Raw genomic sequence first — 57,671 nt, forward strand, 5'->3', positions numbered from 1 at the left:
GCTCTGTGGGACGGGAAGCTTGATCCTCCGTCTTTCGGACAGCGTTTGCGCAGAATACCTCGCCATGCTCATCGGATCACCCGATGTTCGGGAGTACCTCCAAGGTTCTTCCGTCGGCATAACAATGCGGAATCTGAACCAATCCATCCTGCTGGCAATGAGCATCGGCCTGCCGCCCCTCGCCGAGCAGCACCGCATCGTCGCCACGGTCGATGCCCTCATGGCGCTGTGCGACCAGTTGCAGGCCGAGGTCGGTGAAGCGGATGGCATACGCAGCAAGCTGCTCGATTCCCTTCTGCATGAGTCGCTAGCCTTCCAGGAAGCCAGCATCAATGTAACTGTCGGCAGCAGTGCGAGGGTTTGGGCATGATCTTCCCTGACCAGCCCTACATGAATCACGTCAGCGAAGCACTGTGGCGGATCGGCGGCGGCGCATCTGTCATGGTGGGCAGCGGGTTCAGCCGGAACGCCCGGCCCCGGCGCCCGGATCCGCCGCCGATGCCCACGCTCAAGGAGATGGCGCGAGAGCTTCATAGGATGCTTCATCCCTGCGTGGGAAACCCAACGGATTGTCCGCCGCCCGAGCGAGTTCCCCGACTTGCCGAGGAGTACCAAGCGGCGTTCGGACCCATCGGATTGCACGAGGCGCTCCGGCGAATGGTCCCGGATCGCGATTATGTGCCCGGTCCATTTCATGAGCGGCTCCTCCGAATGCCTTGGTGCGACACCTTCACCACGAACTGGGACACGCTCCTCGAACGTGCGCGCGCCGTACCAGCATACGCCGCCGTCCGCGCCCCAAGCGACCTCCCGTCGAGTACTCGCCCTCGAATCGTCAAGCTGCACGGATCTCTGCCGAACCCGCCTCTCATCCTTACGGAGGAGGCCTATCGCACGTACCGGCGCACATACGCGCCGTTCGTAAACACCGTTCAGCAAGCGATGATGGAGACCGTCGTGCTCCTCCTCGGGTTTTCGGGCGACGATCCGAACTTCCTACACTGGTCCGGCTGGGTGCGCGACAACCTTGGCGCCGACGCTCCGAAGATTTACCTCGCTGGCCACCTCCGCCTGTCGCGCACGCGGCGGCGAATGCTGCAAGCGCGCAACGTCGTTCCCATTGACCTCGCGGAACACCCGAAAGCCAGCGAGTGGCCGGATCGCCACCGACTCGCAACGGATTGGATCCTGACCTCGCTCGAATGCGGCCGACCCTATGACCAGACGCGATGGCCAAGGCCGGAGAAGCGGAAGGAGGTTGATTCGCGGCTCGAACCTGTAGCGGCGCTGCGACCCTTGGCCGGTCCCGTCGCCGAACCCGACATGGTTCCGCCCCAATCAACTTCAATTGAGGCCAACAAGGCGGAAGTCACCAAGGTAGTAGAGGCATGGCGGCACAACCGAGAGTGCTATCCCGGCTGGATCGTGTTCCCGCGAGACATACGATCGGACCAGCGGGACACCGTCGAGAGCTGGGCTCCATTCATTCTTGACGTTCTGCCCAGCATGAAGCTGTTGGAGCGTCTGGATGTCATCTGCGAGATGATCTGGCGATTCGAGACATCGCTGGCGCGGATGCCGGAGGCACTGGAAACGGCCGCCAACGAGGTGTTGGTTGCCATCGATTGCCGGACGCGTACGGTTGGCGGCGACAGAGTTGCAACGGCTGACTGGACTGCGATTCGGGCCAAGTGGCGCGATGTGGCCTTGTCGCTCCTGACGGCCGCGCGGTACCGGCTGGATACGGACGGATTCGAGGCGGGCCTTGAACGGCTGACGGACTACATAGATGACGATCCCTGCGCCGCCGAACGGTTTCACCACGAGCGTTGCCTCTGGTCTCTGTGGGAACTGGACTACGAGTCGTTGGAGGAGAGGCTCGGCGAATGGAATGTCGGCGACATGGATCCGATGTGGAAGGTGCGCAAGAGCGCCCTGCTGAGGGACATTGGAAGGGGTTCGGAAGCGAACAGTCTGGTTGAAGAAGCAGTTGCGGAGATCGGAACTATCCCGCAGTCGAGCGGGGAAATCGCAGCAGTGTCTCGCGAAGGATGGGCGCTACGGAGCACGATGTCCCGGGATAACTTCGCGAGAATCCATGGGCGGTTGCGCGAACTCGCACCACTGAAGTGCGACGCACGGGATGTCTGGGACCTGAGTAGCGAGCTGGAACACCTCGATAGGACTGGACAGCCTGCACCCCACTTCGATCTGGGTGTCAAGCGCACGAGCCGCCAATCGATCCGGTCCGCGAACGATGTGCGGACCAGTGCCTACACGAGCGTGCGATTGGCTGAAGTCGCTGGCCTGCCCACTGCCGTGGACTTGATGGTTGTCGCGGGTTCCTTGCTCGCACTTTCGGCCGAGCGGCTTGCGATAGACGATCCGAGAATCGCCGTTTCATTAGTTCTCCGGGCAACGAAGGTTGAGAGCGCCCCGGCGCTTGAGCGTGTCTTGTCCCGAGAACGCGTCGCCGCGCTTCCGAAAAACGAAGCGAGACGGCTCTGCGACGCAACGCAGCGTTTGGCCCTTCATGCCATCAGCCGGATCGAGACGACGAGGCGGCGGGAGAAGAATATCCCGTGGTTAGAACGTGCCCGAGTAGCTATGGAGGGTTGGTCGCGTTTGGTATTGCGGAGGGGTGCCGAGGCCGCCAGCGAGACCTTCCGTCGCGCGCTTGAGTTGTACCGAGACCCGGTGGTGGAATCGCACGTCTTGTTGCACGATGCGTTGGGCAATCTCCTGAGGCGCTCGTGGAAGACGATGCCGCCACACTACCGGGTGAGGTGGATCCTTGACATCCTCGAAACACCAATTCCAAACAACGACGAGGACGGAGCGATCTCCAGGTATCCGGAGCCCGGCGATCTCTTGCGTGATGTGCGGCGACCTCCGGATCGAACGCCAGAGAGCGAGTCTCGTTGGACGAAGGTGGTGGAGACGCTCGTACGAACTGCGGATGGGAGCGGGGAGTTACGCGAGCGAGCCTCCAGAAGGCTTGGCAGGCTTGCGGCCTGGGGGCTCCTGACCGAACCTGAGGCCATGCAAGCGGCGGCGGCTTGGTGGGGAGCCGAAGCAGACGAGGACACCCCTGTCCCCACACAGACCACTCTCCACGACTATGCCTTCATCGTACTGCCGGAACCACGTCCGGGCATGGGCAGGAGGGCGTTCGCGCGAAAATGGCTTGCAGGCGATGCCTCGCAGATCGCACTCACCAAGCTATACGGGTATGGTGCGTCTGGGTTGACTGCGCCCCATCAGAATCCGCGGAGCGCTGACGACATCCTGTATCAGGCGGGACGTGCGGTCGCCTTCATGCGACACCGCGAGCGCAGCCTCGAATTGTCACAGTCCGAGGAGGCCTTCCTCACGGATGTAATCGATCGATGGACGGAAACCGGTGTTCGGTGGGTCCGGGACTTCCCCGACATGGTCTATGCACCGTTTCGTACATCCATGAAACATGCGGGTGACGGACTTGGGTGGGTGCTCTCCGACATGCGGGTGCCCGCTTCTCTGGCCGAAAAGCTCAACCGGAAGGCAAAGGAGTTGCACGGCACGCGCCTGCCAGACAAGGGGATTCCCGCTTTCGCGATACTACCGGGAATCCTGAGATCCGCACCCGAGTTGCTTGACGACATTGCCTTGACGATGGCGGTCGGACTCGCGTCGGCGGATGGAGACATGGCCCGGGACGCATTTCATGCGTTGCACCTATGGCTCCGATGGGACCCGGACGAGACTCTACCATCGCCGCCGGAGCGCTTGGTGCGCGAAGTGGGCGTCGCAACCGCCGGACGGCTAGCGGCGACTGGAGAAGCCCTCGGCATAGCCCAGTGGATCTTCGAGGAAGGCCGCGCCGATCACCGAGAGATTATTCGCGATCTGGTCCTGAGCGGAATGGAATATCTGCTTGAGGAGCTGCGCTACGACCGGGAGACCGCAGCGGCGAACACGCTGGACATCCCGCTGGCGCGATGGCGGTGCATTCAGGTGGCGCGGGCAATCGCGGCCGAGCAATCGGAGACGCCCGAAGTCGTGCGGAGATGGCTGGAATTCGGGCGGGACGATCCGTTGCCGGAGGTGCGGCATGTGGCCGCGAACTGGTCGAAGGAAGGCGGGATCGCGAAGTGATCGGATCCACCTCTAGGGTTGCGAGGGTCGAAGCATGACCCGCGTACCGGTACCGCCGAAGATGCTTCGCTGGGCTTGCAAGCGTAACCGTTCTGCCACGGCTTGACCGAACGGTTGCGTCCACGGACCTCCAATAGGGTCGAATGGAATCCCGTTTAGAAGGTGGGATTAAATGAGGGACACAGCTCGGGAGTATAGATCTTAACTCCTTTATTATCAACACTTATGAAGTCCTCGTTGTGTAGTCCCCCCTACCCCCCCTGTCGGCGACAGGGATGTCGCCGCTCCCGGCGATTGGAAACCGCCGCTCCTTGCTCATTCCGTCGGCACATATTGAATATGCCGGATCCTGGGCGTGAACGAGTACAGCTCCGCCCTCTCGAGGTGGAAGCGCAGGCGGATGGGCCGGCCCTGGATCGGGTGGCAGTCCCGATTCCCGTTCCATTCCAGGACGTGCCGGACGCTGTCGGTGGTGAGGGGCTTGCAGTCTTCTCGGCCGAATCCCTCGATGACCCTTCCGTCCGGAGCCAGGACCTCCACCCGGATCGTCCCGCCTTCCGCGTCGGCGTTGACCTCCAACTCGTCGCCGACAAACACGAGGGGCTTGGTGGTGAGAGTTCCGGCTTTCGCAGCCTGGACTGCGACGAAGCCGTCCAGCCGCAGCGTGGCCAAGCCGACTCCGCTGGACTCCGTGTCGCCGTGGTAGCGGACTCCCCCGTGTCGGGTGGTGCTTCCCAGGTAGTAGATCCGGATCTGGTCGCCGACCGCCAGCGGCGGCTGAAAGGCGTAGACGCTGCCCCAATCCCAGTCCTGGCCATGCTCGCCGTAGGAGAGGATGGCGGATTTCCGGGCGATCCTCCGCCAGTCGCGTCCATCCTGTTCCAACTGGCCATGGGGGATGGCGCCCTCGGGGCCGACCCGGGTCCAGGTGAGGCCGTTGCGGCTGAAGGTCAACTGGGTGTCGGCCCTGTCCATCCAGAGCTTGTCCGTCGGGATGGGCGCGTCGGTCTGGCCGTGGTAGGCCTCCAGCAATCCGATGTAGACCCCCTCGTAGGGCATGATCTTCATCCCGTAGTGCTGGGTTGCGAAGGGCTCGTCCATCCGGGTCCGGCGGATCACAGTGAGCTTGGGAGACCAGTGGACGAAGTCCTCGCTCTGGGTTCTGGCGATGAGCCGGATGTTGGGGGGGCCGAAGCGGAGGTAGCTCACGTAGGCGCCGGATCGCGGGTCCCAGTGGACGGAGCAGATGGTGTCGCTGTGGGGAACCACCGGGTTCAGGGGCTCCGGCGTCCAGCGGATGCCGTCGGGCGAGTAGGCGACGAAGGTGGCCCAGCCGTTGGGGACCTTGGGGTCCACGCCACCGTACATCATCTTGTAGCGGCGCCGGGGATCCGGATCGGCCGGGTCCTTGAAGACGGCCGGAGGATTGGCGTGGACGGGAGCGTCGGCGAGGTTGTTCCCGTCCCGGGTGTTGATGATCGGTTTGTCCCAGGCCAGTCCGTCCCGTGAGGTGGCATAGCCCAGAACGCCCTCGATCTCCCAGCCGTCCGCCGTCTTCTCCTCCTTGACGAAGTAGGGGTACCACATCTTGAAGATCCCCTCCGGCTCGTCGTAAAGGACCGCGCCCCGGTTGAGCTTCTGGGTCTCCCAGGGCCGGTCGGGGACCATCAGGGGATTGCCGCGGTGCTTCACGGCCCGCTTCAGGACTCTGCGGGCTCCCTTGAGCTCTTGGATGACGTGATCGTCGATGAACAGCTCCTTGCCGCTGACGATGACGGCGTCCCCCAGGATCGCGTCGTCCAAGTCCCGGAACGGTCCCGAAGCCGGCGGCTCGGGGATCCCATCCCTCGCGGTGGTTCGTTCCCTCCGCCTCACGTCACCGGCGTCCGGCTGAGGCCCCTCGTTTCGCCACCAGCGCAGTTCCTGGCTCCCGCGCTCGGCGCAGGCCACGATGTCGAGCCTCCCGTCGCCGTTCAGGTCGGCCAGCAGCAGCTGATTGGCGCTGCGCCAATCCTCCTTCAGGACCCGGGTCCGCCAGAGACGGCCTGGGAGGCCCGGGTTTTCGAACCACGCGACGCGGCCGGGAGAACGCCAGGACGTGGCCGCGGCGTCGAGGTCTCCGTCTCCATCCAGATCGCCGGCCACCACTTCGAAGGCGTCCTGAAAACCCCGGGCCAGCACGTGCTTGGGCCAGGCTCCCGCCGCTGGGTTTCCGGTGTTTTCGTACCAGGCGACCTGATGGGTGTTGGCGTCCCCGGGATCCGCGTGCATGCCCAGGGCCATGACGATGTCCATGTCGCCGTCGCGGTCCATGTCCACCGGCTGTCCGTGGGTCGGGTAAGGCGTCTCGGCGTCCACGGAATGACGCTTCCACGACACCTTTCCGCGGTCCCGGCCTCCCTGGTTCTCGTACCAGGCCACCAGGTCCGCCTCATGAACCGTGGCCAGCAGGTCCTGGTCGCCGTCTCCGTCGAAGTCGGCTGCCCGGATGGTCAGGGTCTGGGCGGGGCCGTTGTCCCGTGCGCGAAGATCGTCCTCGATGCGGTGCCGCGGCCAGCCGCCGGTTCCGGGCCATCCCCGGTTCTCGAACCAGAAGAAGTGACTCCCCTTCCAGGCCGATGCGGCGGCATCCATGTCTCCGTCCCCGTCCAGATCGGCCAGCTCCACGTCGTAGGCGTAGGGCATGGCGCGGGTGATCACGAGACGCTGCCACAGCCGGCCGTCCCCCGGGTTCCCGCCATTGCGAAACCAGAGCAGGTTGCCATGGAGGTTCTTGACCGCCACCACGTCCAGGTTGCCGTCACCGTCCACGTCACCGATGGCGTGGCGCTCCAGGCGTTCGGGGTCGTCTCTGAAGATGAAATGGCGCCGGAAGTTTCCGGAGCCGTCGTTCTCCAGCCAGTAGAGGGAATCGTGTCCGAAGGCGTCGGAGCTGGTCAGGTCCAGGTCGCCGTCGCCGTCCAGGTCCGCCGCCGCCACGCCGAAGGCGTAGGTGTAGTCGTCGAGGATCAGGTGCTCGGAGAATCTGGTGGCGTGTCCCGGCAGGGAAGAGCCGGGAACCAGGATGGCCAGGATGAAGAGAATCGGAAGTCGGGTGGGACCGGCCGGAAGGACGGGACTCATCGGGAGCCGCTTGCCTGGGAGCGTCCCGGCGGCCCCAGGTTTCGCCACCAGCGCAGTTCCTGGGTGCCCTTTTCGGCACACGCCGCGATGTCCAGCCGGCCGTTGCCGTCCAGGTCTGCGATCAGGATCTGATTGGCGCTCCGCCAGTCTTGCTTCAGGAGGTGCATGGTCCAGCGCTCGCCCTTGCGGCCGTGATTCCGGAACCACGCCACCCGGCCCGGGGTCCGCCACGAAGTGGCCGCCGCGTCCAGGTCGCCGTCGCCGTCCAGGTCCCCCGCCACCACCTCGAAGGCGTCCTGAAATCCGTCCCGGATCAGGTGCTTGGGCCAGGCGCCCGCAGCCGGAGTCCCGTTGTTCTCGTACCACGCGATCTGGTGAGTGGTCCTGTCCCCGGGCTTCCCGTGCATGCCCATGGCCATCAGGATGTCCAGGTCGCCGTCACCGTCCATGTCCACCGGCTGTCCGTGGATGGGATTGCGGGTGCGGCCGTCCACGACGTGTTTGGTCCAGAGGACGGGGGTCGGCTGCAAGCGCGGCCACGGCGCCTCGGTCGCCGTGGAGCGCCGGTTTTCATACCAGACGGTGAGGTCGGCCCCGGGCGCGGTGCCCAGGAGGTCCAGGTCCCCATCCCCGTCGAAGTCCCCGGCCCGCATGGCCCGGGTCCGGGAGGGTCCGTTGTCGCGGCCGCGGATATCGGCCTCGATCCGGTGCCTGGGCCAGCCTCTACGCCCCGGCCAGCCCGTATTCTCGAACCAGTAGAAGTGGGCTCCCTTCCAGCCGGAGGCGGCCGCATCCAGATCGCCGTCGCCGTCCAGGTCGCCCAGCACCACGTCGTAGGCGTAGGGCATACCCTGGGTGAGGACGACCCTCTGCCAGAGCCGGCCATCCTGGGGCGTCCCGTTGTTCCGGAACCAGAGGAGGTCTCCGTAGAGGTTCTTGACGATGACCACGTCCAGGTCCCCGTCGCCGTCGACGTCCCCCAGGGCATGGCGTTCCAGCCGCTCGGGATCGTCCCGTTGAATGAAAAACTTCGTGAATTCTCCGGTCCCGTCGTTCTGGAACCAGTAGAGGGAATCGTGCCCGAAGGCGTCGGCGCTGGTCAGGTCCACGTCGCCGTCGCCGTCCAGGTCGCCGGCTCCGACTCCGTAGGTGTAGGTGTAGCCGTCCTGGATCAGGTGCTCCGAGAATCGTGGCGCTTGGGCCAGGAGCGGTGGTGCCAGAAAGAAGGCGGTGAAAACGAGGGCAACAGCGCCGTTCATGGTGTCTCCTTAGTCCGCAATCTGTCACAGTCGGGGTATCATTGCAACGGGCCGAACGGTGACGCCCACAGGATTGGGAGTGACAGGTACGAAAGAAGGTATGTTGCCAATCCATCACTTCACACTGATTGTCGATGGTGCCGACCTGCAGGATGATGCGGTCATCGACGCGTTGTTCGAAGCGGGGTGCGACGACGCGACGGTTGGCCGAACCGACGGAATCCAATATCTCGACTTTGACCGCGAAGCAGCCACCCGGGCCGAGGCGATCCGATCAGCAGTGACCGGTGTAGAACGTGTCGATGGTGTCCATGTCGTTCGGATTGCAACCGCCGAACCGCGACCTGCGGTTACGTGAGACTTTGTTTCGCGAAACGGGTCTCAGTCGGAATGCGGAGCTTGTTCGATTGCCTGCTCTTGTCGAGTGGGTCCCGCAGCGCCACCGCCGGGACGGGATGAGTATGACCTGCCGCGCACCTCTCGTCCCTTGAGGCGAAGAGGTTCGAGCTCCGCCCCCTCCTTTAGACGGTAGTGAAGATTGGCCGCGACTCCGTCAAAGGTCTGTACCGCGCCGCTACGCCAACGGACGATCAGCTTCTTCGCCTCCGCCAACTCTCCCAGGCCGAAGTGAAGGCGGAAGTCGTTGGTGGCCTGGTAGCTGGATCCCCCCTGGACCTCCTGCAACTGGCTCCAGTCCCCGGCCTGAAGGATCACCCGGGTGCCGATGGCGCTCCGGTTTGAGGGTTTTCCTTCCAGTGCCAGGTTCAGCCAGTGTCCGGCGCCTCCCGCGCCCTCGTTGCGGTAAAGGGAGGCGCGCTCGTCCAGGTTGTTGACGGCCACGTCCAGGTCGCCGTCATTGTCGAAATCGGCGAAGGCCGCTCCCCGGCTGGACCAGGGCCGGGAGAGGTCCTCGCCCCATTCCCCGGCCGTCTCCCGGAATTTCCCGTTCCCCTGATTCCGAAAGAGGAGCTTGCGCTGGGCGAAGCGGGTGCCCGTCTCGTAGCCGTCCACCTGCGGATAGATGTGCCCGTTGGAAACGAACAGATCCAGCCAGCCGTCGTTGTCCAGATCGGCGAATTGGACTCCCCAGCCGAGGAACTGCCAACTGGGGAAGGCCACTTCCGCAGCGTAGGTGACGTCTCGAAACAGCCGTCCTCTCCGGTTGCGGTAAAGGGTGTGGTAATCGTCCGAGAAATTGGTCACATAGAGATCCAGAAAGCCGTCCCGGTCATAATCGCCGAAGGCCACTCCCATGCCCGCCTGCTCCCGGCCGTCCTGGTTGTAGGCGACTCCTCCCAGCGCCGCTACCTCCAGGAAACGTCCGTCCCCCCGGTTTTGGAACAGGAAGTTGGCCATGGAGTCGTTGGCCACGTAGAGGTCCGGGTCGCCGTCGTTGTCGTAGTCGCCCCAGACGGCTCCGAGGCCGTAGGCGGGAGTCACCGCCAGGCCCGCCTCGGAAGTCACTTGGGTGAAGGTCCCGTCGCCGCGGTTTCGGTAGAGCGCGTCGGGGGCGGCGGTCATCTCTTTGGGGCCGCAGTGGACCGTGATCCCCCGGTAGTTGCACTCGGGCGGGAGCGGGGAATGGGGATCGAATACCACATAGTTGGTGACGTAAAGGTCGATCCACCCGTCCCCGTCGTAGTCGCTGAAGGCGGCCGACGAGCTCCAGCGGGAATTCCCGGCGCCGCTGCCGGCGGTGACGTCGGCGAAGGTGCCGTCGCCGTTGTTTCGGTAGAGGATGTTGGGACCGAAGTTGCACAGGTAGAGGTCGGGCCAGCCGTCGTTGTCCACGTCGCCCACCGTGGCTCCCATGCCCCAGTGGGGACTGGTCAGGCCGGATCCGGCAGTGACGTCGGCGAAGGTGCCGTCGCCGTTGTTGCGGTAGAGGGCGTTGGAGACGCTCCGCGTGCCGGCCAGCAACTCGTCCCACTTGCCCCCGTTCACCAGGTAGAGGTCGGGCCAGCCGTCCCGGTCGTAGTCGATCCAGGCGACCCCGCCACCGATGGTCTCCAGGATGAAATTCTTCTCGGGACTCCCGCTGTGGTGCCGAAAATCGAGGCCCGCCTCAGGGGCGATGTCCAGGAATCGGATGCTCAGCAGAAGAAGGAACGGGATCATGAATGACCATATGGTTCCCCAGGAAAACCTCAGTGTCGAGTGCTGCCGGTCGGCCGCCTGCATCGACCGGATTCAAGACCCGCTTCCTTTTCGCTGCAACGGGGATACTGACCCGAGTCCGCTCGTTGCAGACAATCGCAGAAACGCCTTTGGGTTGTCCGGAAGCCATGCCACTTTCATAATAGATTCCCGGAACTCACCCAATGGCCAGTTGTTGATGGAGAAGGAAAAATGACGAAACAGTGGAAGCGCCGGAGTTTTCTCAGCACTGCGGGCCGCGTTGCGGCGGGGTTGGTGATTCTCCCCAACAGCCGTTCGGTCTGGGGCTACCCGGCCAACGAACGGCTCAATATCGCTGTTGTCGGCGTCGGCGGCATGGGGGCGTGGAATCTCGCTCACTTCGCGGGGGAGAACGTGGAGTACTCGACGGGTATGAGGGTCAAGCCGTCGTCACAGCCGAAGATGACCGGAGAGAACATCGTGGCGATCTGCGACACGGACGAGCGGTCAGCCGGCGAATCGGCTCCCAGGCGCCGGAATCCTCCCGGGCACGCCCTCGCCCGCTATGGACAAGCGAAGAAGTTCAACGATTACCGGCAGATGCTCGACGAGATGGACCGCGAGATCGACGCCGTGGTGGTGTCTACTCCCGATCACACCCACGCGCCGGCCAGTCTTGCGGCGATGCTGCGCGGCAAGCACGTCTACTCAGAAAAGCCGGGAGCCATCTCGGTCTACGAAGCCCGCATGCTGGCCAAGGTCGCCGCCGAGAAAAAGGTGGCGACGCAGTTGGGAACCCAGATCCACGCCTCGGACAACTTCCGCCGCATCGTCGAGCTGGTCCGCAGCGGAGCCATCGGCGCGGTGGAGGAATGCCATATCTTTGTCGGCGGGAGACGCAGGACGCGCGAACGCCCGACGGAGACGCCGCCCGTCCCCAAAGGGCTTCACTGGGATCTCTTCGTGGGAACGGCGCCCTACCGTCCCTATCATCCCACCTATTCCCGCGGCTGCGGCGGCAACTGGCAGGGCTGGTGGGATTTCGGCATCGGGGGTCTCGGCAACACCGCCACCCACTACTTCAACCTGGCCTTCTGGGCTCTGGATCTCCGTTATCCCATCTCGGTGGAGGCCGAGGGGCCGCCACCGCATCCTGAGAGGTCTCCCGAGCAGATCCATGTCCGCTACCGGTTCCCGGCCCGCGGTGAGATGCCGCCGGTCACCCTGACCTGGACGCGAGGCGATCAACTGCCTCCGGTGGTTGCCGAGAACGACTTCCCCGACTGGGCCTGGGGGGTCTTCGTGGGCACCGAGGGAATGCTGCTGGTGAATTACCCGCAGCGGATGCTCTGGCCTGCGGACAAGTTCGCCAAATTCCAGCCGCCCAAGCCCAGCATCCCGCCCTCCATCGGCAAGGAAATCGGCCGCCGTCCCGAGTGGATGGCCGCCTACAAGCATCACGAGGAATGGCGTCGAACGGCCGAGGTGGGGCATCGGGCCGAGTGGATCGCCGCCTGCAAGACAGGGAGCCCGACGAGCAGCCACTTCGGCTATTCCGGACCCCTCACGGAGACGGTCAACCTGGGCGTCGTGGCCCACCGCAGCGGCGCCAAACTCGAGTGGGACGCCGAGAATCTGCGGGTCGCCAACTCTCCGGAGGCGACCGCGCTGCTGAGACGGGAATACCGGTCCGGTTGGACGTTGTAAATCCGATTGAGAATCCGCTTCAGCGGAAGCGCAACGAAAAGAGGTCGGCGTCGGTCATGACGAACCTCAGGCGCACAGTCATGCCGGCCAAGCGCCGGAGTTGGTCCCGATTCCGGCCGCCGGCCCGGCGCCACCGCGCGGTTCCCTCGATTTCGTCTCCCCAGATGGGGATCGAGTCCTGGAGGGAGAAGCCGGCCAACGGTTTTCCGCCCTCATCCTGGATCTCCACCTGAATGCTTCCCGCCGCCGCCGTGGCGTAGTTCAACACCAGGTTCTTTCCTTGAAAAACCAGGGGCCGGGTCGTGAACTCGCCGCCGGGATAACCGGCGCTGACCGAGACAAACCCGTCCAGCCTCAGGCTCATCCGCTGCAGGTGGACGCTGGGATAGGTGTAGTGACGGGTCACGTACAGCGAGATCTCGTCATCCGCGCTCCGGATGATTCCACGGCCCACGAAGTTGGTCCGGTGGATCCAGTTCCGCCGGTCCCGTCCGGGCCGGATGAAGGCCTCCACGAAACGATGCCAGTGCAGGCCGTCGCGGCTGCTCATGAAGACCCCTTCGGAGAGCCCCGGCCGCTCGGTGGCGCTGGCGTAGTCGTAGTGTTGGGGACTCCTCCAGGGCACGAACCGCTTGGGAAAAGCCACGTAGATGTGGGGAGCGCGAAAATAGGGGACGGTCGCGTTGGTGTAGAGATGCTCCTGAGGCGCGTCTCCGTAATCGACCCACGAGCCCTCGGTCCATTCGACGAAGTCCTTCGAGGTGGCGTATTTGAGTGAGCGCACCCCGTGGGCGAAGTCCCGGTACAGCGCCACGTAGTGTCCCCGGACGCCGTCCCAGAAGGCCACGTTGTGGGAATCGAAATACCCGTCGGTGATGACCGGGTCCCGGGCCATCCAGGTCCAGCGCACGCCGTCGGAGGACTGGAGGGGAATCAGGCCTCTCTCCTTCGAGTGGGGCGGGGCGCCGGGAACGGTCCGGTAGAAGCCGATCCCCTTGTAACGGGCCGAATCGGGAGCATCGGGGTTCTCGTCGCGAAAGGGATTGAGCTTGGTGACGCCCCCCAAGTCCAGAATGTTGTTGTCCCGCGAGCCCTGAAATTCCACTTGGCCCAGAGAGGGCCGGGTCCAGTGAATGCCGTCCCGGCTCTCGGCGTAGCAAGTCACCTTCGGGTGCTGGGGAACGATCTTTTCTCCCGGAAGCAGTTCCTCCCGGATGATGTAGTCCGGGTGGGCGCTGCCGCGGTAGTACAAGCGGTAGATGCCGCCGTCGCGGAAGGCGGCGATATGGCCCGGAGTGTTTCCCTCCCAGGGCTGGTCGAAATGGAATACCTTCTCCCGGGGCTGAGGTTGCCCCAGCTCCAGTTCTACGCCGTCCATGACTTCGATGAGATACCGGTCCACAAAGAGTTCCAGGCGGTTCCCGATGTCCAGGACCTCCGGGGAGCTTTTTTGCGGTTGGGACGCCAGGGCGCCCGTCGGGTCGAGCGCAACGGCGGCCGCCAGAAATGACCAGAGCAGCGATCGAGTCGAGAGATCCTTCATGATTCGGAATTCTACATGCAGCGCCGCCCTCCTTTCCGTATTCTTTGCCCCGAGGAACGAGATGATCCGATTCCCGTTTGGTCCCCTCAATTCATTCCGCTACGGGTCCGTCGCCTGCGGAGTCTGGACGGCTGTCTCCGTCATGGCGTTGGCGTCGGGTCCCTCGTCCGAGCCCATCGATCTGGGTTCCCGCCTGGAGCCCCTGGTGGATCGATTCCTGATCCGGTCATTGGCCGGCGGCGCACGCCTCCAGCTCCACAAGCCTCAACGGCGGGAAGTGGTCCTGGTGCACGATGCTCCCTGGGAGGGCAACCTCACCGCCCATCACACCCTCTTCCGGGACGGCGGCATCTACCGCATGTACTACGGGGGCCGGCACTACCAGCCGGGCCGGAAGGTCCGGCACGTGTTGGTCTGCTATGCCGAGAGCCGGGACGGCATTCACTGGACCCGGCCCAACCTGGGTCAGTTCGAATACGAAGGGTCCCGCGCCAACAACATCGTCTGGATGGACGATCCCCGGGCCGGCTCGGAACAGCGCAATCCCATGGCGGTCTTCAAGGACACCAGCCCGGCCGCCGCGCCGGACGCCCGGTACAAGTCGATCGCCCGGGGCGACGACGGCGTCTACGCCCTCAAGTCGCCCGACGGCATCCACTGGTCCCTTCTGTCCAAGGAGCCGGTGATTCCCAAAGGGGACATGTCTCTCGACTCCCAGAACCTGGCTTTCTGGGACAGCCGGAGGGGCCGGTACGTCTGCTATCTCCGGAGCGGGCGCACCCATCCCACGGGGCAGCGCGTCCGCGACGTCAAGACCGCCGTCTCCCGCGACTTCCTGACCTGGTCCGAACCGGTCTTCCTGGAGTATCCGGGAGCGCCGGTGGAGCATCTGTACACCAACCAGATCCGCCCCTATGCTCGCGCTCCCCACATCTATCTGGGGTTCCCCAAGCGGTTCGTTCCCGAAAGAAACCAGGACCGGAAATTCTCGGGAGTTTCGGACGGGATCTTCATGAGCAGCCGGGACGGCATTCGATTTCACCGCTGGGGAGAAGCGGTCGTCCGTCCCGGGCTCCAGCCGGAGCGCTGGGTGACCCGCAACAACATGATCGGCTGGGGAATCCTCACACTTCCCTCATCCGTAGCGGGCGAACCCGAAGAACTCTCCATCTACGCCACGGAAGGGTATTACTCGGGGCCGGCCAGCCGCCTGCGCCGTTACACCTACCGGCTGGACGGCTTCGTGTCGGTGCAGGCGCCTCTGGCCGGCGGCGAAATGACCACCCGGCTCATTCGCTTCAACGGCTCCCGCCTGGTCCTGAACTATTCGACCTCGGCCGCGGGGAGCATCCGGGTCGAAATCCAGGACGAGACGGGCGGACCCGTTCCCGGATTCTCGCTACAGGATTCCCGGGAAATGTTCGGCGACTCGGTGGAACAGGCCGTGAGCTGGAAACGGAACAACGATCTGGGCTCCCTTTCCGGCAGAACGGTGCGCCTTAATTTTCTCCTGAAAGACGCCGATCTCTACGCCCTCCGGTTTCTTCCCTGATCCTGCCTCTTTCATTCGACGGGGCCTCCGTCGCCGTGCAGGTCCCGGAATTGAAAGGCGTACAGCTTCACGTCCCGGAGCTTCCAGTGGAGGCGCACCGGCCGTCCCGAAAGGGCCGACACATCCGGTCCCTTCCGCCAAGTCGCGATGCGCCGGACGGAATTCCCGCCCAGCACCTGCGAATCCTCCAGGGAATAGCCCGGGATCGGTTCTCCTTCCCGGTCCAACAGTGCGATCCGGACCGATCCCCCGGCGCCGGCATCCATGTTCAACTCGAGACGGCTGCCTGAGAAGCGGATCGGCCGGCTGATGATCTCTCCCCCCCGGTAGTCGGCGTCGGCGGACACGAAGCCGTCCAGCCTCAGGACCAGCCGGCTGATCACGCCGTTACCTCCCTGCTCCAGTGCGTCTCTGTCGCCGTGCGTGTAGTCGAATCCCACGTAGTACATCCACAGCTCGTCGCCTCGACGCAGCATGCCCCGTCCCATGTACATGTGACCACTGTCGTAGGAACCGTCCCGGCCTCTTCGCACGAAGGGACTCCGGGAGGGGCGTGAGAAATGAACCCCGTCGCGGCTCACCGCCAGTTGAATGTCCATGGTCCCGTCGTTGCGGCGCGCCGACTCGCCCACGAAGTGGTAGTAGGCGCTGGGAAATACGAAATAGGCCCGATCGGCGAACGGATAGCGGACGGCGGCCGAATTGTAGAAGTCGGCGTCCCTGCGGTCCCCCGAGTCCATGGCCAGCACGATCCTGGCGGGAGGCCACCGGTCCAGCCGGTCCGTCGTCATGCGCCAGATCTTCCGGCCCTTCCTCACGCCGGCGGGGAGGACCGGCCGAGCCAGCGCGCCCCGGGAATCGAAGTGACCGATGGTCTTGGTGTAGGCGACGTATCTTCCGATGGCCGGATCCCAGAAGGCCACGTCGTGGGTGTCGCTGATCTGGCGCGTGGCCGGTCTTCCGTACAACGGCTTGAAGCTCAACCCGTCGGCGGAGGCGTAGACCCAGGATCCGGCTCCGGCGACCCGGTCCTCAAGCATCGCCACGCGGTTTCTCCCGAAGTACTTGTATCGCTCCTCCGGCGCAGCGTTGGGATCGAGATGTTGTTCTGCCTGGAGCCCCGAAACGCGTAGGCGCCGACGATGGGCTTGCGCCAGTTGATGCCGTCGTCCGACTCGGCGTAGCAGACCGTGCGGTAGGGGAGCTGATCCTCCGGTTGACGGTCGTACATGGCGTCATACCACATCCGGAATTTTCCCTGGTCCTCCATGACGGTACAGGGATAGCCCACACGGACTGCTTCCCAGGGACGATCCGGGCCGGGCGCGAGGTTCCGTTCCCGGGTCTTGTGAGGCGGGTTCACGGTCAGCCGGACACCGTGCCGCGAGGAGACGAACAAGTCGTCGACGAAGAGCTGTTTCTTCGATCCCACGTCGATGACGGTTCCGGCAGGAGAAGGGTTGGCGTAAAGGGGAAGCGGGTGCAGGAGCAGCAATGGAACCAGGCTGAAGATCGTCCGACTCATCGCTTCGCTCGTAAGGACTCCTTGAGGCCCTTGGCGGGAGACGCCGTCCAGTGTACCGTTCGGACCGGGATCCTGCCCATGAGTTCAGAGCCTCGATCCAGTCCTAAGCGCCCCGGCTCCGCCAGGAGCCGGTCTCGCCGGGAGGTCTTGAAGACCGCCGCAGCCTTGACCGGCGCCGCGGTGGGGGCCCCGTCGCTGCTCCGGGGCCGGGAGAGACGGCCCAACGTGCTGCTCATCATCGCCGACGACCTGGCCGCCTGGATGACCGGCTGCTACGGCAACCGGGTGATCCGGACGCCCCATATCGATCGTCTGGCGGCCGGCGGCACCCGTTTCGAGAACGGGTTCGTCTGTACCCCCATCTGCTCTCCCAGCCGGGCCACGCTGATGACGGGACGGATTCCACCCCAGACCGGGATCCACGACTGGCTCACGCCGCGCCCCATTGCCAACCCCCCACAGGGACAGGCGCGGCTTCCCCGGAGCTGGCGCGACGAGATCTTCATCTCCGACCTGTTGAAGGAGGAGGGCTACCGTTGCGGCTACAGCGGCAAGTGGCACCTGGGAGAAAACGGCCGGCCCCAGCATGGTTACGGGTTCTGGTATACGCAGGACCGCCCCAACCGGAACCAGGATCCCAACATGTTCCGGGGCACACAGCCGGTCACCGAGAAGGGCTACATCGCCGACCTCATCCACCAGGAGGGCATCCGATTCCTGGAACAGGTCCGAGGCCGGCGCGAGCCCTGGTTTCTCACCTTGTCGCACTTCAATCCGCACACTCCGTACGCGGGTCATCCCCAGCAGTACTACGACATGTATGCCCAGGAGGACTTCGAGTCGGTGGGATTCGAGCCCAAGCGCCGGGACGCCCTGCGGGAGGCGGAGCTGATGGACGATCCGGTCACCAACATGAGGGGCGCCGCCGCCTCCACCACCGCCCTCGACGACCGGATCGGCCGGATTTTGGACTACTTGGACGATAACGGCCTGACCGGGAACACGCTGGTCCTGTTCGTGGGTGACAACGGCTACCTGCACGGCCGCCACGGCCTCTGGAGCAAGGGAGAGGCGGCCTGGCCTCCGGTCATGTACGAGGAGGTTCTGAGGGTCCCCACCTTGTGGCGCTGGCCGGGAAGGATCGAGTCCGGCGCGGTGCGCCGGGAGCTGGTGAGCTTCTACGACGTTCTGCCCACCCTCTGCGAATTGCTGGGCATTCAACTGCCGCGGGAGGGCCATTACTGCGGCCGGAGCTACGGGCCGCTGCTCGAAGGGCGGAGGCCGGACGGCTGGGTGGACCGGGTCTACGCCTACCTGGGCAACACCTACTGCGTCCGGGAACCTCGATACAAGTACGTGATGCGCAACCAGGGTTACGGTCCCAACGAGTTGTGGGATCTGGAGACCGATCCCACCGAGCATCGCAACCGTGTCGGCGACCCGGCGCTGGCGGGAGTCACGGACCGGTTGCGCGGAGAGTTGGTCAACTGGTTGCGGCGGTACGGCGAGAAGTGGGCGGTTCTGCCCTTCGAGGAAGGCAGGGTTTGAAAATGAGTCGATATCCAAGTGGACTTCGATGGGTGACCTTCGTGATGTTGCTGGGTCTGGCGTTGGGATGCCGGCCGCCGTCCCGCGTGGACCGGAGGGCACCTGATTCAGACCGGCCGGGAGCGAGGCTCATCCTCTACAGCGGCTTCGACAGTCTGGGCAAGAGCGAGGGCTGGCACAGCTACGACTACGACGGCGGCATCGAGAGCGGTCCCGACCTGTTCCATCCGGTGAGCTGGGAACCCAGGGGAGGCGCCTTCGGTTCGGGATACATCTGGACCGACGATTCCCGCTGGAGAATCGACACCCCGGAGCAGCCCAACTCCATTCTGGCGCTGATCTTCTACCGCAGGTGGGTGGGCGGCCCCAAGCTGGACCTGCGGGGAGCGCGGATCTCCGTGAACCTGCGGGGAGACGACCTGGACCTCAAGGGCGCCCAGTGCTACTTCTGGGCCCACATCCGAAACAACCGCTGGCACTTCACGGACCAGCCCATCCCCATCTCCCAGGGATCCTGGGGACGGCGCCATACCTTCGTCCTGGAGAACGACGAGACCAAGTGGACCCGCACCTGGGCCTGGACGGGTCCGGCCAGCCTGGACCGGGTGTTGAGGGAATGCGTGAGCTACGGGTTCTCCTTCATCGGATTCCCGGAAGGAGAAGAGGTGACGGGGCGGCTCTCCATGGACGTTCTTCGGATCGAGGCCCGGGTCGCCGACATGCGGTGACCCGGTTAACGATCCTTCATGATCTCCCCGTAACTGTAGACGATTCCCGTGACGGCGGGCTCCTTCTCGAACGCCGCAACGAGGCTCTTGCGGAGCTCGGGCGTCTGTGAGCCCCGTCCGTGGGCGGGATGGCGGAAGCTCATGCGGAAACCTCGGGGCGCCAGGTAGAGGCCGGCTCCGGATCGCTTGCTGAGCGGACCATAGCTTTGCCGAACGGCGTCCTCGATGGGTGGAAGGCCCATGTCCTCTTCCTGATTCTGGATGTACCCCATGGCCCTCTGGGTCCGGTTGGGATAACGGGCTCTCTCGTTGGTGATGTGACCCACTACCAGTGAGTCGATGATTCCCTCGGAGACCCACCGGCGCCACTGCAGCTTCATGTTGCCGAAGGGAGGCCCGATATAGTCTCCCTGCGCCACTCCGATGGAAAGGGTCTGCCCTTTCTTCTTGAGGTGCTCCTTCACCTCGACCAGAAACCGGGTCAGGTACTCCCCCCGGAGTTCCCTCCACTTCTCCAGATCGAAGCTGGCCTGGAGGATGTTCCGGCCGTATCGGCGCTGATACTCCTTGACGATGGGCTCGTTGTACCCGAACTGGTCGGCATGCTCGGCGGGCGGCGAATGCGTGCGCACACTGAGAAAGACGCCGTCGAAATCCAGAGGATCGGCGAAAGCGCGGATCACCCTGAGCATGTATTCCCTCACCTCGGGGTAGGCGTACTCCATCACGCCCCAGTGATACTTTCGCTGATTGGCGGTCAGAGACCGGTCGGCGGAGAGGAACTGGGGGTTCTCCCGGGTGAAGTTCGATTGCCATGAGAAAAAATCGGAGTCGCTGTAAAGAACGTGCTCCGGGCATCCCTCATCGAAGATGGTGATCCACATGTCGACCTTCATGCCCTGGTCTTGTATGGCCTGGACGGCGACTTCCAGCAACCGCTGTTCCCAGGCCTGTTTGGTGGTCTTCAGCCACTCCTGTATGTAGGCGTTCCTGTAACTGGGTTTGATCTGGTGAAAGAGGAGAACCCGGAAGTCGTCGGCGCGAAACAGGACCCTGTCCACGCCCCGGTCCTTCCAGATCCGGGCCGCCTCGACCACCTTTTCGGGCGTGTCGAGCTGTGCCGTGCCCTCTCCCCTGTGTTGCCAGATGACGTCGCCCCAGCTCAGGATCATGAGCTTCTCCTTGGCCTGGACAGGCAGGGAGAGAAGGAGGATGGAAGCAGCGGTCAATAGTGTCCTGTTGAGCATGTCTTGATTCCAGTCTTGGTTTTTCCCGGTCCGCCGCGCAAGAGGAGGGAAGGCTACCAATCGACGATCGAACCGTCGTCCCTATCGTAAATCGTCCGGGACTCGCGCGGTTCGCCGACCCTCGCCATCAACTTGTCCTCGTCGATGGTGATGCCGAGACCGGGGTCCGTCGGCAGCGGACGGTGCCCGTTTCTGACCGGGGGCAGCGGTTTGGCCAGCAGGTCGTGCTCCAAGTCGCCGCGCTCCTGGATCAGGAAGTTGGGGATGCACGCCGCGATCTGGAAGCTGGCGGCCATCGACACGGGACCGTTGGGATTGTGGGGGGCCAGCGGAGCGTAATACGCCTCGGCCATTCCGGCAATAAGCCTGAGCTCGGTGATGCCGCCCGCGTAGCAGACGTCCGGCTGCAGGATATAGGCCGCGCGCTTTTCCAGGACCTCGCGGAATCCCCACTTGGTGAAGATGCGCTCTCCCGTGGCCAGCGGGATATGGGTCCTGGCGGCGATCTCGGCCATCACGTCCACGTTGAGCGGCTGCACCACCTCCTCGTAGAACCACGGATGGTACGGTTCCAGCGCCTTGACCAGCAGCATGGCCGTCGGCGGCTGAACAGCGCCATGGAAGTCGATTCCGATGTCGACGCCGTCCCCGTACTTCTCGCGCAACGCCCGGAAGTTCTCCACCACGGCGTCCACGTATCTCTGGCCTTCGATGTACTTGATCGCCTGGCGTCCCATGGCGTTGGGGCCGACCTTCATGGCGTTGACGCCGGTCTCCTCGTTGACCTCTCCGTAGACCCGGATGCGGTCCCGGGTGGGCCCTCCCAGCAATTTGTACACCGGGACGCCGTAGACCTTTCCCTTGATGTCCCAGAGCGCCTGGTCGATGCCGCTCAGGATCGCCGTCTTGATGGGACCCCCGCGGTAGAAGGCCCCGCGGTGGATGGCCTGCCAATGGTGCACCACCCGGCACGGGTCCTGGCCCACCAGATAGTCCCCGACCTCCAGAGCGCCGGCGGCGCACGCCTTGGCGTCGTCCTTGAGCATCTCGCCCCAACCCACGATCCCGGCGTCGGTGGACACCTTGACGAAAACCCAGGTGTTGGTCAGCACGAAGGTCTCGATCTTGGTGACCTTGATCTTGTCGTTGGGGCCGACGGCCGCGGCGCTGGTGCGCCGGGCGGTGAAGAGGGCATCGAGACCGAACATGGCGCCCGCTGCGGCCCCGACGCGGAGCCATTTGCGACGGTTCATAGTTGGCACAATGTTAGCGTGAGGAACGGCGGTTTCCAACCGCCGAACTCCTTATACTCGCGCGAGGGCCGAAAGCTGGAGACCTGCCATGAATGTCTACGAACGTCTGGGTGTGAAGAAACGGATCAACGCCGCCGCCAACGGGACGTCCATCGGCGGGTCCATCATGTTGCCCGAGGTGGTGGCGGCGATGCAGGAGGCCGGCCGTTCCCACGTCAGCATCCCGGAACTCCTGGAAAAGGCGGGGAACCGGATCGCCCAAATGGCGGGAGTCGACGCCTGCACCATCACCAACGGAGCGGCCGCGGGAGTCGCCGTCTCGGTCGCCGCGTGCATGACGGGATCGAGCAACGCCCGGGTCCACCAGTTGCCCGACACGGCCGGGATGAAGGACGAGGTCATCGTCCAAAGGATGCAGATCAACTTCTACGAGCTCATGATCCGGCTGACGGGAGCCCGGATCGTCCCCGTCGGCCTGGCCAATCGAACCTATCCCTGGCACCTGGAGGCGGCCTTCACCCCTCAGACGGCCGCGGTCGTCCACTTTCCCGCCTATTCGCCTCCCACCGATCTCCCCATCGACCGGGTCGTCGAGCTGGCCCATGCCCGCGGAGTCCCGGTGATCGTGGACGCGGCGGCCGAGTTTCCTCCCTTCTCGATCCTGAGCCACTACTGGGATCTGGGAGCCGACCTCACCATCGTCAGCGGCGGCAAGGGCCTGCGGGGACCCCAGTCTTCGGGACTGATCCTGGGACGCAAGAGCCTGGTCGAGGCCTGTGTCATGAGCGGCAGTCCCAACCATGGCGTGGGACGCCCGATGAAGGTGGGCAAGGAGGAGATCGCCGGTCTCCTGACTGCCGTGGAACTCTGGTCCGACCCCGGGTTCGAGGAGAAGATGTTCGACTGCTGGCGGCGTCGCGCCGGTTCCATGATCGAGATCCTCGCCCGGGTGCCGGGTGTCCGGGCGCGGACGGGAGATTCGCCTTCCGCGTCGACCGGACTGGCGGTGCATCCCGACGGACTGCCGTTCGCGCGGGTCGAATGGGACTCCGAAGGAATCGGCAAGGGCGTAGGACAGGTGATGGCGGAGTTGTGGGAAGGAGACCCGAGCATCATCGTGGCGGAGACGCCGTCCGGCATTCTACTCAACCCCGCGACACTGGAGCCGGGTGAAGCGGAGATCGTGGCCAAGCGGGTGTCCGGCGTCTTGAGTGGGTAGATCCGGGTCAGGGTTGGCCCTGGCCGGTGTAGGAGGACGGTTCCCGGCGCGTGGACCAGGTCAACCCGCGGACCCGCTCCGGATCCCGGTTGGGAAAGACGAAGCTCAGCAACCAGGCCGTGCCCAGCGCGGCCAGTGTGGAGGAGGGGATGATCCAGGTGAATCCCATCCCCTGGGCGGCCAGCCGCTGCGCGAATTCCGGACTCAGCCACGCGCCGACCAAGTCGATGGCCGAAGGCCCCAGGACCCGAAGCAATTCTCCCGAGTAGGCGACGGCGAGCGCGGTGCCGACACCGGCCAGGGCCGCGGGCCAGACCGCGCGGCTGCCGGCCCGGGGAATCAGCATGCCCGCCAGGAACAAGCCGCCCATCCCTCCCGCCAGCGAGTTGAAGGTCTTGGGGAGGATCGTCGGGATGTCGGCGGTTCCGGTCAGCCGGTCGAAAAAGATGGCGAACAGGGTGACGGCCAGTCCCACCACCAGTGTGATGACACGGGCCTGGACCACGTGGTTCTTCGTCTGCCTCTTGCGCAAGCGGCCGAAGTCGATGGTGGCCACGGTGGCGAAGGAGTTGACGCCCGAGTCGATGGTGGACATGGAGGCGGCCAACAGGGCGGCAAAGATGGCGCCGGCGAGTCCGGCGGGAATCCGGGTCGCGACGAAGAAGGGAAAGATGCCGTCCCGATCCTTGCCGCTGGCCGGATCCAGTTCCGGAGGCAGCATTCCGGGTCCTTGGGTGAAGTAATAGATCAGGCTGGCGCCGATGACCGTGAGCAGCGTCAGCAGCAGGACGTCGACGGCGGCGCTGGTGAGGTAGCTGCGCTTGGCCGCCCGCAGGTCCACGGTCGAGAAGTAGCGCTGCATGATGGTCTGGTTGGCCGTGTGGGCCATGAGCGTCCAGAGGCAGCCTCCCAGGATGAGGGTGACCACCGTGGCCGGTATGGTGGGGTCCAACGAAGCCAGAGGCATGCTCTCGTTGGCCCTGGCGTTCACGGCCTGGATCCAGTCCAGCGGTCCCGATCCGGTGGACACGGCCACGAACCCGATGGCGAACAGGCCGCCCCCCACCAGGAGCGCCACCTGGATCACGTCGGTCCAGATCACGGCGCGGATCCCGCCCATCATGGTGTAGAGGGTGGCGACGATCCCAACGCTGACGATGATGAGCACCAGGGGCAACCCGGTGGCGACGGCCAGCGCCCGGGCGGAGAGGAGCACGATCACGCCCATGTAGATGGTCATGAACAGCAGGAACAGGGTGGCTCCGAGAAGCCTCACCGAGAGGCTGAACCGATGTTCCAGGTACTCGTAGGCAGTGGTGAACCGGAAGCGGACGAAGAAGGGAATGGTGACGAACAGCACCAGCACCACGGTGATGGCGATGCCCGCCAGCGTGTTCAGGAAGATGGCGAAGCCGAAACGCCAGACCACCCCCGGGGTCCCCAGATAGGCGACGCTGGAGAGCAGAGTGGCGATCAGGCTGACCCCGACGGCGAACCAGGGCATGCGGCGTCCGCCCAGGAAATACTCCTCGTCGCTGTGCTGCCGCTTGGCCAGCCTCCAGCCCAGCAGCATCATGCCCACGAGGTAGGCGACCAGGATCAGGTGATCGACGACGTGAAGTCTCACCGGGAATTCTCCCCGCCTGACATCGTTCTGCAAGACAATTTGCCCGGATGCGTTCGCATGAGTTGAAAGATGCCTTGGAATCTATCCTGGAGGGACGATCTGTCCGGAACGGTCCAGGAGATCATACTCCGACCCCGGCTTGGGATCACGCTACGGCCGGGGATGGAAGCCGGCGGTATCCTTCGCTGGTCCGGTCGCGAGCCGGCCATTGGTTCCGGAATATCAGTTTCGAACGTCACCAGTGGGCGAAGGACTCCCGGACTCGACGGTCGGCATGGAAAGTCGCTATCGTACTCGGAATGAAGACCACTATTTCGTCCAAGGGGCAATTCGTGTTACCGGCCAGGTTCCGGAAACAGGACCAGATTGAGCCCGGTCAGGAGTTCGACGTCGAGCGCTTGGATCGAGGTGAGTATCGGTTCGTTCGGCGGACGAAACCGCCGAACGAGGGTCTGGTCGACTGGTTGCTCAGTTGTCCCGAAAAAGGGTTCTTCGCTCCCATCGGCGCTGGACTTGACAGCCGACGGGGAAGTCGAGGTTGAATTCACCGTTTGCTCTCCGTTAGCGGGAGACACGAAAAAATGTCTGAAAGACGGCGCCGAGGCGTTCGGTACGCTCACACCAATCTGGTCGCCGATGACTGGAGAGCGATGGTGAAATTCTACGTGGAGGTCTTCGACTGCCGTCCGGTCGGGACGGAACGGGATCGGAGCGGAGCGCACATCGACGCCCTCACCGGTCTCGAGGGAGTTCACATGGCGGGTGTCCATCTGAAGCTTCCCGGATATGGCGACGGCGGCCCCACGCTCGAGATCTTCCAATTCGACGAGAACGCCCGGCGCCCCGCCCCGGCCGTCAACCGGCCCGGGTTCGCCCACATCGCCTTCCAGGTGGACGACCTGGAAGCGAAGCGCCTGCAGGTTATGGAGCGGGGGGGTGCGGATCTGGGAAGCGTGACCACCCTGGACATCTCCGAAGAGGGCCGCCTCACCCTCGTCTACATGACCGATCCTGAAGGCAACATCGTCGAGCTGCAGTACTGGCACTAGGGCAAGAGTCCCGCGCGGCGCCGGGACCGGGACGCTCCGGAAACCGCTACATCACGCGTTTCAACAGCTTCGGAGTGACGAACCAGATCAGGCTCCCCTCGCCCCAGCGGATGTTCCCCCAGCGGTCCCGCGGCAGGTTGATCCGGGCCATGGCCGCGGTGGGGAACCTCATCTGGCCCCCTCCGATGAGGCGGCCGGCCAGCGCGGAACAGGTCGGTTGGTGGCCGGCCAGCAGCAGGCGCGAGTCGGTATCGGAGCAGCCGCGGATGATCTTCAGCATCTCGTCCGAGGTGGTGTCGTACAGATCCCCGGTGGCTTCCAGGGGACAGGGCCATTCGCCGGCTTGGGCGGCTAGTTCCACGGTCTGCCACGCCCGTACCGCGGAGGAGGAGATCACCCGGTCCGGGACCTGCCCCAACCGGTCCAGGTATCGTCCCATCCGTTTGGCGGCGGCGATGCCCTGCCGCGACAGCGGCCGATCGTGGTCAAACCGGAACGCGGCGTTCCAATCCGATTTGGCATGCCGAAAAATGAGCAGTTGTTTCATGACCGGCTGAATCCTGTCATTATCCGAAGTACAGCCAGTCTACTACGGCCCATTGCCAAGCATGCAAGCCAGGGAGAGTGGAGAGGGTTCCGCCGGGATCAATGGCCGGGTCCAGGACCGCCTCGTCCGCTACCCATCCAAGCCGACGCTGGAACTGTCTGCCGGAATGCCGGCTCATCAGGCTCTTCGGAAGATCCATTTGTCCCTGTTGAGGGCGATTCTCCACAACCAGGAGGGTGTGCTCGGGACTCGGGACCCTGAGTTCCTCCACGATTTCCGCGTCGCCGTGCGCCGGGCTCGATCGGCGCTGACCCAGGTCAAGGGGGTCTTCCCGGCGGCCGAGGCCGAACGCGCCAGGGTCGCGCTCTCGTCCATGACCCGGGTGACCGGCGAGGCCCGGGATCTGGATGTCTTTCTGGAGAAGCTGGGGGCCTATGAATCCGGCCTCCCGCAGCAGATACGGCAAGAATTGATTCCCGTCAAGGAACTGGCGCGGCGCCGGCGCAGGGGCCAGCAACCCATCTTGTCGGAAGCCCTGGGTGCCGCTTCATGGGCGGCGGCGGTGGACCGGTGGGAAACGTTCCTGCTCTCTGGAACCGATCCGCAGTCGCTTCCCAAGAAGGGCCGACGACCCCTCGGAGCCGTCGCCGCCAAGCGGATTCGGAAGGCGTACCGCCGAGTCGCCGGAAGAGAGAGTCTCACCGGATTGGAAATCGAGGTTTTGCATCGGCTTCGGATCGACTGCAAGAAGCTCCGCTACCTGCTCGAGTTCTTTCGCAGCCTCTATCCGGGCCGGGAGGCTGCTTCCCTGATCAAGAGGCTCAAGTCTCTACAGGGCGTGCTGGGAGACCTCCATGACCTGGCGGTCCATCGGGAGATGGCCCGCAGCATCTGGACGGAGATTCGTCCCCGCCCCGGGTCTTCGATACCTCTGGATCTCCTGGAACGCCGCTTGGAGCAACTTCACGTCCGGGCCCACGAGGCGACGGAGGGGAAATTCCAACGGTTCCGGGCCCATGCAACGCCGTGGTGACGGACCTCTGTCCGCCGTTCCCGCTCAGACGCAATGGAGCGTGCAGCCGCCTGAACGGAGATACGCTGTCTCTCCCTCCAGGTCGGCGCCCGTGAGGGGATGCCGCCCCAACCATCCGTCGGGAAACTCCAGGGTCACTTTGCAGACCGGATTCCACCCCGCCCCTCAATCCGGTTTCCCGTTCTCTTGAAGAACCTGGGTTGGTTGTGGTCCAATTTGTGAAAACTTCACAATGTCAGCAGTTTCTCAAACGCCGTCATCGTCCCCGCCCCGCATTGCAGTCAATTCCCCGGAAGCCTTTCTCAATCGGGAACTGAGCTGGCTGGGCTTCGCCAGCCGCGTGGTCGCCCTGGTGGAGAATCGAAACCTTCCCCTCCTGGAGCGAGTCAAATTCGCCGGAATCGCCGGGATGCTCCATGATGAGTTCTTCATGAAGCGGATCAGCGGGTTGAAGCGCCAGATCCGAAACCGCTCCAAGAAAACCGCCATCGACGGCCGCTCGCCGGAAACCGTGTTCCGGACCTGTCAGACCGAACTGCGAAACCAGTCCAGGAGGTTGGGCGAGACGCTTTTGGGGGATCTGGGCCCCGCCATGGCCGCCGAGGGAGTGGGTGTTGTCGATTACGATCAGTTGCAGGCGTCGCAGAGACGGCACCTGCGGGAATATTTCCAAGATGCGGTGATGCCGATCCTGACGCCGCTGGTTGTGGATCCGGCGCACCCCTTCCCCTTCATCAGCAACCTGGGACTGAATCTGGCGATCCTTTTCCCCGATGACGACGGACGCGAGCGTTTCGTCCGGATCAAGGTGCCGGACAACCGTCCCCGGTGGGTTCCCCTCCCGGACGGTTCCGGGTTCACGCCCTTGGAGCAGGTCATTGCCGGGAATATCGACCTGCTGTACCCGGAGATTCCTCCTCTGGGAATCTACGCCTTTCGCGTGACCAGGGGCAGCTCGGGAGATCCGGATCGGTTCCGGCACCTGTTGGAGGACGAGTCCCAGGCCCCGGGGAGCATCATTCAGCAGGTGAGCAGCGAACTGAAGGCCAGGCGCTTCGCGGGCGCGGTCCGGCTCCAGGTGAATCCGGACATGCCCGGGGAACTCGCCGATTGGCTGATCCGCCAGTTGGAGATGGATTCCGATGACCTCTATCCCACGAGGCAACTGCTCAGGCTCAGCGACTTGGCCGATTTCAATCCGGGCAATTGCGGCGACCTCCGATTCCCGCCTCACCGGCCCATGACGCATCCCCGCCTGCGCCGCCTGGAGTTTGGCCGCCCCGCCGCCATCTTCAACGAGATCGGCCGTGGCGATATTCTCCTTCACCATCCCTATCACAGCTTCGACTCGTCGGTCCTGAGGTTCATCGAGGCCGCCGCCGTCGACCCGGACGTCTTGGCCATCAAGCTGACCATCTACCGGACCAGCGGCGATTCCCCCATCGTCAAGGCGCTGGCCGAAGCCGCCCGGAGAGGCAAGCAGGTGGCGGTGCTGGTGGAGGTCACGGCTCGATTCGACGAGGCTCCCAACATCGCCTGGGGGAAGTACCTGGAGAACGAGGGCGCCCACGTGGCCTACGGCGTGGAGCGGCTCAAGACCCATGTCAAGCTGGCCCTGGTGCTCCGGGAGGAAGAGCAGGGGAGAATCCGCCGTTACGCCCATGTGGGAACAGGCAACTACCACACGGGAACCGCGAAAATGTATGAGGATGTGGGGATCCTGACCTCCGATCCGGAGATCTGCCGCGACATCGCGGCGGTCTTCAACGCGCTGACGGGAAAGACGCCGCACACCGGGTACTCGCAGATGATCGTCGCCCCGGTGGCCATGCGCAAACGTTTCAATCAGCTCATCCGCCGGGAAGCCGAACACGCGGCCGCGGGCCGGCCCAGTGGCATCCACGCCAAGATGAATCAGCTTCAGGACGCGGGAATCATTCGGGAGCTCTACCGGGCCGGCCAGGCCGGGGTGCCCATTACCCTGAACGTTCGCGGACTCTGCTGCCTCAGGCCCGGAGTCCCGGGATTGTCCGAGAACATTCGGGTGTTCAGCGTCCTGGGGCGCTTTCTGGAGCACAGCCGGCTCTACCGTTTCGTCAACGGCGGCGAGCCCGAATACTTCCTGGGTTCCGCGGACTGGATGAAGCGGAACCTGAAGAAACGGGTGGAGACCGTCGTGCCGGTTCGCGACCCGGACTTGAAGCAGGAGCTGGAAGAGATCCTTCGGGTCTACGAGCGGGACAATGCGTCGGCCTGGGACTGCCGGCCGGACGGAACGTACGTGGGCCGGTCGCCTGAACCTGGGCAGAAGTCGAGAGCGGCCCAGGCAGTCTTCATCGAGAGGGCCGGCGCTAGATCTCAACTCGCCAACCGGGGGTCCAAACGTCGATCAGGCGGGATGGCGCTTCGGCGTATCTGAGAAGCTTCCTCACGAGTGGGCCGCTGCGCCGCGCCTCACTTTCTCTTCTTTCAAAAAGACCGCGGGCTCTTCACCCAAACATAAGCCAAATTGAAGTTTCCCTTCGGCCCTCGCTGATAATGTATCGGACAGGATGATTTCACCGCATCGGAGGTCTCGCTCCGGTTCCGCAATGGGTGCCGGCTCCAAGACCGTGGTGCTGGGCAGATCCGCTACGGTGCCCGGAATTGCCGTTTTCACCGACACCCTGGACCAGGTGAACGGGGTGTCCAACACGTACCAGTACCTTGCGGCTTATTGCCGGCGGCGGAAGATCGACCTGGACTTCTTCACCTACGGTTCCCGGACGTCCCTGGAGAAACAGGGTTCGGTCCGGATTTATCGCTACCGGCCCCGGCTCCCCATTCGCTACTACGCCGGGCTGGTCTTCGATCTTTGGACTCCGCGAGGGAACCTCCTAAAGGATTGCCGTGAGGGAGGATACGGCCTGATCCACGCGGCGACCCCGGGGTCCATGGGCCTCAACGCTCTGGCCGCCGCCAAGAAGCTTCGGCTTCCCCTTGTGGGCGTTTACCACACGGCTCTGCCGGAATACGTCGAAACCCGAAGACGGAGTCTGATGACAAGATTGGGGCTGCCCTCCGATCTCCTGGAGCGGTCCACGCTGGAGGTTTGCTGGAAGTTCGTCGAGTGGTTCTACCGGCATTGCCAGACGGTCCTGGCTCCATCCAGCAGCATCGCCCGAACCCTGGAACGGAGGATCCGGGTCCCCATGGATCGCTTCTCCCGCGGCGTCGATGCGCGGAAATTCAGTCCGGAGCATCGCCAGGAGCCCGCCCGGACGACCGTCCTCTACGTGGGTCGGGTGTCGGTGGAGAAGAACCTTCCGTTACTGGCGCGGATTTTCCGCAGCCGCCGGGACGCCCGCCTCGTGGTGGTGGGGGATGGACCCTTTCGCAGTCGCATGGAGCGGGAAGCGCCGAACGCGAAGTTCACCGGATTCGTGACGGGACTCGATCTGAGCCGGGCCTACGCGTCGTCGGATCTGTTCGCATTTCCCTCAGAGACGGACACCTTCGGCAACGTGGTGCTGGAGGCCATGAGTTCGGGCCTGCCCGTCGTCGTCACCGACAAGATGGGTCCCCGGGAGCTGGTCGATCACGGGTCCAACGGATTCATCGCATCGAACGATCGGGAGTTCGAGCGCTACCTGGATCGCTTGATCAAGGACAAGGAACTGCGAAGGAGCATGGGGGCCCGGTCCCGGACGATGGCGCTGGAGCGAACTTGGGACGCGGTCTTCGGATCGCTGTTCGACAGCTATCGGAAGGTCATCCGGGAGTGTCGGGAACCAGTGGCGTAGTCCAGGCCAGATCGCTCATCCGGCTACACGTCCGAGAGGAACTCCACCTGCCCGGTGCTGTCGCCGATGCGCTCGGCCGGCACTCCCAACTGGCTCAGGACCGTCATGTAGAGGTTGGTCAGCGGAGTCCCCTTTTGGAACCGGACGTGGCGGCCTCCCTTGAGCCGGCCCGCCCCTCCTCCGGCCACCAGAATCGGCAGGTTGCGGGGCGTGTGCAGGTCGCTGTCGCTCATCCCGCTTCCGTAGAGAAGGGTCACCTGGTCCAGCAGCGAGCCATTCCCCTCCGGGGTGGATCGCAGCTTCTGGAGGAAATAGGCGAACATCCGCATGTGGAGAATGCTGACCCGAGTCAGTTTCTCCAGCTTCTCCGGATCGTACTGGTGGTGGGACAGGGGGTGGTGCGGGTCCGGGACTCCGATCTCGGGATAGGTCCGCTGGCTCAGCTCCCGGCCCATCATGAAGGTGATGACCCGGGTGAGGTCCGACTGGTAGGCCAGGACCTGGAGGTCGATCATCAGCTTGGCGTGCTCTTCGAAGCTGCCGGGGATCCCGGCGGGGCGCTCCAGCACCGCCGCCTGCCGGCCGGCCTGGGTTTCCGCGATCTGGATCCTCCGCTCCACGTCCCGAACCGCGTCCAGGTATTCGACGATCTTGTTGCGGTCGCCGGCGCCGATCCTGGCCTGCAGCCGGGCCGCTTTCCGGGTCACCGAGTCGAGAATGCTCCGTTTGCTCCGGATCCGGCGGAGCCGCTCGGCCGGGTCGGTGCTCTCCTGGTCGCCGAAGAGGCGTTCGAAGACCGCACGCGGGTTGTTCTCCGTGGGGAGGGGCGTGGTCGAATTGCGCCAGGAGAGGGTGTTGATGTAGGCGCAACTGTAGCCGACGTCGCAGGCCCCCGACAGGCCGGTCGCCTCCAGGGCCAGTTCCAATGAAGCCAGTTGGGTATGTTTCCCGTACTGCGCCGCCGCGATCTGGTCGAAGGAGACCCCGGCTTCGACTCCCGCCCCTTCCGTCGGTTTCACGTGGACGCCGGTCAGGAACGCTCCCCCGATCCGTCCATGTCCACCGGCCGGCTCGCCGGGCAATGATACGGCCGGCTCGTTGCTGAGTCCGGTCAAGACCAGCAGGCGGTCCCGAAACGGAGTCAGCGGTTGCAGGATCGGCGTCAGTTCGAACTCGGCCCCTCCGGCGGCGGGAGTCCAATTCTCCATCACCGCCCCGTGAGGCACATAGACCACTCCCAGCCGGTCGGCCGGCGGGTTCGCCCCGGCGCGTCCGGGCGAAAGGGCCGGCGCCATGCTGTCCAACAGGGGCAGTCCGATGGCGGCGCCCAGGCCGCGCAGAAACGTGCGGCGGGGCAGGGAAACCTTGCGGATGATCCTCATGGTGCGGACCTTTTCATGCGAAACGGCCGACTCTTGACGACGCCCAGGATCAGCGCCGACCAGCGGTAGTCGGCCGGCGCCGCTTGCCTCATGATCTCACGGATGGCCGGCATGTCATAGTGTTCGACGCCGCGGCCCACGGCATAGGTCAGGAGCTTGCCGGTCAGATTCTCGACGAATTCCCGGCGGCGGCTCAGAATCAGGCTTCGGAGGTCGGCCGGGCCGTGGATCGTGGTCCCGTCCGGCAGGGTGGCCAGGGAATCGATGGGAACGCCGTCCCGGCTCTGGTCCCGCCAGCGGCCGATGGCATCGAAATTCTCCAGCGCGAAGCCGAGGGGGTCCATCAAGCGGTGGCAACTGGAGCAGGCCGGATTCCTGGAGTGCTGCTCCATGCGCTGCCGCAGCGAGGCGGGACGCGCCGCCTCGCCATGTTCGGGCAGTTCCGGCACGTCGGGCGGCGGCGGGGGCACCTTGGTTCCGAGAACATTCTCCAGCAGCCATTTGCCCCTCAGCACCGGCGAGGTGCGAGTGGCGTACGAAGTGACGGTCAGGACGCTGCCCTGGCCCAACAGGCCCCGGCGCCGCTCATCGTCCAGGTCCACCCTCCGGAACCGGTTCCCATAGACGTGGGGGATACCGTAGTGCCGGGCCAGGCGTTCGTTGGCGAAGGTGTAGCCGGCGTCCAGCAACTCGGTCACGCTCCGGTCCCGCACCAACTGGCTCTGTAGAAACAGCTCCGTCTCCCGCCGGAGCGCCTCCCGCAGATTGTCGTCCCATTCCGGGTACCGGTTCTCGTCCGGCGTGACGGCCCGGAGATTTCGGAGATGCAGCCACTGGCTTGCGAAGTTCGTCACCAGAGTCCCGGAGCGGGGGTCGGCCAGCATCCTTCGCACCTGGTCTGCCAGGACTGCGGGATCGCTCAGCTTTCCGCCAATCGCGGCCTCGAGCAGTTCCTCGTCGGGGGCGCTGCTCCAGAGGAAGAAAGACAAGCGGGAAGCCAGATCCAGGGCGCCGAGGTTGAAGGCGGTTGACGGAGCCGCCGTCGGAGGGTCCCGCTCCACCCGGAACAGGAACTCCGGATCGACCAGGATCCTTTCCAGCGCCGACTGAATGCCGGCGTCGAAGTCCCCTCGGCATCGGCCCTGCCGGTAGAACTCGAGCAAGGGATCGACGTCGCCGTTCGTCACCGGGCGGCGGAAGGCGCGCCGGGCCAGGTTGGCCAGGATCCGCCGGGCGCAGGCCAGCTCGTCCGATTCTCCCTCCGAGAGGGGACGGCAGATGAAGATTTGCCTGCGGCTTGAAGTGTCGCCTGGGCCTTCGACCCGGAAGGGGCCGTCGATCCGGACGCTGCGCACTCCCGAATCGGAATAGCCGCCTCGGAGACTGCCCACGGGGAGGCGCGCCGGGCCCAAGCCCTCAGGCGCCGGCGCTCTCCGGAGGAAGGAAACGCCCACGGTCCGGGTCCCGGCGCCGGCCGGAAACCGGACCGTCAGATCCGGAGCCGCCGGCTGACCGTATGCGGAACGGCTCCCCTGGCCGTCGAGGCGAATGAGGCGGAGCTGCTTCCCGTCCAATCGAACGTCCAGTTGCCGGGGCCGGCTGGTGCGGCGCCGTTGAAGCGAGATCGTCATCGCGTACTCGCCGTCGAGCGGGAAATGATGACGGATCGCCAGTCCTCCTCCGGATCCGAACGGAAGCTCCTCGCTCATGCGGCCCGACTGCACCGCCAGGGGGGAAGTCGTGTACGTGGCGGCTGCCGGTTGCATCGTGGGGTCGCCGACGGCAAGCCGGCTGATTTTCCGGGCCGCCGACAGGTACCTTTCAAGGAGCAACGGAGAGAAGGAGAGGGAATCGGCGACATTGTCGAAACCGAACGCCGGATCGTCCGGCGGCAACAGCGACGGGCCGTCGATTTCCAGCGCCAGGAGGTCCCGAATGGCGTTGGCGTATTGCGTCCGGGTCAGGCGGTAGGACGCCGGCCGGCCCGGGTCCGGATTGGCCTCCGCCGCCTTGTCGAGCGCGGACTCCAGCCAAGCGCTGAACGCCGAGCGGTCCTCAGCCGGCGGACGCGGCATCCCCTGCGGCGGCATCATCCCGGTTCTGAGCTGGCGAACCACCTTCTCCCAGACCGGGGCGTCATCACCCACGCGGGACAGATCCAGACTGTCGAGCTCGACTCCCGCCGTCTTGAGTTGCCGGTTGTGACAGCTCGTGCAGTTGCGGTCCAGGAGCGCCCGGTATGGGCTCAGTGACGGCGGGGCGGAAGCGGGAATTTGCGGTTCGAGTCCGGCTCCGGGACTCTCCAAGACACCTTGGCCTGCCGCGTGGAGATGAGGGGCGCCGGCCAGGTAGAGTCCCAAACAAGCGGCGATTATCCTGGAATTCATGAATTCGCGACCGGCTCTTTTCGAAGTATTATGGCGACGGCCCGCGATGGCCCGCAAGCGCATCCCAAGGGTCCGGCTGAGATGAAAATCCGACCCATCAGAAACTGTGGCTCCCGCCTCCCCGGGCTGCCTGTCGGGCCGGCGTTCCGTTCCCTCGGCCTTGTCGTCCCGGCGTGCCTGGTGTTGTTGCTCCAGATACCGCCGGCCGCCGCCGGCCGGAGTTCCCCGAATCGTCTGGTGGAGGCCGCCCAGTCAGGGAATGGCGAGGCTTTGCGATCCCTGCTGGCCGCGCGTGCGGACGTGAACCAGCGTCAGGCCGACGGCGCCACGGCACTGCACTGGGCGGCCCACCGGGACGACCTGGACCACGCGGTCCTGCTGATCGAGTCCGGAGCGGATGTGAAGGCTTCCAACGATCTTGGAGTCCAGCCCCTCTGGCTGGCCTGCATCAACGGGAGCGCCCCCATGGTCAGGGTCCTGCTTGGAGCCGGAGCCGATGCCGACGCCGCTCCCGCCGGCGGCGAGACACCTCTCATGCATGCGGCCCGAAGCGGTTCGGAGGACGCGGTCAAGCTCCTGCTGCTGCACGGCGCACAGGTGAACGCCAAGACTCCCGGGGAAGAGCAGACGGCGCTGATGTGGGCGCTTGCGGAGAAACATGCGGAAGTCTCCCGCACTCTGATCGAGCATGGCGCAGAGGTTTCCGCACGTTCCAGGTTCGGCTTCACGCCTCTGCTATTTGCCGCCCGCGCCGGAGATCTCGACGGCGCACAAGCCTTGTTGGCGGCGGGAGTGGACCCGAATGAGACGGCTTCCGGCGGTGAAAGCGCACTGGTGGTGGCGACCGTCCGCGGCCACGTGCCTTTTGCCCTCTGGCTTCTTGAACATGGAGCGGACCCGAACGCCGCCGGCTCGGGCTACACGGCTCTGCATTGGGCCGCCGGCACCTGGGAGACGGAGATGACCGGCCGCAAGGGGATCGTGGCGCGTCCCGAACACGAGTGGGGCGCCATGCGAGGCCTGCAGGAGGACAAGCTGGAACTGATTCAGGCGCTGTTGGCGCGGGGAGCCGACCCCGACGCGCGGCTCGTGAAGCATCCCCCGCGGTTCGGCTACACCGCCGACCGGAAACGGCCGGCGGGGGCGACCCCCTTCCTGCTGGCGGCCATGGCCGCGGACGCCGGTGTCATGGAGGTTCTGGCGGCGGCGGGCGCCTCGCCCCGGCTTGCGGCCAGCGATGGGACAACGCTCCTGATGGCGGCGGCGGGCGTGGGTCGAAACCTGACCGAGAGCCGGGTGACGGAAGAACAATCACTGCGCGCGGTCCGGCTCGCCCTGGAGTTCGGAGCGGAAGTGAATGCCGCCAACCAGGCCGGGGACACGGCTCTGCACGGCGCCGCCCGCATCAAGTCCCCGGCTCTGGTGCAACTGCTGGTTGACCGCGGCGCCGAGGTCAACGTGAGCAACCGGGAGGGACACACGCCGCTGTTCGTGGCCCGGCACTATTTCCATCCCGGTTCTCCGCCGCTCCCGGTCCAAAGCGAGGCCGCGGATCTGCTGCGCCGGCTGGGCGCCCGGGAGACTCTCTCAGAGGGAGTTCGGGACTGAACCTGACCCACCCGGACCGACCTTCATCCATGCCCCCGGTCAATCAATGAGTCCAGGTCTTGACCTGCCCGTGGAGAAGCTCCGCAATGGTTTTCAGGCCGATGTCCTTGCCGCGGTCCCGTAACCAAACCGTTGGTGCCGGGCCGCGCTTGCGCCAGGCGAGGTGAGGCTTGTAGAGGACAGAGATGTCCCGAGCCGTCCGGATCCAAATCGTCTCGCTGTTGTGGCTGGACTAATCTCCGTCTGGTTTCTTCGGAGCAGAGGGGAACAGGCGGTGCGGCGCATCATTTCACTATTTTCTCACCCGATCCGCCAAAACTTTCACGTCAGATTCATTCTGGCTCTGTATCGTTATAGAAGCTGTCCGATGGACGCCAACTATGGATGGTGAGGGGACTATGGCAGCTCGCCGGAGGCGGACGAAAGCATCAGGTTGAGTCCATGGACGACTGAGAATGCGTGAAGTGAACGCCAGGAGGAGGCACTGGGCCAAGCGTTCACAGCACAGGGGAACAAGAGAAGGGTCCGGATATTCCCATATAGCCGATTTTTACTTCGTGGACCGTGTAACCGACTGAAGTCCCAGAGAATGACAAGGGCCATCCGTCCGGCGCGCGGGTTGTCCCCAGCGGGGCAGGCCGACTCTGGTGGTCCCTGGCCTATATGGGATTCAGCCGGTCTTGATCATCGCCCGCTCGAACCTGCCATGTGGAGAAGGAAGAAGGCTCCGGAACCCTCGATCCCTTCCCTGGACTCCCGTCCTGCAGATCCGGTCCAGACCCATCCCACCGGCGAATCTGCACAGCAAGCCGTCATCGGGGAAGCGCTCGTCCTGAAGGGGGAGGTCAGCGGCACTCAGGACTTGACGATCCACGGCCGGCTCGAAGGCGGGCTGTCGCTTTCGGGTCACTCCGTCACGGTGGGCCGGGCCGGGCGGGTCCAAGGCGATATCGTGGCCCGGGTGATTCGGATCGAGGGTCACGTCAAAGGCAACCTTCAAGGAGAAGAGCTGGTCTTTCTGGGTCCCTCCGGCGTGGTCCACGGTGACCTCACCGCGGTCCGGGTCAGTATGGAAAAAGGATGCAAGTTCAAAGGCCATGTCCAGGTCGCTCTCGAAGAACGTCCGGCGAGAGAACTCTCCGAACCCCAGATTGTCTCCCCTGTGCCCGGTGAGGAGGACCCCGGCGAAGTCACGCCGGGGAGACGGCGTTTCCGGCGGGAGCCGGGGATTCCCCGAAGTAGGGAATAGATTCAATGCCATCGACACCGTTGCCGTCCCCGCCGGCTCCCGGCGTCCCTTCCTCGGGACAGCCTCCTCAATAAAGCCGGCGCTGTCCGTTTCTGCGCTCGGCCCGTTCCCGGTAGTGGGCGGCCACCAACTGGCGGCGGCAACCCTTGCAAGTCGGCTCGATGACCCGTGTGTCGCGTCCGCAACGGACGCAGGACCGGAAGTCCATCCAGCGCAGTAGGGTCTCGGTGACCTTCCCGCAACGCCCGCAGTGCTGGAGCCCGCGCACGGCCCGCAAAGCCCGGCATTCGGCACAGGTTCGCTCGAAGCTCAAAGTGTCTTTCTCCTGGCCGGGATGGGTTCGCACTTGTCGCCACAGCGGGGACAGGCGCGCCGATTGCCTTGATCCCTGTCAATGACCATTGAAACTCGAACGCAGGGAGAAGTGCGAAAGGGGGGACTCGAACCCCCACGGGGAGTAACCCCACCAGATCCTAAATCTGGCGCGTCTGCCAATTCCGCCACTTTCGCTTTGTCGGGAACATTCTAACGCAAGCGTACGATCCGCAGAGGTCGTGCCGGCTGCCGGCGGAACACCGTGTGGTATTCTCCAATTCTCGGTCGTGGCGGGGCATGGCGCAGTCTGGTAGCGCGCCTGCTTTGGGAGCAGGAAGTCGGGGGTTCAAATCCCTCTGCCCCGACCATTTTCCCGGGGTCGGCCCCATTTCCCGGAGTTGTGCGGCCAACTGCCCGACGCTGGCCGCGCCTTTCGCAGTTGGCATCGTCGTAAATAGAATCCCGTGAGACCTGCCTGGTTCCCCTGCTGCCTGTCTCTTCTCGCCCTCTCGGCGCCGCCGGCGACCCTTGCCGTTGGAACGGGGATCCGTGAGCCGGCAGGAGAGTCCCGCCTCGTCCATATCGGTCAACGGGTCGGAGGCTGGGGCCGCATGGAGACTCTCTTTCTCCACGACAATCACGTGGTTGCCCGGTTCCAGGGCCTGCAGCGTGTCATGGGAGACGTCAGGAAGCATCCCGGCAACCCGATCCTGGTGGCCGATCGGCCCTGGGAGGCCGGTTCCGTCGGGTACGCTTGCGTGATTTACGACGGCGAGGACAAGCTGTACAAGATGTGGTACGAGTCCCGCCTCAACCCGGGGCAGCTCAGAGGCCCCAACCTGGAGCAGGGGCGCTGCCTCTATGCCACCTCCAGCGACGGACTGGTCTGGGAGAAGCCGATCCTCGGCATCGTCGAAACCAACGGTTCCCGGGAGAACAACATCGTCTTCGCGGGGCCGGATGGGGCCCGCAACAAGGTCTACTGGGTGGTCAAGGATCGAGCCGAGCCGGATCCGGCCAGACGCTACAAGATGATGTTTCATCTCTGGGATTTCCGGGGCCGCGGGGTGGGCATCGCCTTCTCGGCGGACGGCCTGCACTGGAAGACCGACGCCCGGGTGAATCTCCACGGGGGATTCGACACCCACAACATCTTTTTCTGGGATGACCGGGTGGGACAATACGTGGGCTACTTCAGAACCCGTATGCTGGGACGGCGCTTCATCGCCCGCGCCACCAGCCCCGATGCCTTCCACTGGTCCAATCCGGTGAGTGTGCATGGTCCCGACGAGGCCGATCCCCACGACTTCGACCTCTATACGCCCGGTGTCTTCAAGTACAGCCGCGCGGCAGACACCTATGTGCTCTACACAGCGGCCTTCGATCGGGACACTGATCGGCTCTTCGGTCAGCTTGCCGTCAGCCGCGACGGTATCGACTGGCAGCGGTTCCGGGTTCCTTTCCTGCCCCTGGGTTCGGATGGGAAGTGGGACGCCGGCTCCATTTATCCCGTACCCTCCCAGGTCTCCGTCGGGGAGGAGACGGCCATCTACTACCGGGGCGACCATGTGGGTCACGGGACCGGAGGCCGGCCCGGCATCGGTGTGGCGTTTCTGGACCGGGGAGGATTCGTCGCTTGGGAGGCCGGGACCCGGGGGACTCTCACCACCCATGCGCTGGCGGTCGGGGGATCGCGGGAGACCCTCTACGTGAACGGGGATGCTTCCGGAGGATCGATCCGCGCCGAGTTGCTGGATACGGACGGGGAAGTCATTCCTGGCTTTTCGCGGCAGGAGAGCCTTCCCATCAGCGGAAGAGGGCCGCGGCTGTTGGTCCGTTGGAAGGGAAAACCGGATCTGGTCGACGCTGTGCTGCGACCTTTTCGCCTCAAACTGTATCTGGAGCGGGCGCGAGTCTACGGCATCGGTTGTACCCGGCACTGACCTGTCGAGGATGCAGGCTGGTCGAAATTGAAGGACGGGAGACGATTGCGGGCGGCTTTTGGTAACCGGGCTCGGGGGAGAGAGGCTTGAAAGTCGATCTCAAGAATCAAGTGGCGTTGGTCACCGGCGGGGCACAAGGCATCGGGAAGTCGATCTCCAGGCTTCTGGCGGCCAACGGCGCTCAGGTGGCCATCGTGGATCTCGATCTGGATACGGCTGAAAAAACAGCGGCCGGGATCAGGGAGTCCGGAGGCGCTGCGTTCGCCATCGAGGGAGATGTGAGCCGCTCCGAGCAAATGAAGCGGGCCGTCGACCGGGTGGAGGAGAAGTGGGGCAAGCTCTCGATTCTGATCAACAACGCCGGAATCAACACCCTTGGCGGACGTGTGCCCATTCACGAGTTCCGGGAGGAAGACTGGAGCCGGATCCTGGAGGTGGATCTGACCGGCGTCTACGTCGTCAGCAAGGCTGCGGTCCCCGCCCTGCTCCGTAACCGCGGGGGACGTGTCGTCAACATTTCATCCGTTGCCGGCCTGGTGCCGTTGCGGTTGCAGAGCGCCTTCGTCGCAGCCAAGGCCGGCGTGGTCAATCTGACCCGCTCCATGGCATTGGAACTGGGTCCCCACGGCATTCTGGTCAACGCGGTGGCGCCCGGTTCCACCCTGACCCGGGGAACGAAGAAGCTCTTCTACGGCGCCGATGGCGTCTACACGGAGAACGCCGCGAGCCTGCTGGCCCATATTCCTCTGGGACGCCCGGCTGAGACGCTGGAAGTCGCCTGGCCGGTGCTCTTTCTGGTTTCGCCGGAGGCGAGCTATATCAATGGAGCGGTCCTGACGGTCGATGGTGGATGGACCGCCGGATATACTCGGGACTGGTAGACGGGCAAAAGAGTAGGGAGAGATCGCAGATGGCCAAGATCACCGAGTTCCGGGGATATGAAGGGGAGCCGCCGATTCCGAAGCCGGACGAGTTGGTGGAGCCCAACATCGTCACCGTGCAGGACGGCGTTCCGGTCAAGTATCCGGGTTGCGAGGGAATCGGTGTCCGCGTGGTGCATCCTTCCAATCCCAGAGCCCCGGCGGAGAACATGGGAATGGTCATGTTCTTCGTGCCGCCCCACGTGGTCCTGGAAGTGGGCAGCCACCACACCGAGGAGTGCTACGTCATCCTGAAGGGGCAGGGGACCATGACGTTGGCGGGGAAACAGGTCGCGGTGAGTGCGGGGACCTTCATCCATCTGCCGCCCTGGTGCGAACACGGCGTCGAGAATACGGGGGACGAGACCATGGAGATTCTCATCTGCACCTCTCCTCCCAATCCCTGATCCAAGTACTGGCGTTGAAATTCTCCTGGAGGAAACAGGTATGAAGGTTCTGGAACATGTGGCAATCGTGGCGGACGATCCTGAGAGCTTGGCGGACTGGTATTGCCAGACCCTGGGTTTCGAGCTCCTGTCGAAAGGGACCGTCGTTCTCGGCGATACGGAAATCGACTATCACTTTCTGGGTTTGTCCGGTGGAGCTCTGCTCGAGATCCTCAACTCCAACGGCAAGGCCCGGACCCGGAAAGAGGACGACGACGCCGGGATCAGGCACATCGCATTCCTGGTGGAGGATATGGACGCCTCTCGCCGCGATCTGCAGGAGAAGGGGATTGCAGTCGAACCGACCCGGGAGCTGCCGAACGGCACCAAGCTGACGTTTTTCCGGGACCCGGAGGACAATATCCTCCAGCTCGTCTATCGCACTGCGCCCGTGCGGCCCTGGCTGGCGTGACGAAGCCCGTCAGGATACGGGAATCCGCTCGCTCGAATTCGCCGGCAGGCGGATTTCAGCGTCCGGCCCAGGAACGGTAGGCGGCCAGTCCCACCAGCGCGTTGCAGGTCGTGTTGAGCCGGAGGTCCAGCGACTGACCCGGTTTTCCGCCGCCCACGGCGTCGCCCCACCATTGCCCGTCCGGCTGTTGGCTCCGGATCAGATGGGCGGCGATCCGGCGGGCCGCCCGCCGGTAGCGATCTTCAGAAGACACCTGGAACAGCTCGGTCAGGCCCCAGAGGAACTTGTGGGATTCCACGCAGTCGTAGATCCCGTCCCTTCCGGTCAGGACGGCGTCCGTGTAGGTCCGCGCCGCGTCGAGATAGCGGTTTTCCCGGGTCAGCCGATAAAGGCGCACCAACAGCACCTGGACCGGCCCCAGTCGGGCCGGCCGTTGTTTGAGCCCGCCGCGGTCCACGAAGTCCCTGCTGGTCCGTTCCAGGAGCAACTTCCGGGTGCCGTCCGTACAGCGGTCGGCCGCCAGATATAGCCCCTCCTGAGGGTGGGGTTGAAGCTTCAACAGGTCGATGAGGAAATCACCCGCGCGCCGAGCGGCGGCAACGTGGCGGGTGGAGAGAAGTCCCAGGCCGGCGAATCCGGCGGTCATGGCGTGCTGGACGCCTTCTCCCTCGTGTAGATCCGCCGCTCTGTCCAGGAAACCGCCGCTCTCCCGGTCCTGATACGCGAGAATGTCCTCGGCAAGTGGAAAGGCGATGTCATATCGGCCGCAGATCCCGGCGCCCCAGACCAGCCAGCCTCGATCGTAGGTGTTGGTGAACCGGGACGCCTCCTGCTCCGGCGGAATGGCCAGTTGGCCACGGTTTCCCAGAAAACGCGAGGCAAACCAGTCAAGGCAGGAATACGCCGCGTCGAAGGCGCCGTTGACGGCCAGACTGCCGGGAACCTTGTAGTAGAGGGAAGCCTCGTCCGATCTCCGGACGCTCCCCCGGTCGTCCAACAGTGACCGGAGCCAGCGGCATGCCGAATTCAGGCTCTCGGACAAGCGATGATCGTCGAGGAATCGGCTTCGTTCCCTTACTTCCAATGGAGACTCGATCCGGGGACACTGTTTGCCCACGCCAGCACTTTCGTGTCGACCTCGAACGACTTCGGTTTTCTCAACTACGTTTGTCGTTCGTTATCCCATCCAGGAGCAGATGCACTTAGTCCCAGGCCTTGGGTGCAATGCCTTCGATATGGGTCTTGACGTCGATCACGGCGGGCCGGTCGGCAGCCAAGGCCTGCTCCAGGGCGCCGGCCAATTCGCTTGGCTTGTTGACCTGGATCCCGCAACAGCCCATGGACTCGGCGATCTTGGCGAAGTCGGCGTCGGTGAGCCTCCAGAGGAGATCGGACCCCGGCTGGCGGCCGCCGTAGATCCTTTCGTTGAGATCCTTCTCCTGGTTCAGCGAGGCGTTGTTGTTGATCAGCGTCACCATTCGGATGCCGTAGCGAAGCGCCGTATCCCACTCCGTCATGTGGTACCAGACGCCGCCGTCTCCGGTGAAGCAGATGACGGGCCGGTCTCCGGCGGCGCACTTGGCGCCGATGGCTGCGGGAATCCCCCATCCCAGGGACCCGGCGCAGCGGATGTAGGATTGATCAGGCGACGTCAGGTCCACCAGGGTTCCGGTCCAGATGCCCGAGTGCCCGGTGTCGGACACGAGGATGGCGTCGTCGGGCAGGATCCGGGTCAGCTCCTTGCACAGCCGTTCCGGCCGCATGGGGAGCAGATCGGAGTTGACCACGGGCGCCACTTCGTCCCGCCACTCCTGGACCAGTTGGTGAATGCGGGCGATCCAACCGGCGCGGGACCGGGCCAGCTCCGAGGACTCGACGCCGCTGCAGTGGTCCAGCATCTTGCGCAGTCCGGCCCGGGCGTCGCCCTGCATTCCGGCCGAAATGGGAAAGGACCGGCCCAACTCGGCCGGATCGATGTCGAGTTGGACGACCCGGGTTCCGGGCCGGGGGATCCGCCAGTCGTTGGTCACCTGGCCGCCGGTGTGGCTTCCCACGAAGAAGACCAGGTCCGCTTCGGCCAGGGCCCGGTTGGCGCAGGTGCGGGAGTACTGGCCCGAAACACCGACGGCCAGCGGGTGGTCGAAGGGGAAGGTCTCCTTGGCGTTCAGGGAGGTGATGACGGGCAGTTGCAGCCGGTCCGAGAGCTCCACCAGTTCCTGGCCCGCCCCGGAGACGGTCACGCCGCCTCCCGCTACCACGATGGGCCGGCTGGCCTTGACCAACAACTCGATGGCGTCGAGCACGGGTGCCAACTCCGGCTCGGGGCGGAACGGCGGGATCCGGGCGAAGGGCTCTTCCACCACGATCTCCAGGTCTGCCTCGCCGCTCATCACCTCTCCGCCGAAGATCCCCCACAATTCCAGGTTGGTGGGTCGAGGCGTTGCCGTCGTGGCCTCCCGAATGGCTTGGCGGAGAAAGCGGGGAAAGTGGTCCACGGCGGTCACGGCCTTGCTGTACTTGGTCACGGCGGCGAAGGGTCCGGTGTGATCCACCTCCTGGTAGGCGTTCCGGTCCTGACGGATCTGAGGAAGCCGCCCCGTCAGGGCGAGTACGGGGGAACAGGCCAGATAGGCATCCTGGAGTCCGGCCGCGAGGTTCAGGGCGCCCACCGACTGGGCGCCGCAAACGCCGATCCCCCGGCGGACCCGGGCGTAACCGTCGGCCATGTAGGCGGCCGCCTTCTCGCCGTGGGTCATGACTCTGGCGATGCCCATCCGCTCCATTTCGGGCATGGCCTCGGGGATGACCACCGGCATGAAGAAGAAGTGAGTGACGCCGTACCCGTGGAGTGTTTCGGCCAGGAAGCGGGCGCCCGTCATCGTTGGCATAGGAAAGCGTCTCCCGGGATGCGCTCTGCCGATTTCAGCGCTGGGAACGCCTTGATCGGACCTGTTTATGACCCAGTTTTGCCGGGCTCAGTTTACTATGCGCCCGTGGTGAAAGTCGCCGCAGCCGGCGGCCGGCCCGGCGGTACGCTCCATCCGGAAACGAAAACGGGCAACCACCAGGGTTGCCCGTTTTCCTTTCCATGTTCGACCCGGAGTCACCGTTGGCGCCTGGATGAACGTCGAGAGCCGGAACTGCGGTTGGAAGATCCGGATGATCGGGGCGCGGACCGGACCTGGGAACCGGATGGCCTGCTTCTCGGCGGCGACGGAGCGCGATATGAGGGAGTCGACCTGGGAGCAGGCCGTGATCGCACCGAGGGACGAGAGCTTGAACGCGGCGAGGACCGGACTGACGGACGCGAGACCGTCCGCTGGGAAGTGGATCTCGACCTGGAGACGGAGGGCCTGGACTGGTTGCGGGGGGTGCGTCGGGTGACGGACCCTCGCGATCCGGACGAGGACCGGGAGATACTCCGGCTCGGAGAAGAGGGGCGGGACGATTGCGGAGTCCGGTTCGGAGTGCGGCTGAAGCTCGGGCCGGACCGCCCGCGTTCCCGGGAATCGGGACGCTGCCGGGAGAAGGTTCCCGTTGGCCCGGTCCGATTGGGACGCGTGACGAACGAAGGCCGGGATGGAGTCCGGCCGCGAGAGCCCTTGGAAACGTTATCGGGAGCGGCGACCGGAGGTTTTGACAACTGCCGGTTGCTGCGGTTGGTGAAAGACCCTCCGGATCCGGGCGCGGACCGGGAAAGATTCCGGCTCGGAGCAGTGGAACGGGTCGTCTGCGGCGCCCGCGTCGGCGTGCGGATGACATTAACTCCGGAACCCCCGCTGCGCCGCGAATCGGACCGTTGCCGAACCGTCGATCGGGCGGGCCCGGATCGGTCGGAACGGCTCACGGCCGATCTCCGGGATGGGGCACGGACGACCGAGCCTTTGGAACCGCTCCTGGCGACGCCGGAACGCCGGGAACCGGTACCCACGAGTCGATCACGAGTTCTGGAAGCCGACCTCGAGGAGCGGACGCCGCTTCTCGAATAGACGGCATTCGGACCCCGCCCGCGTGGACGCTGGAGTTCTCGGGGGAGCCCCTCCCGGAATCTGCCCACGATGGCGTTGGACGCGACGACTCGGGTCCTTCCTGGTCCTCTTCCCAGATCGCGCCCATGAACGACGGTCAGCCCGTTGGAGCGGTCTCGAGGATTCCAATTCCTGAATATGTTGTTGTTGACCACGACGGTCGTGTTGCCGCGCCCCCGGCGGCCCCTTCCGTAGTAGCCTCTCGGCGCCCAGCCGACGTAACCGTTTCCCCAGTAGAAGTCGACGTGAGCCGCATGCCAGCGGTTGAATCCGCCGGGCACCCAAGCCCACCGGCTCCGGGGGCCGTAATAGATCCAGCGCCCGTAATGGTAGGGCAGCCAGCCCCAGGGCTCGTAGCTGACCCAGGTCCATCCGCCGGCGAGGAAACACCACCGTCCATGCCGAAACGGCGTCCATCCCACCGCGACGGCGGGCACCCAGACATGTCCGTGGGAGCCGTAGTGAGTCCAGTGGCCATGACGGTCCAGTGAGTGGACACCCGGATAGTCGACTCCACCCAGGTATCCGGTGGAACGGCTGCTGACCAGAAGAGCGTCCCGGCGCCCGCTCCAGAGCTCGAAGTCGTCCAGGTCGCGGACCAGCGCCTGGATTCCGACCTGGCGAGCGTCCAGCAGCAATTCCTGTCCGGTCTCCACTCTTTCTTTCCCGTGCCGGCTGTTGACTTCGGCCCGTCCCTTGTGGACCACCAGGCGCATGGTGCCGTCGGGATTGACCTGGATCCGGTAGAGTCCTTTCTTGCGGATCCTCATCGTAGCCAGTTCCATGTCCAGATAGACCGAACCGGCATCATTCACCCGGAGGATCAGGTCGCCCTGGTGAATCTTCAGAAGGGTCTTTTTCCGGGACAGCTCCGTGAAAAAGACATCGGTTTCTCCGGAGATCCGGACGAAGTTGCCGTCCCCCAATTCCACCTCGATCCGCGAATCGGGATGAGCGACGATCCGGTCGCCGCTGACCAGCGGAAGATTGAGCGTCACCTCGCTCCAGTCCACGTCGCCGGAAGACTCGTAGGCGGCGCGGCCGTCCATGAAGCTGACCCGGGCCGGATGGTCCCGGTCGGCCGATACCCAGGTGGTGGAAAATCCTATGGTCAGGATCAGGAGCGCGGCCAACGGAACCAGCCGGTCCCCTCGCCACGCCCTCGAGTTTTCGGAAATGCCTACTGGGTTGGATGTTGGTTTATTCATGATGGCCTCACATCATTCAGACGGAGTGCATCGCTGCTCGGTTCAATTGACCGGTGCAGCGTCTTGGCAGCCAACCTCATCTTGAAATGCCTGAAACGAAAACGGGCAACCAAGCAGGTTGCCCGTGTCTATCCATCGTGATGCCCTTGCGCATCTGAGCGCTATGCAAGCAAGGCTTGAATCAGTTCCGGCTGCGGGAGGTGCTCCGAGAGCGGGACGCGCCTCCGGAAGATCCGGATTGCCTGGGAGGGGACTGTACCCGTGGGCTGGTCGAGCGGCTGAACGATGGTGCCGATCGGTAAGTGGGAGTCGTCCTGTTGTAGGTCGGCACCGATGACGGTGTCCGTGACCTGGATCCCGAAGAGGATCGGACCGACGGGCCGGTAAAGGTCGGCGAATCGCCGGACCTGGATCGTCTCGAACTCCAGACCGATGGCCTGGATGAATTGCGGCTGCTTCGCGTGGTGAAGGACCCTCTGGAGGCGGGCGAAGTGCGAGAAAAGCTACGGCTCGACGACCTTGACCGGAAAGACTGTTGGGCCTGGGTCCGCGTGCCGTCGGTTCCACCTCGGGCGACGCTGGGCCGTCGAGAACCCCCGCCCACGACTCCCTCCCGGGAAATCCCGGTGGGCCGGGATGCCGATCTGGAGGAGCGGACGTCACTCCTCGAAAGGGCGGAGCTGCGATTCCAGACACGGGAACGCCGAAGGTCTCTGGGCAGACCTTTCCGGAGACCACCCACGACGGCGTCGGAAGCCAAGACGCGGGTCCTTGTTGGTTCTCGGCCCAAGTCGTTCCGGTGAACGACGGTCAGGCCGTTGGAACGATCACGCGGATTCCGATTCCCCAAGGTATTGTTTGGGCGCACCGTGGTCGGATTTGCGCCTCCGATGCCCCTCCCGTAGTAGCCTCGGGGCGCCCAGCCGAAGTAGTCGCCTCCCCAATAGAAGTCCACAAGTGCCGGCCGCCATCGGTTGAACCCACCCGGCACCCAGGCCCAACGGTCCATGGGCCCGTAATAGATCCAGCGTCCGTAGTGGTAGGGGAGCCAGCCCCAGGGTTCATGGCTCATCCAAGTCAGTCCGGTGGAAAGATAGCTCCACCGTCCGTATCGGAACGGAGCCCATCCCACCGAGGCGTCGGGCACCCAGACGTGCCCGTAACTGCCGGCGTTAGCCCAGTAGCCATGCTCGTCCAACGACTGGACCCCGGGGAAGTCAACACCTCCCAGGTATGCGGCGGAACGGCTGCTGACCATCGCGGCGTCACGCTGACCGCTCCAGAGCTCGAAATCGTCCAGGTCCCGAACCAGCGCCTGGATTCCGATCCGGCGTGCGTCCAGAAGCAACTGTTGCCCCGTTTCCACTCGTTCCTTCCCGTGCCGGCTGCTGATTTCAGCCCGGCCCTCGTGGACCACCAGGCGGATCGAGCCGTCGGGATCGACTTGGATTCGGTAATGTCCCTTCTGGCGAATCTTGACCGAGGCCTGGTCCAACTCGACCTGGATGCGGCCGGCGTCGTTCACCCGCAGGATCAGGTCTCCCTCGTGAAGCCTCAGGATCGTCTGCTTCCGGGACAGGTCAGGGAAGAGAACATCCGTCTCCCCGGAGATTCGAACGAAGTTTCCATCCCCCAACTCCACCTCGATCCGCGAGCCGGGGTGGCCCATGATCCGGTCGCCGCTGACCAGCGGCAGATTGAGCGCCACCTCGTTCCAGTCCACGTCACCCGCAGTCTCATAGGCGGCGGTGCCGTCCATGAAGCTGACCCGGGACGGATGGTCCCGTCCGGCAGAAACCCACGAGGTGGAATTGCCCGCAATCAGGACAAGGAACGCACTCAACAGAGCCGTTCGGCTCCATCGCCGCGCTCTTGAATTTGTGGAACTACCGGTGGGAACCGAGGAAGGTGTTTTCATGATTGCCTCACATTATACAGATGTCGACAATCTTTGCCCGGTTCAATCTCGGGACAAAATTTCAACTCGTGTTTCCCGTACCGTTCTCCTCAGCGCGTGAGTTCGTAGGTTCCCTTCAAATGCGAGTCATCCTGGAACCGTTCGATCCAACCACCCGAAACCTGATCCGATTCGAATGAGAATTGGTCGTGTCTCATCGTCATGGTCACCTCTTCGGCGAAGAAGGGATCCTGGAGAATGTTAAAGGCAAGCCGGAGTTTTCCATTCACCAGTTGCCCGTTGACCAAGCTGAACTCGGGAACGTCAAAAGCCTCGTCGTCCACTCCCGATATCGACATGTATCCGCGTATGAACACGCCCTCGGCCCAGAGGGCAAGTTCTCCAGTGGCGTAGTGATCACGGGATTCATTACGGTCATGGAATTCAAGACGAACCGAATAGGTGACCGGCGTTGGATCCAGTGGAAGACTGGAGAACTGTCCGCCTGAAAACGTGAGTGCTGTTCCGAAAACGAGGGAATCAGAAACTATCTCTACCTTGCCTCCCTCCAAAGTCTGTCCCGGAAAGTGCTCATGAAGGAATCTTGCCGAGTGAGACGGCGAACCCAGGGTTAAGATCTTCGTGGCTCCCAACGGGTTGCCGTTTGCCGAAAAAAGGGAAAGTTCGACTCTAGCCCGTCTTTCTCCGCTCAAATCCCCGTTTACGAGGGCGAGGGCAGTCTCCCTGAATTCTTCGAAGGGAATAGACGCGCGGTAGAACTCCTTGGACGGAGAGATGCCGACGCTGTCGGTCACCCGGCTGCCCTCGCGAATGAGATACGTGAGATTTGCCTCGATGAGATTGTCCAGAAATAGATCTTCGGACAGCAGAATGGCGGCCCCGGCTTCGAGTTGGAAACAGGTGAGTCGTAGTGTGATTGTGGCCTGGGGTTGGACTTCCAATTCGTATCGGCCGTTGCGAACAGCGTTGCCGTTGACCGTCGGGTTCCAGGCCAAGCTCTCAAGGTTAACGGTTCGGAACAAGACCAGCTCTCCGACATAGGGATGGGGCCCGCGGTTAGTAAGATTGATGATCGTCTCGTAGCCGCCTCCCACCACGACTTGTCCAAACGCTACGTCCTTCTTGGGGAGAAAACTCTGCGCCGGGACGACTGCCGCGAAGGCGAGCCAGACTAGTGCGAATCGTATTGTCTGCATCTCGAGTCCTCCTGTCGTCACGCTGTTGTTGACGGGATGGCGGGGACAAAGGTTCGATCCCGATTAAAGGAGCTGCTCAATACCCGGCCGTCTTGTTGACGACGTTCCGGAGGGGCCGGCCGGTGGCGAACCGTTCGATGTTGTCACGGATCAGATTCGCGAGCCGAACCCGCGACAGACGGGAGCGGGTCGCCACGTGGGGTGTGATGATGACGTTGTCCATCTTCCAGAGCGGATGGTCGGCGGGAAGCGGTTCCGGATCGGTGACGTCCAGGCCGGCGGCCAGGACTTTGCCTGATCGCAGGGCCTCCAGCAGCGCGTCGGTCCGGATCACCTTTCCCCGGGAGACGTTCACCACGTAGACGCCCTCCTTCATGGCGGCGAACTCGGCGGGTCCCAGCATTCCTTCCGAGGCGGGCGTGTGGGGGACGCAGCTCACCACCACGTCGGCCTCCGGGAGGACCCGGTGCAACTGGTCCGGAGCCACCACCTCCTCCACGTCACGGCTCAGCGGGATGTCCTTGGGGTCGACGCCCAGGACCCGCATGTCGAAGGCCGCGGCGCGTTGGGCCACCTGGGAGCCGATGCCGCCCAAGCCGATGATCACCATGGTCTTGCGGCGGAGCTCGATCATGGGCAGCCGGGTCTTCCCGCGCATCCAGTTTCCGCGGTCCATTTCCCGGTCGTACTCTTTGAGATTCCGGGTGAGGGCGAGCAGCAGGGCGAAGACATGGTCGGCGATCTCGGGTCCCATCATGATCTTGGCGTTGGTCAAGGTGATGTCGCTGTCCCTCAATTCGGGAATGTGGACGATCTTCTCCACTCCGGCGCTGGTGCTGTGCACCCATCTCAGCTTCTTTCCCTGGCGCAGGATTTCCTGGCCCTTTTGGCCGTAGGGAAGCCCGATGATGGCATCGCAGTCGGCGATGACGCCGGCAATCCCCCCCTGGCCGGCCGTTACCAGCTCCAGGTTGGGCAGCCGCTTTTCCAGATCGGCGAACTGTTTCTTGTCGCCGGCCCCGACCAGGACCCTCACCTTCGAGGCGAGGGCCGGACTCTGACCCTGGGCCACGATCCAGAGCAAGCACAGAATCGTTGTCTTCATTGCGAACCGCGTGTGCATAACCTTCTCCTTGGTGGGATCGAACTTAAAACCTGACGCCGAGCCGGGACACTGAGACCATAATGAGACAAACTGTTCAGGAATCAAACCTGGATCGGAGGTGCGACAGCCATGAGGAAATGGACACTGCTGCTGGTAATGACCCTTTTCCCCCATCTGGCCGGCTCCGGGACCGTCGCCTCTTCTGAAGCGGCCGAATCCCCGAAGCGGATCAACAAGGCCATCGAGCTGCTGGAGCGAGGGCAGCCCATCTACTACACGGGAGGCCACGGCGGTTACGAGGAGGGGCGCAAGCTGGCCCGGACCTGGGCCGACTACATCAACTACGAGATGGAGCATGGGTCCTACGACGTGACGGCGCTCCGGAGATTCATGCAGGGCCTGGTGGACGGCGGCCCCACCCCCAGCGGACACCGGACGCCGGCCGTGATCTGCACGCTGCCCGTGGGCGGAATCGACGAGGCCACCATGAAGGCCAACTACTGGATGGTGCAACAGGTCCTGGCCACCGGCGTCCATGGGATCCTGCTCTGCCACGCGCGGACTCCGGGAGCGGTCCGGGTCCTGGTCCAGGCCGCCCGCTATCCCTTTCACCGCCAGGGAGTGGGGTCCGCGCTCGAAGAGGGGCTGAGAGGCAGCGGAGGCCAAGGCTACGCCAGCCAGATCTGGGGGGTCAGAGGGGGCCGTTACCTGGAATTGGCCGATCCCTGGCCCCTGAATCCCCAGGGAGAGATTCTGTTGGGTCTCAAGGTGGAAGACCGGCACGCTCTGATCAATGCGGAGGGGAGCATTCAGGTGCCGGGGGTGGGATTCGCCGAGTGGGGTCCCAGCGACATGAGATTTTCGTTGCGGGCCACAAAACTCCCGGGCGAGGAAATCTCCAAGCGGCTGCAAGCGGCCCGGCAACGAGTCTTTGCGGCCTGCAAGTCGGCCGGAGTGGCCTTCCTCAACGGCGTGCGGCCGGATACGGTGATCGCCATGATCGACGAGGGCGTCATGATCGGGTCCGGAGGGCAGGAAGCCGCCGAGAAGGGGCGCAAGTACACCAAGCGGAAGATGCCCTGGTGAATTTCGGGCCCGCGCGACTCCGTGCGGCAAAGCGCCGGGTCAGGCTTCCGGAGGTCCGGTCACGATCGGTGCGGCGACGACTTTTCCGCCCGATCGCGCCGTCGCGATGACGGTTTCCCCAGGTTCCACGTCGACGAGGCCCGCGACGGGCAACCGCCCGTCCGGGAGTGTGCGCGCGCCGCGCAGCGGTCTTCCGTCGGTTCGGGAGAGCAACACGTCGGCGTCGGGCAGCAACGTGACGGCGGGCAGGGAACAGGAGGGGATTCTCCCGGTGCGGGAAGCGGGTTCACGGACCTGGCCTCCGCCACGGGGGCGCTCGGCCGGTGGGTCCACCAGGTTCCGGATCCGCAGACCAATGGCCGGGTCCTCCCCTCTCGGGTCGAACTCCATTTCCAGGAAATTCCAGTAGAAGGGTCCGTCCAGCTTGCGCAGGTCCGGCGTGTCGTAGCTCTGGTGGTAGAGCGCCGTGACGGCCACCTCCCGCCCGTCGAAATCGGTCATGCGCGGCCCGAAGCCCTCCTTGACGCCCCGGCCCCCGCTCCGGCCGATGGGACCGAAGGAACATTCCAAGACCCGGTGCTCCACGTTCTGCAGGATCATGCCGGTATGAACGTCCCCGTAGACCGTGGTCACGCCCGTGCGTGAACCGAGCAGCTCCAGCACCCGGTCCGACCCCGCCGCGACCCATCCGGCGTAATCGGCCGCCACCCGGTCGCGCTCGCCGAGGCTGGTCTTGGCGTCGGGCCGCCGGCCGTCCCCGGTCCAGATGGTGTGAAGGCCGTTGATGCCGGTCAGGCAGATCAGAGGCGAGGAATCGGTGCGAATCGTCTCGCGCAGCCAGGCGAACTGCTCCTCTCCCAGGAGACTGCGGGTGACGTCGGTCCGCGGATAGAGGTTCTCCCTGGCGCCCCAGCCCTGGTCGTCCCAGATGTTGGTGTCCTGGCTGGAGCGCCAGAGGCGGGAGTCGAGGATGAGCAGGCTGAAATCGCCATTGGGCATCTTCCAGCGCCGCCATTTCTTGGGGTTTTCGGTTCCGGAAGGCGCCTCGTCTCCCGTCACCAGGTGGTGAACGATCTGGAAGTTGCGCCGCATGTAGTCCCGGTCCTGGCCGAGATCGCCGTGGGCCCGGATGGCGATCTGCTCCGGACCCTTGACGTCGTCCATGCCGTAATCGTGGTCGCCGGGATTGATGGTGTTCCAGTGGCGCATCATCTGCCAGCGCGTGGTGGGGCCGCAGAGCGTGGTGGTGACGATCTTGTACGCGTCGTCGGGGGAGGGCGGGTAGAGGAGGAGTTCCATGTACCAGACGTCGTCCTCCCACATCATGACCTGGAAACCGTATTCCTCCAGGTGCCGGTAGGCGCCCGGCGTGGGCTGGTCGTGGACGAAGAACCCTCCACCCGGTCCCGCATCGGGCAGATTCGGCTGACTTCCGTGGATGGCATGGCAGGAGAGGCCGCACAGCCGGTAGGGGGCCGAGAGCCTGGGGAGCCGCCCCACGTAGGCGCCGCTTTCGGGGACGCCGCCGACCTGGCCGGTGCCGATGCCGACGGCGTCGCTGCCCGGTCTGGGGTCCGCCGTCACGTTGCGTCCGTCTTTCCAGACCGTGTAGTAGAGGTCGGTTTCCGCGGGATTCCGTGGCAAAGTGGCGTCGATCACGGCCGAATTGCGCCGGAAGCCGTTGTTGACGATGGGACCCCGCCCCGCCACCGGAACCGGCTCCCAGCCCCCGGCCGGATGCGGCGTGTCCGCGACCCGCACCTCGGCCCTCTCGCCGTCGCTGCGGAACAGGGCGATGAATCGCACTTGCCAGGCGTCGCCTGCCTGGCAAAGGGTGTCCCCCAAGGCGTAGCAGACGTGGCACTCGTTGAGCAGCGGGTCCAGGGGAATGTTCTCGCCCGGGTCGATCCTGAATTCGTCGACTTCGAAGTCCAGGAGGCCGCGTGCCGCGATTCCTGCGAAGCCCTGAAGGTGTCTTGTGCGGTCCCGGTTCTCCACCTGAATCTCGGCGACTCTGCCGCGTCCCTCGAGGTCCAGCGACGCCGACACGGTTCCGCGGTTGGAATCGGCGCCTGAGACGGACACGACGATCCGGTAACTGTCTCCGGCTGCCGGCTTCGGAACCCGTTTGCCGGTGATCACGGTTTCCGAACCGTGCTCACGAATCCCGAAGCGGCCGTCGTCGGTCCACGCCGCGATCCAGGCCGCCTTCCCGTCGGGTCCGGACATGCCGAACGACTCGTACAGAGTCGACGAACCGAAAGCGAGGCCCAGCAGGCCGTACCCCGCCTGGTACATGCGCCAGTTCGGATCGTCGTTCTCCCATGGGCCGTGCGAGGGGGCGTGAATCCGTCCCGTCATCTCGAGCCCGTAGTTGCCGGCCAGGCGCCAATGCCGGTGCCAGGTCAGCCCCGGGGGAAGCGAGGGGTCGTAGTCGACCGGCATGGTGTGGCTCCCCAGCCGGTCTCCGTGAGTCTCGTAGTGATAGGGGAATCCCGTGTTGCGGGCCCGGTCGCCCAAGTTGTGGATCCGCCGCCGCAGGGCGTTGTTCCGGATGCTCCAGTAACCGGGATTGAGCGTCTCCCAATCGTCCCCGTGGTAAAGGGAGTCCGGCCGCCGGAACGAGACGGCGTGCGCCCGAGCCTCTTTGGTGGAGACCGAGGCCACCGCCGTGGCCGTCGCCGCCTGCAGGAACGTTCTGCGGTTCATGGAGTTTTTCATTGCTTGCGTCTCCAGCCGGGGCGGCCGCCGCCGCGTCCCGGCGAGCGCCGGCCCCGTCTCAGTTGTGACAGAGTTTGCAGGCCTGCTCCCGGTCTACGATGAGATGATCCGCCACCGTGGAACCATGGGCGTTGTGGCAGAGGCCGCAGTCGCGAAGGACGTGAGGGGCGTGCTGGTGGCTGTCCACGAACGTGGTCTTCTTGTGACAGGCGAAGCAATCGCCCTTGAAGCGAAACCGTCCCCGCCGGCTCAGCGCGTGACAGGTCTGGCAGTCGATGGCGAACGGTGGATGCAGGCGAAAGGGAGCGAATCCCTCGGGCGCTCCCTCTCCCACGAAGAACCGGATCTCCCGGCGTCCGTCCTCCCAGACCAGGGCCAGCGAGTGCTCTCCGGGACCCGGAGTGACCTTGGCATGGAAAACGTCGGGAAAGGGTTCGTGGGCGGAGAGAAGCTGGCCGTCGAGTTCCAGCCGGGCGCCGGGACCGGTAGCCGCAATGCTGATCTCTCCGGCGGGAAGGATCGACCGGTCGGGCGGCCGGACGATCTTGCCCTCCTCTCCCGCAATGGCGGGAGGGAGCAGACCCAGGACGACTGCGGCAACCAGGGTTCTCACAAGTGGAGGCGGCAGATGTAGCCCGAGTACCGGCTGTTCGAGTCCCCTCCGCCGGGAGCGATGCCGGCGTCGGTGTAGTAGAAGACCCCCTGGTGCATGGTCATCCCGTGGGGATCGGGGTCGGACCGGCTCAACTGGATGGCCTCCATGATGCGGCCGTCCTTGGCGTCCAGACGGTGGATCACGTAGTCGTTCGAGAACATGCACCAGATGGAACCGTCGTCCCACGCCAGCCCGTGGGCCCGTCCCAGGGTCACCGGGATGGAGTGAAGAACGCGGAAATCGGGATCCACCTGGGTCAGGCTCTTGCGGCGCAAGGTGGTGATCCAGAGGGTGTTTTCGGCCCAGTTCAGGCCGTGCACGCCCCCTCCGCCCGGAACCGGATGCCGGGCCAGGGTCTTGCCGGTTGCGGGGTCGATCTGCAGGATACGTCCGGTCTTGGCGTCCGTCGGTCTCGGCGGCCTTCGCAGTGCGGGTCCGTTGGCCGCCATCCAGAGGTAGCCTCCCCCGTACGCCATGCCGCTGGTGTTCGTGGACTCGGTCGGAACTTCCTGCAATACCTTGCCCGTCTTCCAGTCCAGAAGGTAGGCCTTGTTGGTGAGCTGCTCTCCCACCCAGAGCCCCTCGGCGGTGGCCTCCAAGGCGTTGGGATATTTGTCGGGAGACCGCCACAGGGTCTCCACTCGGGGTGTGCGGACCGGATAGCCTCGCGGCCCCAGCGCGGCCGCCGCCAGCAGCTCCAAGAATTCTCTGCGATAGAACATCAGAACCCCCGTATCCGAACCAGGGACTTGTCGATTTCGGCAATCCTGGCGACGCCGGCCATTCCCATATCCAGCGCCAATTCCACTCGAAGCAGTTCGAGCACCCGGGAGACTCCCTGGTGGCCGAAGCAGGTCAGCCCCCAGAGATAGGGACGCGCCACGCCCACGGCGGTGGCTCCCAGCGCCAGGGCCTTCAGGATGTCTCCGCCGCGGCGAAAGCCTCCGTCGATCAGCACGGGCAGGCGGCCCTGGGCCGCGGCGACGCACTCGGGCAGAGCCTCGATGGTGCCGCCCACGTGATCCAGTTGCCGGGCCCCGTGATTGGAGACCACGACCGCCGCCACGCCCTGTTCCGCGCACTTCGCCGTGTCCTCGGCCGTCATGACCCCCTTGATGATGATGGGCAGGTCCGTCAGCTTCATCAACTGGTCCAGCGTTTCCCAGGTCGGTGTGGGAAACGGACGCTCGGGATAGACGCCGGTGCGCCAGAAGCGGTCCCGGGGTGTGTAAATCAGATTCCCTTCCGCGTCTCTGGGAATTCCGGTATCACACCACCCGCGTACGAACCGGTTGTAGATGCTCCGTTCCCGGTAGGAGACGTGCATGTTGTCCACGGTGAAGCAGATGCCGGCGGCTCCCTGATCCTCCAGCCGCTCCACGAAGTTCAGCATGCTGTTTTCATTTCTGAACTCGCCGCCGGTCGTGTACTGCCACCAGTACCTGGGGCCCTCGCCCGATTCCAGGTATTCGTCGATGCCGCCGTTGGTGATGAACATGGCTCCGGAAGCCGCCGCGCCGCGGGCGGCCTCCTCTTCTCCGCCCGGAAAGAAACAGTTCTTGCCGCCGGCCGGACAGACGAAGATGGGATAGTCGAGTTTCGTGTCCAGGAAATCGATGGAGGTGTCGATCTTGTGGACGTCGGTCAGGATCTTGGGGCGGAGGATGATCCGCTCGAAGGCCTTCCGGTTGTCGCGGAGGGACACCTCGTCCTGGGAGCCTTCGGCCATGTAGGCCCAGGCCACCGGGTCGAGCTTGGACTGGGCCAGCTTTTCGAAGTCGAAGACGTTGACCAGATCCAGAAGCTGCTTCTCGCTTTCCGGGGACGAAAGCGCGGATTCGAGCAGGCCGGTCCGTCCCGCCAGAAGCGGAGAGGAGATCAAAAACTGGGCAAAAGCGGCTATAGCGTGGCGTCGAGTGAGCATCGAGGACGATCGGTTTTTCGGCGGACCCGTTGCGGATTCAGTCTAACAGTTGCCGGATGGCCCGGAAACCCGGTGAAACCCAGCGCGGCGCTTGTGGAATAATTGCCGGCCACCCTGGAGGAATGCCATGGAATTGACCTGGGAGCCGACGGACGCGGACCGGGAACTGTT

Annotated in this window: 43 protein-coding genes and 2 tRNA genes (1 of these 45 only partly in view); 21 read left to right on the forward strand and 24 right to left on the reverse strand. The window is 64.5% G+C overall.

Annotated elements, in window-relative coordinates; genetic code table 11:
- Together OXT71_21790 and OXT71_21795 are read left to right on the forward strand one after the other, a co-directional pair.
- A partial coding sequence (locus OXT71_21790; GenBank protein ID MDE2929028.1) for a restriction endonuclease subunit S occupies positions 1-370 on the forward strand: 370 nt, incomplete at its 5' end.
- Positions 367-4,137, forward strand: a complete 3,771-nt coding sequence (locus OXT71_21795) for an SIR2 family protein (GenBank protein MDE2929029.1) — start codon at positions 367-369, stop codon at positions 4,135-4,137. The genes OXT71_21790 and OXT71_21795, both read left to right, overlap by 4 nt.
- A 315-nt stretch (positions 4,138-4,452) precedes the next feature.
- On the opposite strand, the gene OXT71_21800 is transcribed toward OXT71_21795, so the two are convergent.
- Complete coding sequence (locus OXT71_21800) at positions 4,453-7,260, reverse strand: FG-GAP-like repeat-containing protein (GenBank protein MDE2929030.1); 2,808 nt, start codon at positions 7,258-7,260, stop codon at positions 4,453-4,455.
- Positions 7,257-8,519 (reverse strand): VCBS repeat-containing protein, encoded by a 1,263-nt coding sequence (locus OXT71_21805; protein MDE2929031.1) that lies wholly within the window; start codon positions 8,517-8,519, stop codon positions 7,257-7,259. The genes OXT71_21800 and OXT71_21805 overlap by 4 nt, the downstream gene beginning before the upstream one ends.
- Positions 8,520-8,619: 100 nt before the next feature.
- Between OXT71_21805 and OXT71_21810 the strand changes: the two genes are divergently transcribed.
- A complete protein-coding gene (locus OXT71_21810; GenBank protein ID MDE2929032.1) occupies positions 8,620-8,877 on the forward strand; it encodes a hypothetical protein in 258 nt (85 codons plus the stop codon).
- Between the two features lie 23 nt (positions 8,878-8,900).
- Here OXT71_21810 and OXT71_21815 read toward each other — a convergent pair whose 3' ends face one another.
- Entirely contained in the window at positions 8,901-10,637 is a 1,737-nt protein-coding gene (locus OXT71_21815) for a CRTAC1 family protein (protein MDE2929033.1), read from the reverse strand.
- A 231-nt stretch (positions 10,638-10,868) separates the two neighbouring features.
- Here OXT71_21815 and OXT71_21820 point away from each other — a divergent pair, with 231 nt between their 5' ends.
- Positions 10,869-12,344 (forward strand): Gfo/Idh/MocA family oxidoreductase, encoded by a 1,476-nt coding sequence (locus OXT71_21820; protein MDE2929034.1) that lies wholly within the window; start codon positions 10,869-10,871, stop codon positions 12,342-12,344.
- A 19-nt stretch (positions 12,345-12,363) separates the two neighbouring features.
- On the opposite strand, the gene OXT71_21825 is transcribed toward OXT71_21820, so the two are convergent.
- Complete coding sequence (locus OXT71_21825; GenBank protein MDE2929035.1) at positions 12,364-13,887, reverse strand: hypothetical protein; 1,524 nt, start codon at positions 13,885-13,887, stop codon at positions 12,364-12,366.
- A gap of 61 nt (positions 13,888-13,948) precedes the next feature.
- Between OXT71_21825 and OXT71_21830 the strand changes: the two genes are divergently transcribed.
- Positions 13,949-15,439, forward strand: a complete 1,491-nt coding sequence (locus OXT71_21830) for a hypothetical protein (GenBank protein MDE2929036.1) — start codon at positions 13,949-13,951, stop codon at positions 15,437-15,439.
- 11 nt (positions 15,440-15,450) lie between these two features.
- Here OXT71_21830 and OXT71_21835 read toward each other — a convergent pair whose 3' ends face one another.
- The gene (locus OXT71_21835) at positions 15,451-16,485 is read right to left on the reverse strand and encodes a hypothetical protein (GenBank protein ID MDE2929037.1); all 1,035 of its coding nucleotides are present in this window, start codon (positions 16,483-16,485) and stop codon (positions 15,451-15,453) included.
- Positions 16,419-16,964, reverse strand: a complete 546-nt coding sequence (locus OXT71_21840) for a hypothetical protein (protein MDE2929038.1) — start codon at positions 16,962-16,964, stop codon at positions 16,419-16,421. The genes OXT71_21835 and OXT71_21840 overlap by 67 nt, the downstream gene beginning before the upstream one ends.
- A gap of 147 nt (positions 16,965-17,111) precedes the next feature.
- Here OXT71_21840 and OXT71_21845 point away from each other — a divergent pair, with 147 nt between their 5' ends.
- Positions 17,112-18,512, forward strand: coding sequence for a sulfatase-like hydrolase/transferase (locus OXT71_21845; GenBank protein MDE2929039.1), 1,401 nt, complete (start codon positions 17,112-17,114; stop codon positions 18,510-18,512).
- 2 nt (positions 18,513-18,514) lie between these two features.
- Positions 18,515-19,240, forward strand: a complete 726-nt coding sequence (locus OXT71_21850) for a hypothetical protein (GenBank protein MDE2929040.1) — start codon at positions 18,515-18,517, stop codon at positions 19,238-19,240.
- 5 nt (positions 19,241-19,245) lie between these two features.
- Here OXT71_21850 and OXT71_21855 read toward each other — a convergent pair whose 3' ends face one another.
- Positions 19,246-20,487, reverse strand: coding sequence for a family 10 glycosylhydrolase (locus OXT71_21855; protein MDE2929041.1), 1,242 nt, complete (start codon positions 20,485-20,487; stop codon positions 19,246-19,248).
- Between the two features lie 53 nt (positions 20,488-20,540).
- Complete coding sequence (gene dgoD / locus OXT71_21860) at positions 20,541-21,740, reverse strand: galactonate dehydratase (GenBank protein ID MDE2929042.1); 1,200 nt, start codon at positions 21,738-21,740, stop codon at positions 20,541-20,543.
- Between the two features lie 88 nt (positions 21,741-21,828).
- Here dgoD and OXT71_21865 point away from each other — a divergent pair, with 88 nt between their 5' ends.
- A complete protein-coding gene (locus tag OXT71_21865; GenBank protein ID MDE2929043.1) occupies positions 21,829-22,959 on the forward strand; it encodes an aminotransferase class V-fold PLP-dependent enzyme in 1,131 nt (376 codons plus the stop codon).
- 7 nt (positions 22,960-22,966) lie between these two features.
- Here OXT71_21865 and OXT71_21870 read toward each other — a convergent pair whose 3' ends face one another.
- Entirely contained in the window at positions 22,967-24,586 is a 1,620-nt protein-coding gene (locus OXT71_21870; GenBank protein MDE2929044.1) for a sodium/solute symporter, read from the reverse strand.
- Between the two features lie 581 nt (positions 24,587-25,167).
- On the opposite strand from OXT71_21870, the gene OXT71_21875 reads away from it, so the two are divergent.
- Positions 25,168-25,635 (forward strand): VOC family protein, encoded by a 468-nt coding sequence (locus OXT71_21875; GenBank protein ID MDE2929045.1) that lies wholly within the window; start codon positions 25,168-25,170, stop codon positions 25,633-25,635.
- Between the two features lie 46 nt (positions 25,636-25,681).
- Here the strand turns inward: OXT71_21875 and OXT71_21880 are convergent, their stop codons facing one another.
- Entirely contained in the window at positions 25,682-26,182 is a 501-nt protein-coding gene (locus OXT71_21880; protein MDE2929046.1) for a histidine phosphatase family protein, read from the reverse strand.
- 61 nt (positions 26,183-26,243) lie between these two features.
- Between OXT71_21880 and OXT71_21885 the strand changes: the two genes are divergently transcribed.
- The 3 genes from OXT71_21885 to OXT71_21895 all read left to right on the forward strand — a co-directional run bounded on the left by OXT71_21885 (position 26,244) and on the right by OXT71_21895 (position 30,997).
- A complete protein-coding gene (locus tag OXT71_21885; protein ID MDE2929047.1) occupies positions 26,244-27,215 on the forward strand; it encodes a CHAD domain-containing protein in 972 nt (323 codons plus the stop codon).
- A 232-nt stretch (positions 27,216-27,447) separates the two neighbouring features.
- Positions 27,448-29,634 carry a polyphosphate kinase 1 gene (ppk1, locus tag OXT71_21890; protein MDE2929048.1) on the forward strand — a complete coding sequence of 729 codons (2,187 nt, stop codon included), beginning with the start codon at positions 27,448-27,450 and terminating at the stop codon, positions 29,632-29,634.
- A 172-nt stretch (positions 29,635-29,806) separates the two neighbouring features.
- Positions 29,807-30,997, forward strand: coding sequence for a glycosyltransferase family 1 protein (locus OXT71_21895; GenBank protein MDE2929049.1), 1,191 nt, complete (start codon positions 29,807-29,809; stop codon positions 30,995-30,997).
- Between the two features lie 23 nt (positions 30,998-31,020).
- On the opposite strand, the gene OXT71_21900 is transcribed toward OXT71_21895, so the two are convergent.
- Both OXT71_21900 and OXT71_21905 read right to left on the reverse strand, forming a co-directional pair.
- On the reverse strand, positions 31,021-32,379 hold the full coding sequence (locus OXT71_21900; GenBank protein ID MDE2929050.1) for a DUF1552 domain-containing protein: 1,359 nt from the start codon (positions 32,377-32,379) through the stop codon (positions 31,021-31,023).
- Positions 32,376-34,766: a DUF1592 domain-containing protein gene (locus OXT71_21905; protein ID MDE2929051.1), complete on the reverse strand. Its 2,391-nt coding sequence runs from the start codon at positions 34,764-34,766 to the stop codon at positions 32,376-32,378. Before OXT71_21905 ends, OXT71_21900 begins: the two co-directional genes overlap by 4 nt.
- 180 nt (positions 34,767-34,946) lie before the next feature.
- Here OXT71_21905 and OXT71_21910 point away from each other — a divergent pair, with 180 nt between their 5' ends.
- The gene (locus OXT71_21910; GenBank protein ID MDE2929052.1) at positions 34,947-36,374 is read left to right on the forward strand and encodes an ankyrin repeat domain-containing protein; all 1,428 of its coding nucleotides are present in this window, start codon (positions 34,947-34,949) and stop codon (positions 36,372-36,374) included.
- A gap of 706 nt (positions 36,375-37,080) precedes the next feature.
- A complete protein-coding gene (locus OXT71_21915) occupies positions 37,081-37,623 on the forward strand; it encodes a polymer-forming cytoskeletal protein (GenBank protein MDE2929053.1) in 543 nt (180 codons plus the stop codon).
- Between the two features lie 67 nt (positions 37,624-37,690).
- Here OXT71_21915 and OXT71_21920 read toward each other — a convergent pair whose 3' ends face one another.
- Together OXT71_21920 and OXT71_21925 are read right to left on the reverse strand one after the other, a co-directional pair.
- Entirely contained in the window at positions 37,691-37,936 is a 246-nt protein-coding gene (locus OXT71_21920) for a hypothetical protein (GenBank protein MDE2929054.1), read from the reverse strand.
- Positions 37,937-38,048: 112 nt separating this feature from the next.
- Positions 38,049-38,133 (reverse strand) — tRNA-Leu (locus OXT71_21925).
- 96 nt (positions 38,134-38,229) lie between these two features.
- Here OXT71_21925 and OXT71_21930 point away from each other — a divergent pair.
- The 5 genes from OXT71_21930 (at position 38,230) to OXT71_21950 (ending at position 41,659) form a co-directional block, all read left to right on the forward strand.
- A tRNA-Pro gene (locus OXT71_21930) sits at positions 38,230-38,306 on the forward strand.
- Between the two features lie 96 nt (positions 38,307-38,402).
- The gene (locus tag OXT71_21935; GenBank protein ID MDE2929055.1) at positions 38,403-39,881 is read left to right on the forward strand and encodes an exo-alpha-sialidase; all 1,479 of its coding nucleotides are present in this window, start codon (positions 38,403-38,405) and stop codon (positions 39,879-39,881) included.
- A gap of 86 nt (positions 39,882-39,967) precedes the next feature.
- The gene (locus OXT71_21940; protein ID MDE2929056.1) at positions 39,968-40,762 is read left to right on the forward strand and encodes an SDR family NAD(P)-dependent oxidoreductase; all 795 of its coding nucleotides are present in this window, start codon (positions 39,968-39,970) and stop codon (positions 40,760-40,762) included.
- A 29-nt stretch (positions 40,763-40,791) separates the two neighbouring features.
- Positions 40,792-41,208, forward strand: coding sequence for a cupin domain-containing protein (locus tag OXT71_21945; protein ID MDE2929057.1), 417 nt, complete (start codon positions 40,792-40,794; stop codon positions 41,206-41,208).
- Between the two features lie 40 nt (positions 41,209-41,248).
- A complete protein-coding gene (locus tag OXT71_21950) occupies positions 41,249-41,659 on the forward strand; it encodes a VOC family protein (GenBank protein ID MDE2929058.1) in 411 nt (136 codons plus the stop codon).
- 55 nt (positions 41,660-41,714) lie between these two features.
- On the opposite strand, the gene OXT71_21955 is transcribed toward OXT71_21950, so the two are convergent.
- The 6 genes from OXT71_21955 to OXT71_21980 form a co-directional block, all read right to left on the reverse strand.
- Positions 41,715-42,776 carry a hypothetical protein gene (locus OXT71_21955; protein MDE2929059.1) on the reverse strand — a complete coding sequence of 354 codons (1,062 nt, stop codon included), beginning with the start codon at positions 42,774-42,776 and terminating at the stop codon, positions 41,715-41,717.
- A gap of 85 nt (positions 42,777-42,861) precedes the next feature.
- Positions 42,862-44,547, reverse strand: a complete 1,686-nt coding sequence (locus OXT71_21960) for a thiamine pyrophosphate-binding protein (GenBank protein MDE2929060.1) — start codon at positions 44,545-44,547, stop codon at positions 42,862-42,864.
- 215 nt (positions 44,548-44,762) lie between these two features.
- Positions 44,763-46,895, reverse strand: a complete 2,133-nt coding sequence (locus OXT71_21965; GenBank protein MDE2929061.1) for a hypothetical protein — start codon at positions 46,893-46,895, stop codon at positions 44,763-44,765.
- A 181-nt stretch (positions 46,896-47,076) separates the two neighbouring features.
- Positions 47,077-48,738 carry a FecR domain-containing protein gene (locus OXT71_21970; protein ID MDE2929062.1) on the reverse strand — a complete coding sequence of 554 codons (1,662 nt, stop codon included), beginning with the start codon at positions 48,736-48,738 and terminating at the stop codon, positions 47,077-47,079.
- 164 nt (positions 48,739-48,902) lie between these two features.
- Complete coding sequence (locus tag OXT71_21975) at positions 48,903-50,009, reverse strand: hypothetical protein (protein MDE2929063.1); 1,107 nt, start codon at positions 50,007-50,009, stop codon at positions 48,903-48,905.
- A 76-nt stretch (positions 50,010-50,085) separates the two neighbouring features.
- Positions 50,086-51,114 carry a D-2-hydroxyacid dehydrogenase gene (locus tag OXT71_21980; GenBank protein MDE2929064.1) on the reverse strand — a complete coding sequence of 343 codons (1,029 nt, stop codon included), beginning with the start codon at positions 51,112-51,114 and terminating at the stop codon, positions 50,086-50,088.
- Between the two features lie 129 nt (positions 51,115-51,243).
- Between OXT71_21980 and OXT71_21985 the strand changes: the two genes are divergently transcribed.
- Complete coding sequence (locus tag OXT71_21985; GenBank protein ID MDE2929065.1) at positions 51,244-52,200, forward strand: aldolase/citrate lyase family protein; 957 nt, start codon at positions 51,244-51,246, stop codon at positions 52,198-52,200.
- 39 nt (positions 52,201-52,239) lie between these two features.
- Here the strand turns inward: OXT71_21985 and OXT71_21990 are convergent, their stop codons facing one another.
- From OXT71_21990 to OXT71_22005, 4 genes are all read right to left on the reverse strand, one after another.
- Complete coding sequence (locus OXT71_21990) at positions 52,240-54,909, reverse strand: hypothetical protein (GenBank protein ID MDE2929066.1); 2,670 nt, start codon at positions 54,907-54,909, stop codon at positions 52,240-52,242.
- 70 nt (positions 54,910-54,979) lie between these two features.
- Positions 54,980-55,534 carry a hypothetical protein gene (locus OXT71_21995; GenBank protein ID MDE2929067.1) on the reverse strand — a complete coding sequence of 185 codons (555 nt, stop codon included), beginning with the start codon at positions 55,532-55,534 and terminating at the stop codon, positions 54,980-54,982.
- On the reverse strand, positions 55,531-56,298 hold the full coding sequence (locus OXT71_22000; protein MDE2929068.1) for a hypothetical protein: 768 nt from the start codon (positions 56,296-56,298) through the stop codon (positions 55,531-55,533). The genes OXT71_21995 and OXT71_22000 overlap by 4 nt, the downstream gene beginning before the upstream one ends.
- Positions 56,298-57,500, reverse strand: coding sequence for an alpha-hydroxy acid oxidase (locus tag OXT71_22005; protein MDE2929069.1), 1,203 nt, complete (start codon positions 57,498-57,500; stop codon positions 56,298-56,300). The genes OXT71_22000 and OXT71_22005 overlap by 1 nt, the downstream gene beginning before the upstream one ends.
- Positions 57,501-57,627: 127 nt before the next feature.
- On the opposite strand from OXT71_22005, the gene OXT71_22010 reads away from it, so the two are divergent.
- Positions 57,628-57,671, forward strand: partial view of an amidohydrolase family protein gene (locus tag OXT71_22010; protein ID MDE2929070.1) — the beginning only. Its footprint extends 949 nt past the window's final position; 44 of the gene's 993 nt are visible here — the first part of the coding sequence; it begins with the start codon at positions 57,628-57,630; the stop codon falls past the right edge of the window.

Source organism: Acidobacteriota bacterium, assembly GCA_028874215.1.
Lineage (GTDB): Bacteria > Acidobacteriota > UBA6911 > RPQK01 > JAJDTT01 > JAJDTT01.

Excerpts from the sequence above, each read along its gene's own strand:
- OXT71_21795 (MDE2929029.1), top strand. The coding sequence starts at position 367 with ATGATCTTCCCTGACCAGCCCTACATGAATCACGTCAGCGAAGCACTG.
- OXT71_21800 (MDE2929030.1), bottom strand. The coding sequence starts at position 7,260 with ATGAGTCCCGTCCTTCCGGCCGGTCCCACCCGACTTCCGATTCTCTTC.
- OXT71_21805 (MDE2929031.1), bottom strand. The coding sequence starts at position 8,519 with ATGAACGGCGCTGTTGCCCTCGTTTTCACCGCCTTCTTTCTGGCACCA.
- OXT71_21810 (MDE2929032.1), top strand. The coding sequence starts at position 8,620 with ATGTTGCCAATCCATCACTTCACACTGATTGTCGATGGTGCCGACCTG.
- OXT71_21815 (MDE2929033.1), bottom strand. The coding sequence starts at position 10,637 with ATGATCCCGTTCCTTCTTCTGCTGAGCATCCGATTCCTGGACATCGCC.
- OXT71_21820 (MDE2929034.1), top strand. The coding sequence starts at position 10,869 with ATGACGAAACAGTGGAAGCGCCGGAGTTTTCTCAGCACTGCGGGCCGC.
- OXT71_21825 (MDE2929035.1), bottom strand. The coding sequence starts at position 13,887 with ATGAAGGATCTCTCGACTCGATCGCTGCTCTGGTCATTTCTGGCGGCC.
- OXT71_21830 (MDE2929036.1), top strand. The coding sequence starts at position 13,949 with ATGATCCGATTCCCGTTTGGTCCCCTCAATTCATTCCGCTACGGGTCC.
- OXT71_21840 (MDE2929038.1), bottom strand. The coding sequence starts at position 16,964 with ATGAGTCGGACGATCTTCAGCCTGGTTCCATTGCTGCTCCTGCACCCG.
- OXT71_21850 (MDE2929040.1), top strand. The coding sequence starts at position 18,515 with ATGAGTCGATATCCAAGTGGACTTCGATGGGTGACCTTCGTGATGTTG.
- OXT71_21855 (MDE2929041.1), bottom strand. The coding sequence starts at position 20,487 with ATGCTCAACAGGACACTATTGACCGCTGCTTCCATCCTCCTTCTCTCC.
- dgoD (MDE2929042.1), bottom strand. The coding sequence starts at position 21,740 with ATGAACCGTCGCAAATGGCTCCGCGTCGGGGCCGCAGCGGGCGCCATG.
- OXT71_21865 (MDE2929043.1), top strand. The coding sequence starts at position 21,829 with ATGAATGTCTACGAACGTCTGGGTGTGAAGAAACGGATCAACGCCGCC.
- OXT71_21875 (MDE2929045.1), top strand. The coding sequence starts at position 25,168 with ATGTCTGAAAGACGGCGCCGAGGCGTTCGGTACGCTCACACCAATCTG.
- OXT71_21880 (MDE2929046.1), bottom strand. The coding sequence starts at position 26,182 with ATGAAACAACTGCTCATTTTTCGGCATGCCAAATCGGATTGGAACGCC.
- OXT71_21885 (MDE2929047.1), top strand. The coding sequence starts at position 26,244 with ATGCAAGCCAGGGAGAGTGGAGAGGGTTCCGCCGGGATCAATGGCCGG.
- ppk1 (MDE2929048.1), top strand. The coding sequence starts at position 27,448 with ATGTCAGCAGTTTCTCAAACGCCGTCATCGTCCCCGCCCCGCATTGCA.
- OXT71_21895 (MDE2929049.1), top strand. The coding sequence starts at position 29,807 with ATGGGTGCCGGCTCCAAGACCGTGGTGCTGGGCAGATCCGCTACGGTG.
- OXT71_21900 (MDE2929050.1), bottom strand. The coding sequence starts at position 32,379 with ATGAGGATCATCCGCAAGGTTTCCCTGCCCCGCCGCACGTTTCTGCGC.
- OXT71_21905 (MDE2929051.1), bottom strand. The coding sequence starts at position 34,766 with ATGAATTCCAGGATAATCGCCGCTTGTTTGGGACTCTACCTGGCCGGC.
- OXT71_21915 (MDE2929053.1), top strand. The coding sequence starts at position 37,081 with ATGTGGAGAAGGAAGAAGGCTCCGGAACCCTCGATCCCTTCCCTGGAC.
- OXT71_21945 (MDE2929057.1), top strand. The coding sequence starts at position 40,792 with ATGGCCAAGATCACCGAGTTCCGGGGATATGAAGGGGAGCCGCCGATT.
- OXT71_21950 (MDE2929058.1), top strand. The coding sequence starts at position 41,249 with ATGAAGGTTCTGGAACATGTGGCAATCGTGGCGGACGATCCTGAGAGC.
- OXT71_21960 (MDE2929060.1), bottom strand. The coding sequence starts at position 44,547 with ATGCCAACGATGACGGGCGCCCGCTTCCTGGCCGAAACACTCCACGGG.
- OXT71_21965 (MDE2929061.1), bottom strand. The coding sequence starts at position 46,895 with ATGAATAAACCAACATCCAACCCAGTAGGCATTTCCGAAAACTCGAGG.
- OXT71_21975 (MDE2929063.1), bottom strand. The coding sequence starts at position 50,009 with ATGCAGACAATACGATTCGCACTAGTCTGGCTCGCCTTCGCGGCAGTC.
- OXT71_21980 (MDE2929064.1), bottom strand. The coding sequence starts at position 51,114 with ATGAAGACAACGATTCTGTGCTTGCTCTGGATCGTGGCCCAGGGTCAG.
- OXT71_21985 (MDE2929065.1), top strand. The coding sequence starts at position 51,244 with ATGAGGAAATGGACACTGCTGCTGGTAATGACCCTTTTCCCCCATCTG.
- OXT71_21990 (MDE2929066.1), bottom strand. The coding sequence starts at position 54,909 with ATGAACCGCAGAACGTTCCTGCAGGCGGCGACGGCCACGGCGGTGGCC.
- OXT71_22000 (MDE2929068.1), bottom strand. The coding sequence starts at position 56,298 with ATGTTCTATCGCAGAGAATTCTTGGAGCTGCTGGCGGCGGCCGCGCTG.
- OXT71_22005 (MDE2929069.1), bottom strand. The coding sequence starts at position 57,500 with ATGCTCACTCGACGCCACGCTATAGCCGCTTTTGCCCAGTTTTTGATC.